A 57,671-nucleotide genomic window follows, 5' to 3' on the forward strand; every position below is an offset into this window, starting at 1 on the left:
TGTGAGCTCACGGTGAAGTGCAGTTCCTGATATGTCGTTTTACTCCAGCCGGTTCTGTAACTCCATCAGCTCGCTTTGAAACACCTCAGCGGGCGTTCGGTAGCCGAGGCACTTGCGCGGCGTGGAATTGACGCGGTGGCAAATCGACCTCAAGTATCGATTTGTCAGCGCCGTCGGTTCGGTGGATCTGGGGAGATACTTCCGCAGCCTGTTGTTCGTGTTCTCGACTGTGCCTTTCTGGTACGGAGCTTGTGGGTCACAAAACCATGCATCTGCACCTATCCCGGCTTTCAGGTGCCGCCAGGCGGAGAACTCGGTGCCGCGATCAAAGGTGATCGACTGGCGTGCATCGGCGGGCAGGGGAGCTAGCCCCTGGATCAGCGCCTCCATGATCGGTTTGGATTGGCGATCCTCATTGCGCATGACAACGGCGAAACGACTGACGCGCTCGACCAGAGACGTCACGTTCACCTTTCCATGCTCCTTGCGGAACATCATCAGGTCGCACTCCCAATGGCCGAACTCGGCACGCTCAGAGATGCGCTCAGGCCTGTGGGACAGGCTTTGAACGTCGAAGATGTGGGTCCGGTTATGCTTGCGATAGCCACGCGGCCTGCGGCGGCGGCGATGTTCGGGAAGGTGCCGATAAAACTGCTCCTCGCGACCGTCCTTGGAATAGGCGAAGCGATAGATCGTCTCGTGGCTCACGCGGATCGGATGACGTTCCAATCGCATGCGACCGGCTATCTGCTCTGGCGACCAGCCAGCCTTCAGCCGATCCTCGATGGCGGCCTTGAGTTCAGGATGAGCGATCATCTTGCGATGGACAGCACGGCGCTGCTCGTATTTGTCTTGAGCGACGAGAGCGTGATAGCCGTTCAGCTCCGGTATTTCTTCGTCAGTATATCGGTTCCGCTTAATGTCCCGGTAGATCGTCGAGGGGTCGCGGCACAATCTATCCGCAATCTCTGAGACCGGCATTTTGGCTTCCAGCCACTTTGCGAGCTTGCGCCGTTCGTCCAGCTTCAGGTGACAATAGTGGGTTCCCATTCTTCATACTCCATGCAACTCTCTGTATTCGTACAAAATTTGCACTTCGTTTGTGAATCCACCGCGTGTGCCGCAAGATACCCGTAAACAGAATTATGGTAATAAAGCGCCTGAACCCGCGGGCAAAGGACTTTCTTCTTGAATTAGTCGAGTGTATTTGTCAGTTAATATTGCGCAAGCCACTCGTGACGCCATGAGCCAGCCACATCAGGCCGATACGAAGCGCAAGCTTCGAACTTCCAGGAATTGACCCAAGATGAAATATGCTGCTCCGACCTCCATTGAAGATGGCGCCGAGGAAATCCTGCCGCTGTACGACGCGCGCGATCTGACAAAGGGCGGCGTGCTGGCCCAGATCAAGCTGGACCAGGCGATCTATACCCTGCGCATCACGCGGCAAGGCAAATTGATCCTGACCAAGTAGACCGCTTCGGCTTCAGACGAAGTCGAAATCGGTCCCGGTGACCGTGCTGGCCAGAGTGTCTGCCAGAGTCACCTGGTCGGTGCCGTTGACCATCGCCACGATGGTGTGGTTGCCGCTTTGGGTGATGGTCAGATCCGACAGCGCATTCACCGTGCTGTGGCCCGAGAAGTCCAGCCGGTCGACGCCATCGGTGAAGTCCTTCACCACGTCGCGGCCAAACCCGTCGGTCCAGGCGAAAACATCCGCGCCAAGACCGCCAAGGTAGAAGTCGTTGCCCGCGCCACCGTCCAGCATGTCGTTGCCCGCGCCCGCGATGAGCGCATCATCGCCCGCCGCGCCCAGAAGCGTGTCGTCATCGGCCCCGCCGAAGAACACGTCCGCATCGGACCCGCCGGTCAGCACATCGTTGCCAGCACCGCCCACCAGCGTCACCGAGGTTGCCAGCCCGGTGGCGTCGATGGTGTCGTCGCCGGTCAGACCCATGATCCGCTCGACCCCGATCCAGCTGCCGACGTTCAGGCTCAGGCCGTTGGTGTCATAGATCACCGCCTTGTCGAACCCGGCCCCGCCGTCGCTGACCACATCGCCGCTTTCGCCGATGTAGAATACGTCGTTGCCCGCGCCGCCGTCGAAGGTGTCGTTGCCCGCAGCGCCCAGCATGATGTCGTTGCCATCATTGCCGGTCAGCGTGTCATTGCCATCACCACCGATCAGCACGTCATCGCCCGACCCGCCGGTCAGCGTGTCGTCTCCGCCACTCCCGAACAGCAGCAGCGCATCGTTGGCGGTCGAGCCGTCGATCTGGTCGTTGCCCGCGTTGCCATTGACGCGCTCGACGCCGCTCCACCCGGCCATCGACACGCTGTCTCCACTGGCGCTGGCGATCTGCGCCTTGTCATAGCCGCCGGTGCCGGTGTCGGTCACCGTGTCGAACCCGTCGATGACAAACAGGTCCGAGCCGTTGCCGCCGTCCATTGTGTCTGCACCCGAACCGCCGAACAACTGGTCGTTGCTGTCGCCGCCCGACAGATCGTCGTCGCCCGAACCGCCGAACAGGAAGTCATTGGCAAAGCCGCCGATCAGCATGTCATTGCCCTGCTGCCCGAACAGCTGGTCCGAGCCGCCGCCGCCGTCCAGCATGTCGTCACCGCCGCCGCCCGAGACCTCGTCGTCTCCGGCCCCGGCAGTCACCGTGTCATCGCCCAGATCCAGCGTGAAGACATTGGCCCCGCCATTTCCCACGGCTTCGACGTCGAAGTCGCCGATCAGGGTGAAGTTCTCGATGGCGATCAGCGTGTCGCGCAGGATTGTCAGTCCCTTGGCCCCCATGTCGCCGGTGGCGAGGTTGAATTCGACGATGAATTGTTGGGGGGTTGCGGTCGAAAGATCCGTGAAGATGGTATCGATTCCGGCGCCACCGTTGAAGACATCATTGCCACTGCCGGTCTCGATGGTGTCGTCGCCGTTGCCGCCGTTCACCTGGTCGTCGCCATCGCCGTCCCAGAGCCTGTCGTTGCCGTTGCCGCCATTGATGACGTCGTCGCCAGCCTCGCCGCGCAGCCTGTTGTCGTTGGCGTCGCCGGTGATGTTATCGTCAAAGACAGAGCCGCGGATCTCCTCGATGTCGATCAACGTATCCGTGTCGCCGAACGTATCGGTGGCGGAACCCAGCGAAAGATTGACCGTGACGCCTTGCGTGCCGCCGTCCTGATCATCGAATTCATAGCCGACAGTATCCCAGTCGGCCCCACCATCAAGGGTGTCATTGCCGGCACCCCCGGACAGATAGTCGTTCCCGGCGCGGCCCTCGATCAGGTCGTCACCGTCAAAGCCGCCCCAGAAAGCATTGTCCTGATCGTCGCCGCGGATCACGTCGTTGAAGTTCGACCCGTTGATCTGTTCGATGCCGACCAGCGTGTCGGTATCCCCAAAGGTGTCGGTCGCCGTTCCCAGCGCAAGATCAACATCGATCCCCAGGAAGCCGCCGTCATTGTGGTCGTCCTGGTAGCGGGCCTGGTCGCGAGTGCCGTCGCCGCCGTCGATCATGTCGTCGCCCGCGCCCCCGTCGATCCGGTCGCGCCCGTCGCCGCCAAGGAACGTGTCGTCGCCGGCATAGCCCCGGAAGCGTTCTTCCGCAGCGGCGCTGCCGGTGAAGCTGTCGGCGTGCGAGGTGCCGCGCACTTCCTCGATGTTGCTTAGCGTGTCGGTGTCGCCAAAGGTGTCGGTCGCGGTGCCGGTCAGGAAGTTGACCACCACTCCCTGGGTGCCGCCGCTATTACGCTCCTCATTGTCGTAGCGCACTTCGTCTCTGCTGCCGTCGCCGCCGTCGATGGTGTCATTTCCGCTACCACCCTCCAGGTCGTCCCGGCCAGCTCCGCCATTCAGGGTATCGTTGCCGTCCCCTCCAAAGAAATACTCATCGCCATCATGGCCGTTGATAGTATCGGCAAAGCGTGTGGCTCTTATTTCTTCGATGTTCTGGAACTGGTCCGTGAACCCCCAGCCGTCGGTCAGACTGCCTGCACCCTGGTCCGTGAAGGTGACGGTCACGCCCTGGGTGACTGCGCCCAGAGCATCGTAGATGTCGGATTGCAGCGCGAGTGTATCCCAGCCGTTGGTGGAGCCGATGAAGGTGTCGTTCCCGGAGCCCACAAAGAAGGTGATCCCGCCCGCGATGGTGTTGTCCGTCACCTCGACATGGTCGTCGCCAGCGCGGTCAAAAACATAGGCATTCTGGCCGGTCAGATAGATCTGATCGCCCGAGGCCGTCAGGTTGGCGCCGTGAAAATTCTCGATGTTGAACAGGCTGTCGTTTCCGGCCGCGCCCTTGTTGGCGGTGAATCCTGCCACACCGGCCTGCATGGTCCCGGTATTGTTGACGATGACGGCTGTGCCGATCGGTTCGAAATTGACTGTGTCGCTGCCAAGGCCACCGTCAAAAGTGTCGTTGCCGTTGCCCGCCTGCAGGAAGTCGTCCCCGTCCAGGCCCGAGATACTGTCGTCGCCATTGCCGCCGGTCAGATCATCGTATTGGTTCGATCCGGTGATCGTATCGTCGAAGACCGAGCCGATCACGCTGACGACATTGACCAGCGTATCAGTGTCACCATGGGTGTCGGTGGCGGTGTTGTTGCCTAGGTGGACCGTCACCGGATTTGACCCCGTTTCTGCGGAGTAGTCCACGACGGCGCCACCTGCACCGCCTTGCAGATAGTCCGCGCCGGATCCCAGGGTTGCGTGGACCCAGGCGTCGTCGCCATATATCTCGTCGTTTCCTGCGCCAGTGTTGTAGAAAACACTGTCGTTGGGGTCGGTGTCTCCCACGATGATGTCGTCCTCCGAAACCGTCGCCGAATAGGGGCCGATGCCGGTCAAAGGGATCTGATCGCCGGGGCTGAAGGCCGGCGCGGCAAAGGACGTGATCCGCGGATTCGCGGTGCCATTGGGATCGATGAAACTATCCCAGGCCGCCGGATTGGCCAATGTCGGAAGCATGTGGCCGCCGATCTGAACAAGAAACACATAGTCCGTCGCCCCGCCCGGCGCGTCGCCCGCAAAGGCCAGCACCGTGCTGGACCGGGGCGTGCCCCCGGCGTCGTTCCAGTTCACGACTCCGATGGATTCCTCGTTGATGTCTACCGCGCTGTAGGGGCCGAAAGGGCCGCCGAAGTAGCCCGAATAAAAGTCGTTGGTGTCGAAAAAGACTTGTGTCAGATCGTTGTCCGGGGCGGGTTGCGGATCCAGTGCATAGGTCAGGTTGGGTGAGCCGCCCGGTCCCACAACAATCGACAACGCGGTCTGTCCGACGGACTGCACGGTGTCGGTGTTGGAATTGAACTCCAAGACGAATGTGTTCAAGGAATAAGTTGTCATGCCAAAATCCCCCGGATGGCTTTCTATCGCGGGGTTTGCCCGCAATTTGTAAGGAAATTAGGGCAGAAAGTGTCTCCGAGCAAGAAAACTGCCGTGCGCGCTGACTGTCTGTGTGTCCAGCGCCGCGCTGCACGCGACGCGTTGCACGCCTAGGTTGCGTCGCCCAGGCTGCTCAGCAGGAAATTCTCCAGCCGCGAGGCGTCGATCGGCTTGGAAATCAATGGCAGTCCGGCTTCGGCGCACTGCTGGCGCAATTCGGGCGACCGGTTGGCCGACAGCACGCACGACGGGATCGGGCCATAGCGCGCCTTCAGGGTCTGGGTCAGGGCGATGCCATCGGCCCCCTGCCCCAGCTGATAGTCCACCAGCACCGCGTCCGGGACGATCTCGATCTCTTCCAGCAGGTCGATGGCGGCCTCGGCGCTTTCGGCTTCCAGCACGCTGACATCCCATTTTCCCAGCAGCATCATCATGGCGCGGCGCAGGTCCACATCGTCTTCGACCAGCAGCACGATCAGCCCCTTGTCCTTCAGCCGCCACGCGGTCGAAACCCGCGAGGCATCGGCCTTGGATGCGGCGCGCGGGTCGGCGGCATCGCTGGCGGGCAGGCTGACGAAGAAGCCGCTGCCGCGCCCCGGCACGCTCCACAACCCCAGCGGATGACCCAGCCGGGCGCAGGCGCGTTCGACGATGGCCAGTCCCAGCCCCAGCCCTTCACTGGCGCTGGCGCGGGCGTCGAGCCGCTGAAATTCCTGGAAGATCAGCTCCTGATCCTCTTCGGCGATGCCACAGCCGGTGTCCCAGACCTCCATCCGCAGGGCCGATCCCATGCGCCGGGCGCCGATCAGAACGCGGCCTTCGTTGGTATAGCGGATGGCATTGCCGATCAGGTTTTGCAGAATGCGGCGCAGGTAGGCGGGATCGCTGCGCACCACCGCTGTCGAGGGCACGACGCGCAATTCCAGCCCCTTCTGGGCGGCCAGCGGCGCAAATTCCTCGGCCAGTTGCCGCAGGATTTCAGACAGCGGCACGGCGCGGATATCGAAGACCTCGCTGCCGGAATCCAGCTTCGAGATGTCGAGCAGCGCGTCGATGATGACCTCGACGCTTTCCAGCGCCCGCCGGGCCTTGTCGACCAGCGGGTTGGGATCGTGATCGGTGGCCGAGGCGAGGAACAGCTCGGCCGCCGACAAGGGCTGCAACAGGTCGTGGCTGGCGGCGGCAACAAAGCGCGATTTCGAGGCGTTCGCCCGTTCCGCCGCCTCCACCGCGTCTTCAAGTTCCAGCGTCCGCTCGGCTACCCGGTGTTCCAGTGTTTCGTTGGCCACGGTCAGCGCCCGCGCCGCCTCGCGGATGGCGGTGACATCGGTCAGCGAGACCACGAAGCCGCCGTCGGGCAGTTTGCGCGCGAAAGTGTCCAGCGACAGCCGGTCCGGACCCGACAGCTCGAACGACAGCGGTCCCGTGGCCTTGCCACCGTTGCGCCAGGTTTCCAACTGCCGCAATTGCGCCTCGTCCGAAATGGTGAAACGCTCGCGCAGCTCCTCGGTCATGCCGTCGAAACCGGCGCCCATGATGACCCGAGACGGGGCCAGCCCCAGCAAGTCGGTAAAGCGGGTGTTCCATCCCACCAGCCGGGCCCCCTGGTCGAAGATCGCCACGCCCTGGTTCAGATGCTCCAGCGTGGCGCGGACCATGCGTGCCTGCTGATCCAGCAGTTTGTCACGTTCCTCGCGGCCGATGCGGATCACGTCGGTGATGTCGGTTTGCAGGATCACCGTGCCGCCGTTCGAGGTGCGATGCTCGCTGACCTGCAACCAGTGATCGTCGGCCAGTTCGACGTTGAACATCACGTAGCTGTCGCCGTGCCGCTTCAGCCGCCGCGCGGCCCAATCGGCGCGGCGCTCGGGCGTCGGCAGCGCCAGGTACTGGCTGCGGCTGACCAGACCGACATAGTCGCCGAAGGTCAGACCGGGCACAAGGCGCGGGCGGATGTCCTTCAGCTTCAGTCCGAAGCGACTGTTGCACATGACCATCGCGTCATGCTCGTTGAACAGGGCAAATCCCTCGCGCACGGTTTCGATGGCGTTGGACAGGTCGGCGCGGGCGGCATCGGCCTCGCGGCTGGCCTCGGCCAGTTGCGCGTTGGACCGGTTCAGCAGATCCAGCGCGGCCTCAAGTTCAAGGGTCCGCTGGCGCACCTGATCTTCCAGGATCACCGCACGTTCGAACTGGGCATAGGCTTGGCCTGCGCCGTCGGTGTCCTGTTCCACCCGGTTCATCAGCGCGGCGGTGATCTTCAGAAGCCGCGCGTGCTGCGCTTCAAGCGGCTCATTCGGATCGAGAAGTGAATCCATCATTCGGCAGAGCCTTGCGGGTGGAAAAAGGCGACGCCGGTCATGGTCTGGTTGACGTGCTTGGCGCCCACCTGTTCGCCATAGGTGTTGAACCCCACGACGTTGTGCTTGCGCAGGATCTGCGACAGGCGCCCCACCTGCTGGTGCTGGGTTGCCTCGATCCGGCGCAGGACGCAATCGCAGGCCAGAACGGTGTCCAGTGAGCCCCCGGCGGTCAGGCGGTCAAGTTCGGCGTCCAGATGGTCGGCCATGTTCTCGGCCTTGGCCAGCGTCAGCACGATGCCTTCGCCAATGGCGGAATAGAAGACCAATGCGCCGTCTTCGGTGACCCGCTGGATGGCCCGGACATGGTGCTGGCCGCCGACCCGCACCACCAGCGGATGCGCCGCGAAGGTGAAGGGCGACAGATAGTCGGGGTTCTTGCCCAGAATGCGCGCGTATTCCCGCGCGGCGGGACGGCCGTTGATTTCGCGAACAATCCGGCGGGCGGGTTCGGCCCCGGTGACGACCATGCGCGCGTCGCCCGGCTGGAAGTGATCCAGACTGAAGACCTTGACCTCGCAATCGGTCCGCACCTGCGTGATGACCGCCGCGTTTCGATACACCACGCCATTCAGGGCCACCTTGGGCTGTTCGAAGCGCACCCCGTCCCCGGCCGAGCCGCCGAAGACCGGCATGGCTGCCAATCCGGACGAGATGGCACTCATCAACTGGTCTTCGCGCAGGCTCATGCCGTCGATCACAAGGAAGGCGAAGGCGTTGGGAAGACCGCGGGCCCGGCCTTCAAGCGCCAGACGCTGGCGCACCACTTCGTCCGTCAGATCGGTGGCGTCGAAGTCTTTCAGATCCGGGACCAGCAGGGTCGATGTCTGAAAGTGCTTTCGGGGAAACCCCACGGCGACGATGTTGCCCTCGCTATAGCCGTCTTCGGTGATTTCGCCGGCGGTGGTGCAGGCCACGACCTCGACCCCTTCGAACCGGGCTCCGGCGGCGGCGACCACCTTGTCGAAATCCGCATCGGCGTCCACGAACAGGAAAAGCTGGGCCAGGTCAGACCCAAGCTGTGCTGCAAGGATATCCATGCAATCGGGGCGCTGTGCCGGGACAGCGGCGCGCCGGATGGTCGTTTGCTCTGCCACCTCGGGGGTGGCCAGTGTGTCGTGCTCCAGGGGTTGCGCCTCCTCCTAACGCTCCCATGTCCGCGACGATCTTCCGGGCGGGGCTTTTCTATCCCTCGGGCAGAAGATGTGCGTATCTGGCCTGCTGGGCGACCAGAACCGCCTGTGTACGGCTTTGTACGCCAAGCTTGCGCATGATCGCCGTGACATGGGCTTTGACAGTTGTTTCGGCAATCGACAGGTCAAAGGCAATCTGTTTGTTCAGCTTGCCGTCGCAGATCAGCCGCAGAATGCGGGCCTGCTGCCGGGTCAGGCTGGCCAGACGGGCCACGGATTCATCGCGCGCGCCATCCTCTGTGGCGGGCTCGATATAACCCTCGGGATGATAGGTCTCGCCGGCCCAGATCGCGTCGAACGCGCTGCGGAAGATGTCGCGGTGGCTGTGTTTGGGCACGAAGCCGCGGGCCCCGGCACGCAATGTGGCCGAAACGGTGCGGTTGTCGGACATGGAGGACACCACCAGCAGCGGCAGGTCCGGGTGCCGGGCGCGCAACCGCAGCAGCCCGTCCAGCCCGTTCACATCCGGCAGGTTCAGGTCCAGCAGCAGCACGTCGGGCAGCGGGCCGTCATTCAGAACCTCCAGCGCGTCGTTCAACGAGTCCGCGGTGGTGACGCTGGAGATCCCGGCGGCACTGGTCAGGACAATCGACAGGGCGTCGCAGAACAACGGGTGATCGTCCACGATCATGGCGGTTCTGGTGGGGTTCTGGGCGCTGAGCACTCCGGACTTCTCCTTGCGACCTGGTGTTGCGGTCTCAAGCTAACATGGGCAGGCCCGATCCGTGAACTGGTGCGAAAGTCGTAGACCGGTCATTCGGCGGCCATCCGCAAACTGGGAGCGGCAGCCGGGGTGCGCGTCGCCTGCCCGGCCGGGTTGGGTGTCCGGCGCTGGATCAGGGCAAACAGCGGCGGTGTGAAATAGAAGGACACCACCGTCGACAACAGCACCCCGCCCGCGATCGACACCGCAAAGGGCGGCCAGAAACCGCCACCGGCAAGGATCAACGGCAGGAACCCTCCGAACGTGGTGATGGTGGTCGAGACGATGTGCCGGCTTGAGCCGGTGACCACGCGTGCCATGGCCGCGCGATCCCCCGCCGCCGCATCCGGATCGGCCTGCAACCCGGTCAGGATGATGATGGCCGCATTGATCGACACGCCGATGGAGCCTATGACCCCGATGATGGCGGTGATCCCGAACGGATATTGCAGCACCGCCAGCGCCAGCAGCGAAAGACCCGCCGACAGCACGCAGACTGCCAGCGCCACGGCTGTCAGGCGAAAAGAGTTGAATGTCAGCGCGATGGTGGCCGTTGTTAAGGTTGCGATCACCCCCAGCGAGGCCATGAGGTTGTTCACCGTACTGGACCGCGCATCAGAGTCGCCGCCGATTTCGAGCCGGTAACCCGCCGGCAGGGTGAACCCGGCGTCTGCTAGATCGGCCTGCACCGCCTGCAAGGCTTCCTCGGGCAGAAGATCGGGGATCAGGAAGGCCTGCACGGTGTTGGCGCGCGCGCCATTGTGGCGGGTGATGGTGCTTTCCGACGGCTCCAGCCGCAGGCTGGCCAGTTCCGACATGGGCACGCCGGGAAAGGCCCCCGACGCGGCGATTTTGGCGGCATCGGGCGGCAGGATCGGCAGGTCGGCAATGGCCATCAGATCGGCGCGCAGCCCGTCGCCAAAGCGAACCCGGATCGGCAACTGCTCGGTCCCTTCGACCAGCGACCCGCCGGTGACGCCCACCAGCCCGGCCTCAAGCTGGCGCGCTACATCCGTCAGGTTCAGCCCCAGCAGCCGGGCCTTGTCTTCGTCGATGTCGAACCGCAGTTGCGGAGCCCCGCCCGAGATCGAGCTGCGCACCTGCGTGATGGTGTTCAGATCGGCCATGATGGCGCGGGCTTCATCGGCCAGTTCGCGCAGCACGGCGATATCCTGACCGACGAAGCGCAATTCGACCGGCGCGTCCACCGGCGGGCCTTGCACCAGCCCGCGCACGACGATGCGGGTCTGCGGAAACCCGTCGTCCAGCCGCGCCTGAAGCTCCGGCACCAGCCGGGCCGCCGCGGTGTCGGTGGTGGTGGTCACCATGCCCTGGGCGAACCCCGGCTCGCGCGAACGTCCGCCGGTGATGTTGTAGTAGAACGCCGGTCCCGACTTGCCGATGGACCAATAGCGCGAGCGCACGTCGCCCTCGCGCCCGAGGATCGCGTCGATCTCGCCCACAAGGCGGCGGGTTTCGCCGATGGCGGTGCCGGGCGGCATCTGAACCTCAAGATAGAACTGGTCGCGTTCGACGCCGGGGAAGAACTGGGCCTTCAACGAGGGGAAGCTGGCAAAACCCAGCATCGGCAGAACCAGCGCCAGGGCCACCGATTTCACCGGATGCGCCAGCGACCAGCGGATCGAGACGCCGAAGGCCCGGCCAAGCGCACCGCCCCTGATCCCCGAGGCCAGCACGCCACCGCCATCGCCAAGTGGCAGCAGCCAGCCGGCCAGCGCGGGCGTGACGGTCAGGGCCACGATCAGCGACCAGAACAGCATCATCACCACCGCGATGGCGATGGCGCCGACGAAATCGCCCGCCGGTCCGGGCAGCAGGATCATCGGCGTGAACGACAGCGCCGTGGTGATTGTCGAGGCCAGCAGCGGCGCTGCCAGACGACGCACGGAGTCGCCCACCGCTTCGAGCCGCGCCATGCCTGCCTGCAATCGCTGCCGGATCTCGTCGGACATGACGATGGCAGCGTCGACCAGCAGGCCAAGCGCCACGATCAGCCCGGTGACCGACATCTGATGAATGGGCAGGCCGATGGCGTTCATCGTTGCCAGCGTGGCAAGGCTGACCACCGGCAGAACCAGTGCCACGATCATCGCGGCGCGTACCCCCAGCGTGACGAACAGAACCGCCACCACAAGCCCGACGCCGATGGCCATGTTGGTGCCCACATCCGCCAGCCGCGCCGCGGTATAGGTGGACTGGTCGAACGCCAGTGTTTCGGCGATGCCCACCGGGACCGCGTCGGCGCCATGGGTCAGTTCCGCCCGCACCAGATCCATCCAGCGGTCGATCTGCACCCCGTCCTGCGCCAGCACCCCGATCAGCACGGCAGGCTTGCCGTCTGACAGGGCCAGTTCATCGGCGGGCTGTTTTGCGCCCCGGCTGACCGTGGCGATGTCGTCCAGACGGGTGACAGCACCAGTGGGGCCTTCGCGCAGCACCACGTCGCGCAAACGGTCCAGTGCCGTAACCTCGCCCGAGATGGCGATGGAGATATCCGTGCGGTCGGCCTGCAACCGGCCGGCCTGCACCTTGCCGTCGGCCCCCCGGATCGCGGCCGAGATCTGGTCGGCAGTCAGGCCAAGGGCGGCGGCCTGTGCCGGATCGACCGAGACCAGAACTTCTTCGTCCGGCACGCCGAACAGGTTGACGGCGCGGGTCTGGGGAATGCCGCGAAACCGGTCGGCCAGTGCGTCGGCATGACGGCTGAGGATCGGCAGGGGCACGCCCGCGTGTTCAGCACTGACAGCGACCACGGCGGAATAGGCGGCGATGCCCTCGCTGTCGAACTCCGGCGCGCCGACGCCTTCGGGAAAGCGGGCGCGGGCATCATCGACGGCGGCACGGGCTTCGGTCCAGGCCTGTTCGATGACAGCGGCGTCCAGGGTTTCCAGCAGTTCGATGGACACCACCGAAACCCCCTGCCCCGAGACCGAAGTGACCGTGTCGACCTCTTCGATGCGACGCAGTTCCTCTTCGATCTCGGCGGTGACCAGCGCCTCGACGCGACCGGGATCGGCGCCGGGGAAGTTGGTGGTGACCGTGGCAAAGATGTTGGTGATGGTGGGATCTTCCTGCCGTCCCAGCGACAGCAACGAGGCCAGTCCCGAGGCGATCAGCACCAGCAGGATCAGTGCCACCAGGCGCGGCTGGCGAAAGGTCAGGGTTTCCATCTCAGCCCGCCCCGGTCACGCGGACCAACTGGCCGGGGGTCACCCGGTGCGGCCCTGCCTGGATCAGCCGCGCGCCATCGGGGAAACTGCCCCGCACGTAGGCGCGGTCGGCTTCGCTGTGCAGCAGTTCCACCGCCGCCGGCCGGACGCGATTGTCGGCATCGACAGTGAACACTGTCCACACCCCCTGCGTTCCTTCGCGCAAGGCGCGTAACGGCACCCAGGCGCCTGCCATCGCCACCTGCCGCGTCACCGTCAGCACGGCGGTCTGGCCCAGAACCGGGGCACCGTCGCTTTGCACCGACAGCAACAGGGTGCGGGTCCGTGTCACCGGATCAATGTCGGGGCGCACCGTCTGCACCTTGGCCGGCAGGTCACGCCCGGCGATCGACACCGTCAGATCGGTCAACGCGGCCGGGTCGGCCCAGACCGGCAGCCCGACCCGCACGACAAGCCTGTCGTCCTCCATCAGTTGCACCACGCCCTGCCCGGCGGCCACGGTCGTGCCGGTATCGACGCGCCGTGCCGCGATCCGCCCGTCGAAGGGGGCGGTCAGGACGGACTTCTCAAGCCGCAACCTTGTGGCGGCGATGGCCGCGTCGGTCTCGGCAATTCGCGCCTGCAAGGCATCTCGGGTGGCGCGCGCCTGGTCGAGTTGTTCGGTCGGAGAGAACCCCCGATCCTTCAGCGCTGATCGACGCGACAGCGAGGCTTCGGCAAAGGTCAGTTCGGCCTCCAAAGCCGCGCGGGCGGCCTGAAGGCGGGTCTGCTCGGCCTCGATCAGGGCGGTGTCAAGCCGGGCCAGCGCAGTGCCTCTGGCGACCGTTGCGCCTTCGTCCACCAGGATCTCGACGATCCGGCCTCCAAGTTCGAAAGACAGTTCGGCGGTCTGGGCAGGCTCCACCTGCCCCAGGAACCGCCGCTGGGTTTCAAAGCCCGGCAGGATCGTCAGAGGGGCCACCGAGACCGGCGTCGCCGCAGCCACATCATCGGGTTGGGTGGCCTCGGCCCGCATTGTCAATACCTGGGCCCCGGTCCTCACCGCGTAGCCTGCCCCGAATACCGTGGACGTGGTCAGAAGGATCGTGGCCGCGCGGCGGGCGGCCCGGCGTGCGCGGCTGGAAGAAGATGTGGACTGTGTCATCGGGGGCTCCGATCCGGGCGGGGCATTGATTGAATGTTAGATGCTCTTACATAAGTTAGAATCTCTAACTTTGACAAGTCCTACGTGACAGGGCATCAGATGGATCATGAGCAGCGACCCAAAAATCCAGAAGAAATCCGGCTATCATCACGGCGACCTCAGGGCGCAATTGATTGAAGCCACTCGACAATTGGTGGAAGAGAAAGGGCCGGACCATTTTTCGGTCTCGCAAGCCTGTCGAGTCGCCGGCGTCTCGACCGCTGCACCCTATCGCCATTTCCGCAACAAGGACGAGATGCTCAGGTCGGTCTGCGAGGAAGCGGCCGAGCGGCATTTCTCCCAGATGAAAGCGGCGCTGGAGGGTCTGCCCGAGGGTGATCTTGAGCGCATCATCGCCATGGGCCGGGTCTATGTCGGTTTCGCGCAGGCCGAGCCCAGCGTGTTCCGCCTGATGTTCAGCTGGCCGCACCAAAGCGGGGCCATGTCACCGGAGGACGCCGCCGCACCGCCCACGAAGACGCTGGTGGAAACAGAAGTGGCCAAGCTGTTGGGGAAAAGCGAAATCGACAGCGACGTGAAGCTGCGCGCGACCATGCTGTGGACCTTCGTGCATGGGCTGTCTTTCCTGCTGATCGACGGCAAGGCCAAGGTCTGCGAATTCGAGTCCGATATCGAGGTGATGCTGTCCGAAGCTGCCCGGCGCGTGATGGCCTGAGGCGGTTCGGGATTGCAGGTTTTCGATAATTCATGAATTGGTGAAGTCCGAAAATGCAGGCCGAGATCCCCGGTTCAGACGCCGCCCGGCCACGAAACCAGAACTCATCGACCCCGTAGCGGAGAGCCCCTTGTCCACCGTCATCTATCACAACCCCGCCTGCGGCACCTCTCGCAACGTGCTTGAGATCCTGCGCACCACCGGCCACGATCCCGTGGTCATCGACTACCTTGATACCGGCTGGACCCGGCCGCAACTGCTGGGCCTGTTCGCGGCGGCCGGGCTGTCCCCGCGCGACGCCCTGCGCACCAGCAAGTCCCCGGCCGAGGAGCTGGGCCTGCTGGACCCCTCGGTCAGTGACGAGACGTTGCTTGATGCGATGCTGGTGCATCCGGTGCTGGTCAACCGCCCGATTGTCTGCACGCCCAAGGGGGTGAAGCTCTGCCGCCCGTCCGAGGCGGTGCTGGATCTGCTTGACCGCCTGCCCGACGGACCTCTGGTCAAGGAAGACGGCACGGTCATTCTGGATGAGAAGGGCCAGCGCGTTGACTGACACGCCGCAGCTTGACGAAGCGTCCTTTCGCGCCATTGATCGCGAAACCCTGTCCCAGCCGATCCGGTCCACCCATCCGCCGCGCATCCTGCTGCTGCATGGCTCGCTGCGCGAACGCTCCTACAGCCGTCTGCTGAATGAAGAGGCCGCGCGCATCCTGACCCGACTGGGCGCCGAAACGCGGGTCTTCGATCCGGCCGGCCTGCCCCTGCCCGATGATGCCGAGGCCGACCATCCCAAGGTACAGGATCTGCGTGATCTGGTGACCTGGTCCGAAGGCATGGTCTGGTGCTCGCCGGAACGTCATGGCGCCATGACCGGGGTGCTGAAAAGCCAGATCGACTGGATCCCGCTGACACTGGGCGCGATCCGGCCAAGTCAGGGCAAGACACTGGCCCTGATGCAGGTTTCGGGCGGCTCGCAAAGCTTCAATGCCCTCAACCAGATGCGGGTGCTGGGCCGCTGGATGCGGATGCTGACCATTCCCAACCAGTCTTCGGTGGCCAAGGCGTTTCTGGAGTTCGAGGAGGATGGCCGCATGAAGCCGTCGGCCTACTATGACCGCGTGGTTGACGTGATGGAGGAACTGGTGAAATTTACCTGGCTCACCCGTGACCTGAGCCCGCATCTTGTGGATCGCTATTCCGAACGCAAGGAAACCGCGGCGGACCTGTCGGCGCGGGTCAACCAGCGTTCGGTCTGATCCGGGTGCCGCGCCGCGCTGGACAGGTCGGATGCGGACTGAAAGGGTGGCCCCGGATGTGCCCCTGTTCCGAGACGTTGCCATGACCCCTGCCATTCCCACGCCACCCCTGTCGCATCGCGTGTCGCCGCTGGGCCTGTGCCTGGCGGCGTTGTTTTTCGGCGCGTCGCTGACGCCGTCGCTGCTGCCGCGCGATCCTGTGATGCAAGGAGTTCTGGGCGGGCTGGTGGCTGGCATCGGGCACGAGGTCGGCGTGGCCATGGCCTGGGGCTGGCGGTTTCTGGGCATCCCGGTTCTCTCGTCGACGCGGCATCTGCTGCTGACGGCGCTGGCGGGGCTTTTCGCGCTTGTGGTCAGCATCTGGTGCCTGTGGCACGCCGCCGATTGGCAAAACGCGACCCGCGTGGTCATGCACCTGCCGCCGGTGGACACCTCGCATCCGCGCATCATTGCCCCGGTGGCATTCGGTGTCTTTGCCGCGACATGGGTGCTGGTGCGGCTGTTCGGGGCGGTGCAGCGGCGGCTGACGGCGTTGCTCAACCATGTGCTGCCACCGCGCGTCGGGTTCGCCATAGGCGTGGCCCTTGCGCTGTTTCTGTTCTGGAGCCTGATCAACGGGGTTCTGGTGAAACGCGCTTTCGAGATCGCCGACGCCTCTTTCGAGGCCGCCGACGAGTTGATCGAGCCGGACATCCCGCGGCCCACGGAACCGGGCAAGACCGGCGGGCCGGACTCGCTGGTGGATTGGGAGGAAATGGGCCGCTGGGGCCGTGCCTTCGTCGCCACGGCGCCGACCCGCGAAGAAATTGCCGCCTTCAAGCCCGACATCGCCATGGATCCGATCCGCGTCTACGTCGGGCGCCGCGCGGCAGAAACCGCGCAGGAACGGGCCGAAGTCGCCTTGCAGGAGTTGATCCGGCAGGGCGGGTTTTCGCGCAAGGCGCTGGTGGTGATGGTGCCGGTGGGCACCGGCTGGATGGATCCGGGCGGGCAGGACACGTTGGATTTCATGCTGGGTGGCGATGTTGCCACGGTGGCGGTGCAGTATTCCTATCTGACCTCGGTCCTGTCGATCCTGGCCAACCCGGATTACGGCGTCGAACAGGCCCGCGTATTGCACGATGTTGTCTATGACTACTGGACTGAACTGGACCCGGCCACGCGTCCAAGGCTGTACGTGCACGGGCTGTCTCAGGGCGCGCTGAACTCGCAAAGCTCGTTGCCGATCCTGGACATGCTGGGCGATCCGGTGTCGGGCGCGCTGTGGGCCGGATCACCGTTCATCAGCCCTTTGTGGCAATTCATGCGGGACCAGCGCCAACCCGACAGTCCGGCATGGCAACCGCGGTTCGGCAATGGCTCGCTGGCACAGGTGACCAACCAGAGCGGCGAATTCGATCTCCAGGCCACGCGCTGGGGGCCGATCCGGCTGGTGTTCCTGCACTATGGCAGCGATCCGATCGTGGCCTTCAGCTTCACGTCGGCCTTCCGCCGACCCGACTGGATGCGCGATCCGCGCGCCCCGGACGTGCCGCCCGAATTCCGCTGGTTTCCGGTGGTCACCATGTTCCAACTGGCGCTCGACATGGCGATCTCGCTGCAGGTCGAGGGCTTCGGCCACTACTACATCGCCGCCGACTATATCGACGCCTGGGCCGAGGTGCTGGAGCCCGAGGGCTGGACCCCAAAACGTGCGGCTGAACTCAAGGACATCTTCTTGCGGCGCGGGCCGGCGTTCTGATGCGGCGGGCATGGCGGATCGCCCTGATCGGGCTTGGCGTGCTGACCCTTGTGCTGCTGGGCCAGATGGGCGCGCGGTATCTGGGGCTGCTGACCCCGCGCGATACGCCGGAAGAACGGTCGGCGCTGCTGTCGCCTTTCTACAAGGTGTATCTGCCCGACAGCGGGCAAGGCCCCTTCCCCACGGCGCTGCTGGCGTCGGGCTGCGACGGGCCGCATGACAATATGGCGCGATGGGCCGGGATGCTGAACGAACAGGGTTGGGCCGCGGTGATGGTCGACAGTCACGCGCCGCGCGACTACCTGGATTTTCAGGTCTGGCGGCTGATCTGCGCCGGCCAGATCTTCACCGGGACCGAACGCGCCGGAGATCTGGCCGTCGCGCTGGAAGATGTGCGCGGCATGGCCTTTGCCGACCCTGACCGCCTGCTGCTGTTCGGGGCGTCGCATGGCGGCTGGGCGGTGATGGACCTGCTCAGCCAGGCCGCGACCCCGCGTCCACCGCAGGGTCTGAGCCGCTGGCCGGGCGATCCGCAGGCGCGTGGTCTGGCCGGGGTGTTGGGCGCGCTGGTCGCCTATCCCTATTGCGGTCCGGGCAGCCTGGCCGCACGCCAAGGCTGGGCGGCGGAGATTCCGGTGGAAATGATCCTTGTCCGGGACGACGAGATCACCGACGAGCAAGCCTGTCTCGACATCGCGACTGGGCAAACCGCGGTGCGTCCGGTGGCCGTCACGGTGCTGGAAAACGCCACGCATGGGTTCGACCAGCAAGAGCGCGAGGCGCTCAGCACGCTGGAATTCAGCCCCGAAGCCACCACAACGGCCCTGGGACTCGGGCGCGATTTCGTCACGCGCATTTCAGCGCCGGAATCTGCCCCGGGAAACTGAATCCCATCAGCGAAAAAAAGCCGAATGTTGGGCAAGAATCCGCGCAGATGGTCCTGATTCGGCCTTTTGGCTGGCATCAAGTGTTCCTGATTCGGTCGGTCGCAACCAGAGCGTGTGTTTGCGCAATCGAAGCGTTCGGCGGGAAAATACAGTAGATTTTCGCGGTCAGGCCACCTGTGGTTGAACACCGGGTATGGAATTCTGGTACCTGAAATTGGAGAATATTTACCATTAGTTACCGGAAATACCCTGTTTTCCGCAACAGAATGACTGCAATCGGCGTTGACAGCCACCCCGGTCAGAATCTTACCCTTAGTTAACTAATCAACAGGAGGTCCGCCCGTTTCACCCCGGTGTCGACGGGGTTCGCATGCAAAGTTACCGGTTCTTTTCAGCTTAAGCATTTTTGCAAGTGGTTTGGCGTGCCTGCCGGACATATTCGCTGGTCGCCTGTTGTTTCAGCCGGAACCTATTGTGCGCACCGTCACATGGATGTGACTCGTGGATGGGCCCTCTGACCAGGGGGAGAACCATCGTGAATACGCCGCTAAGCCCGGAAGACCTCGTCAATTCCTTCAAGGTTGGAGATCAGGAGACCGCCGCGATCGCCACGCTGACCGGCGGCGACTACGTGATTGTCTGGTCCAGCGATGGTCAGGACGGCTCGGGCACTGCCATTGTCGGGCAAAGGTTCGCGCCCAACGGCACGCGGATCGGGCTGGAATTCATCCTAAACACCACCGAGACCGGAAACCAGTACGCCCCCACCATTGCGGCCACCGATGACGGCGGCTTCGCGGTAGCCTGGGTTGGAAACGACACCAACGGTCTTGGCATCGTCGCGCGGCAGTACGATGCACAGGCCGTGCCCTTGGGGGGTGAGATCGCCGTCAACACCGCCCAGGTCTCGAGCCAGCATCAACCAACCGTCGCCGCCCTCCCCGGTGGCGGTTTTGCTGTGGCCTGGTTCACTGATTATGACGCGGCGGTCTCCTTTGTGCGCGACGTCAAGATGCAACGCTTCGATGCCAGCGGCGTGCCGCAGGGCGCAGAGACCACGGTCAACACCACGGGCGCCAACACCTCCACCACGGAAAGCGAACCGGTCCTGGCCACCATCCAGCCGTCGGGCGGCGCCAACGGGCTGGCCGGTGGCGGCGTGGTTGTGGCCTATCGGGCTGCCGATGGCAGTGGCAACGGGATCAAGGCACAGGTCTTTACTCCGGCCGGGGCGACCGTCGGGACCGAGATCGATGTCAACACCACCACGGCGGGCACCCAGCAGGCCCCCTCGGTGGCGGGCCTGGACGGCGGCCGTTTCGTGGTTGTCTGGGAAGGACCGGATGCGTCGCACCATGGTATCTACGGTCAGCTCTACGAAGGCGACGGCACCGTCGTCGGGTCCGAATTCCAGATCAACGTCCAGACCAGCAGCACCCAGCAGCAGCCCAATGTCGTGGGCACATCGGACGGCGGGTTTGTCGTCATCTGGGACGCGTTCACCTCGGCTGGCTCGGGCGATGGGTCGGCCTATGGCGTGGTGGCGCGGCGGTTTGACGTCGACGGCAACGCCCTGACGGGTGAAATCCTGATCAACGAGCAAATTCAGGGCAGTCAATACGCGGGTGCGTTGGCGGCCTTGGCTGGCGGCAATTTCGTGGCGGCCTGGACGTCAGACACCTCGGGAACGGCCGGAGACGGCTCGGGCCGGGCGGTGGCCCAGCGTCTGTTCGGCGACCCACTGACTTACAACGCGCTGTCCGCCGCGCCCGAGGTCGAGGCGGTCTCGACCACCCGCGTGTTCTTGGAATCGGATGTGAATGCCATGCCGCAGCGGATCGACGCCGATGGCGCCGCCGCCGTGTCCGACATGGATTCCGCCGACTTCAACGGCGGGCGTCTTCTGGTCGGCACCATCGCGGCATCTGCCCATGCCCAGCAATTCCTGCCGCAGGATGACGACGCGCAGCACCAGTTCGGGCTGGACGCCACCGGTCCGGTCAGTGTCAACGCCGGGACCGGCGCGGTCAGCGTCAACGGCACCCAGGTTGGCACCATTTCCTCGGACGGCATGAATGGCGCGCCCCTGATCGTCGATCTGAACGCAAATGCCGATGCGGCCAGCGTCGAGATCCTGGTCGAACATCTGACCTATCAGAACCTGTCGGACGATGCTGCGGACCAGTCCTATGTTTCGATCCTGCTGGAAGATGGCGATGGCGCGGCCTCGCATCCGGTGGTGGTCGAGATCACGATCACACCCGATGCCGATATCGACGGGCCGGTGCGCGGCGAAACCCGCGTCAACACCGTGACCAATCTGAGCCAGAACGATTCCGACATCGCCGGGCTGACCGATGGCGGCTATGTCTCGGTCTGGGTCTCCTACGGACAGGATGACGCGATCACCTGGCAGGGCGGAATCTTCGGGCAGCGCTATGACGCCGATGGCGTGCCGGTGGGGCTGGAGTTCCAGGTCAATGCCACGGCGGCGGGCGACCAGGTGCAGCCGGCGGTGGCCGGGTTGAACGATGGCGGCTGGGTGACTGTCTGGCAGGATTCCAACGTCAGCGGCATCCGCCTGAATCGCTATGACGATACAGGCGCGCTGATCCAAAGCGAAATTCAGGTCGAAACCAACTCGTCCAGCAGCCAGGGAGGCCCGGATGTCGCGGCCCTGTCCAACGGCGGCTATGTGGTGACATGGCATTCGGCCTCTTCCGGAACGGCCGGGGATGGCAGCGGCAATGCGGTGAAGGCGCAGGTCTACAACGCGGCCGGGGCCACGGTGGGTGGCGAAATATCGGTGAACGTGCAGACCACCGGGTGGCAGGATACCGCCAAGGTTTCCGCCCTGAACGCGGGTCGGTTCGTGGTGGTCTGGGAAGAAAACGACGTGGCCAATGGCGATGGATCGTCCACGGCCATCTCGGCGCGCATCTTCGACGCGGGCGGGGTGCCGGAAACCGGCGAGATCCGGGTCAATACCACCACCGAGAACTTGCAGGCGATGCCGCAGGTGGCGACCCTGGCCAACGGCGATTTCGTCGTCGCCTGGCATTCGGAACAGCAGGATGGCAGCCAGGGCGGGATCTACTACCAGCGCTATACGTCGACCGGCACGCCGATCGCGGGCGAAGTGCGGGTGAACGACTCGACCAGCGGCGATCAGACCACGCCCAGCCTGATAGCCCTGTCCACCGGTGGCTTCGTGGTGTCCTGGGTGGATACCTCAACCCCGGCGCCGGGCAGTGGCGCGGACGTGTTCGCGCAGGTCTTCGACGCGGATGGCACGCGGCTGGACACCGAGGTACGGATCAACACCGAGGTTGCCTCGACCCAGGACGAGCCGACCATGGCCGCCCTGCCCAACGGAAACTACGTGGTGCAATGGACCTCGGCCGACAGTGCGCCCGCCGGTGACGGCAGCGGCGATGGCGTTTTCCAGCAGATCATCGGCGATCCGAACGAGATCAACACCTCGCCGCCGCCGGTGCTGACCGGGCTGCAAACCGATGTCTCTGCCACCGAGGATCAGGTGGCGGCGGGCATTCCGCTGCTTGGCAATGGTGCGCTGACGCTGTCGGATTCGGATTCCGCCGACTTCGATGGGGGGTTCTTCGCCCTGCGCCGGGTGCTGGTCGATCAGAATACCGATGATTTCAATCCGCCCGATGACAACACCCAAGACAACCTGATGATCCAGACCGGCGGCGGGATCACCATCACCGGGGGCGGCACCACGGTGAACGTGGGCGGCGTGGCCGTGGCCACCATTTCCTCGGACGGACAGAACGGCGCCGATCTGGTGCTGGATTTCCTGCCGGGTTCGACACTGGTGCGAGTCGAGACGCTGCTGAACGCGATCTACTACCAGAACCCGTCGGACGACACCGCGTCGTCGCGCAGCTATGAGCTGGACATCAACGATGGCGACGGCGGCGTCAACGCGGCGACCAGCCTGACCATCCAGATCACGCCGGTGGCCGAAACCACCGGGCTTCCCAAGCTGGGCAGCGAAACCCAGGTCAACAGCTTCACAACCGGCGCGCAGGATGATGCACAGGTGACGGTGCTGAACGATGGCGGCTGGGTGTCTGTCTGGCAGTCGGACGCGCAGGATGGCAGCGGCCACGGCATCTACATGCAGCGGTACGACGCGCTTGGTACCCCGGCCTCGGGCGAGGTGCGTGTCAACACCACCCAGACCGGCGATCAGAGGGACCCCGCGGTGGCCTCGCTGGGCAATGGCGGCTGGGTCGTGGCCTGGGAAGGCAATGGTCCGGGCGACAGCTACGGCATCTCCACGCAGCGGTATAATCCCGACGGCTCCCCGGCTGGCGGAGAAACGCTGGTCAATACGACCACCAGCAGCAGCCAGTACGACACGGCCATTTCGGCGCTGAACACCGGCGGCTACGTGGTAGTCTGGACCGATGCATTTTCCGATGGCAGCGGCGCCGGGATCTTCTTCCAGCGCTATGACGTCAATGGTGCTGCTCAGGGCGGTGAAACCCAGGCGAATGTGCAGACCTCCAGCACACAGGATGAGCCGGATGTTGCGGTTCTGGCCGATGGCCGTTTCGTCGTGACCTGGAAGTCGAACACCAGCGGCGCGGCGGGTGACGGCAGCAGCTTTGGCATTTTTGCCCGTGTCTTCAACGCCAATGGCACACCGGACACCGGCGAGTTCCAGGTCAATACCACCACGAACGGCTGGCAGGGCACCCCCGCGATCGGGGCCACGGCAGACGGCGGTTTCGTGATCGCCTGGGAGGAAAACTCCGGCAGCGATGGATCGGGGGTCGGTATTGCCGCGCAACGGTTTGATGCCACAGCCACCGCGCAAGGCGGCGAGTTCATCGTCAACGACGTGCGCGCCAACTCTCAGATTGCCGCCGATGTGATCGGCCTGACCGACGGCCGCTTCGTGATCGTCTGGAACGACGTGCACAACGGGTTGGACGGCAGCGGCGGTTCGGTGCAGGGCCAGCTTTACACGGCCACCGGTCAGCGCGTGGATGGCGCGTTCCAGATCAACACCGAATTCCACAGCACCCAGAACCAGCCCGCAGCAACTGCCCTGCCCGGCGGAGCCTTCGTGGTCAACTGGACCTCGGCCACCAGTGGCAGCGCCGGCGACGGTAATTCCAACGGCGTGTTCCAGCAGGTCTTCGGCACCATCGCGGGCTTTGGCACCAGCCAAGCACCGGTGATCGTCGGGCTGAATGACAGCATTTCCCTGGACGAGTCTGCCTTGAATGCGGGTCTGGAACGCATCGACGCCGACAAGACGATCGCGCTTGGCGATCTGGATTCCGCCGATTTCGACACCGGAGTCCTGACCCTGTCGGTCGATCTTCAGGACCCCACCCTGTTCCAGATCAACGATCCCGATGGCCTTGCGCAGGATCAGCTGGGCCTTGTCACAGGTGACGTGGGCAATGGCGACGTGCAACTCAGCGGCAGTTCTGTGGGCGACACAGTGTCGGTCGACGGTACGGTCATCGGCACGATTACCAGCGATGGCGTCAACGGCGCCGATTTCGCGATCACTCTGAACGGCAATGCGACGGTCGAGGCGGTCGAGGCCGTGCTGGGCAACCTGGCCTATGGCAACAGCTCCAGCAGCCCGGAAGCAGCCCGGCGTCTGAAACTGGACCTGAGCGACGGCGACGGCAATGCCGCGCAGAGCCGTTTCGTGACCATCAATGTGGTCCCGGAAACCGACAGCACGCTGGTGGCGGGGGACGAGCGGCAGGTCAATGCGCATGCCGACGTCCAGCAAAACGCGCCCGAGGTCGTCGAACTGGCGGGCGGCGGTTTCGTTGTGGTGTGGCAGTCGGCGAACCAGGACAATCGCGGCGACAATGACTGGGGTGTCTTCGCACAGCTTTACGACGCCAGCGGCCGCCCGGTAGGCCCGGAAACGCGGGTCAACACCAGCCAGGCGTCGGGCCAGCTGGACCCGGAAGTGGCGGCCACCGACGATGGTGGCTACGTTGTGGTCTGGGAGGACTACTCCGGCTCCGACGGCAGTGGCTATGGCGTCTATGGCCAACGCTTCAACGCGGATGGCACGACCAACGGGTCCGAGTTCCTTGTGAACATCACGACCGCGAGCAGCCAGCTTGATCCCTCGGTGGCGGGCTTCGAAGGCGGCGGCTTCGTGGTCAGCTTCACCACCAACGGCATTGACGGCTCCGGTTCCAGCATCGCTACGCGGGTCTATGATGCGGCGGGTGTCGGCGCGGGTTCTGAGACGCAGGTCAACGTGGCCAACACCAGCGGCAGCCAGTCGGACTCGCAAGTGGCCGCTCTGGTGCATGGGCCGGGCCCGAATGCCGGGACCAATGCCGGTCATGTGGTGGTCTTTGTTGCGCCCACATCGGGTGGCGAAGGCGACGGCGACAGCAACGGTATTTTCGCCCGTGTGTTCGACGCGACCGGCGCGGCCCTGGGCAACGATTTCCTGATCAACACGGAAACCTTCGGCAATCAGCACACGCCCGAGGTGGCGGGTCTGACCGGGGGCGGTTTCGTGGTCACCTGGACCTCCAACAACCAGGACGGTGGCGCGGATGGTGTCTTCGCGCAACGGTTCGACAATGCCGGCAGCCCCCTGGGCACCGAGTTCCGCGTCAACACCGAAACCGGCAGTTCCCAGTACAATGCGCAGGTCACTGCAATGGCGGACGGCGGCTTTGTCGTGGCCTGGGAAGACAACAGCGGCCGGGACGGTTCCGGCGTTGGGGTTTTCGCACAGCGCTATGATGCCAACGGCGTGCGCATCGACGGCGATATTCAAGTCAATCAAGAGGTCAGCTCGACCCAGTCGGAAGCGGCGTTGACCTCCTTCGGCACAGGGTTCGCGGCAGTCTGGACCTCGACTACCTCGGGCTACAGCGGCGACGGCTCCAGCAACGGGATCTTCCTGCGCACCTTCGAAAGCGCGGCCCCCGGCGCCACATCGCCCGTACTGGGTGATTTCGACCGCGCGGTGACGCTGTTTGCCGACGACCTGACGGTTGCACCGACGGTGCTGGATGACGCGGTGACCTTTGATGATCCCGACAGCGCCAACTTCAACGGAGGCATGCTGGAGGCCTATTACACCACGCCCAACGCGGCGCTGGATATCCTCACGTTCGATACGTCGGGCGATGTCAGCATCACCAATGTCGACGAGGTGCGGGTGAACGGCACCCAGGTCGGCACCATCGATGCGGTGCTGGACGGTCAGGCCGGGGCCGGTCTGCGGATTGCACTGAATGCCCAGGCCGACAGTGCGGCCGTGACGGCGCTGCTGCAGGCGCTGGCTTTCGGGTCGGCCGATAGCGCGGCCAATGTCGCGGGCACCAGCCGGGGCATCGGCCTGCTGGTGACCGATGGCACCGGCGGTCAGACCGAACCCGACGCGGTCCTTGTGACCATCAACAGCGGCGGATCCACGGCCTCGGGCCTGTCGATCTCTGACTTTGGCGCGGATCAGAACAGCAACCTGGTCTACAGGCTGAACCCGGAGGTCGACGAAACCGCCCTGCTGGCCAGCCCGATGGTGCTGGATGCAAACGTCGATCTGGACGACTATGCCGGCACCAGTTTCTCGGGCGGCTATGTGCGCCTGAACGAGGTCAATTCCTCGATTTTCACCGTACAGATGTCTGTGCAGGATCAGGGCACAGGCGCGGGCCAGATCGGGTTCAATGCGACCACCGGGGTGGTGTCCTATGAAGGCACCGGCATTGGCACCCGCAATGCGTCGTCCGATGGCCAAGACGGTGCCAACCTGCAAATCGACCTGAATGCCAGCGCGACAGCCGAGGCGGTCGAGGCCCTGATAGAGGCGCTGACCTTCGGGCTCAGCGGCAGCTTCAACACGACGCAAGCGGCGTTCGACCTGACAGTTTCGAACCAGGCCGGCAATACATCGTCTTTCATCCGCCTGTACCAGCCGATCAACCGCGATTCCGTGGCCCCGGCTTTGGGCGAGGAAAGCCAGGTCAACACTTATACCGCCAGCAATCAGGAGTCGGCCCGGATCGGCGTGCTGTCCGATGGCGGCTACGTCATGGTCTGGACGTCGCAGGGGCAGGATGACCCGTCCACGTCCAACCGGGGGATCTTTGCCCAGCGATACAATGCCTTCGGCGAACAGGTCGGGGTAGAATTCCAGGTCAACGACGTTCCGATTGGCGATCAGATCCAGCCGCGTGTCGTGGGCCTGTCCAACGGCAACTATGTCGTGCTCTGGACGGAAGGCTCTGCCCGCGATGGCTCGGGCCAGGGCGTTTATGGTCAGATTGTCCAGAATGACGGCACCTTCGTCGGTGCGGCCTTCCAGGTTCACGAACAGACTTCTTCGACCCAGAACTCCGGCAACGTGGTGGATCTGGGCGGCGGGCGCTTCATGGCAACCTGGAGTTCGCAGACCTCCGGCGGGGCGGGCGATGGCAGCGGCCACGGCATATTCGGCCGGACCTTCGACGCAACCGGCACCCCCGAGGCGGGCGAGTTCCAGATCAACACCACCACCACGGGCGATCAGGTGCGGTCGCGGGCGGTCACCCTGCCCGATGGCGATGTGCTGGTGGTCTGGGAAGACCGTGGCGGCGCCGATGGCAACAGCTATGGGGTCTTCACGCAGCGGATCGACAGCAGCGGGACGCTGGTTGATCCAGACGGCACCGCGCTGACCGGCGTGGGCACCGGCGAGGTGCTGGTCAACACCACCACCACCGGCACCCAGCAGCATCCCGAAGTGGCCGCGCTTGCGGCCTCGGGCACCCTGGCGAACGGCGGCTACGTGGTCGTCTGGCAAAGCGCGGACGGCAGCGGCGACGGTATTTTCGCCCAGATCTATGACATCGCAGGTGTTCCGCAGGGCGGCGAGTTCCTGGTGAACACCCTGCTGCTGAACAACCAGAGCGATGTTTCGGTCACCGGGCGCGCCAATGGCGGCTTTTCCGTGGCCTGGCGCGATGACAACGGCACCGATGGCAGCGGTCAGGGCATCGTGGCGCAGGATTTCATGGCCGATGGCAGCCGCGATGGCGTGTCCTATGTGGTCAACCCGGAGGGCAGCAGCACGCAGGCCAAACCGGAACTGGCCACGCTGTTGAACGGGACGATGGTGGCCGGGTGGACATCATTCGCGTCGGGCACCGCGGGCGATGGTAACAACTACGGCGTTTTCCAGCGCCTGTTCGACCAGCCCGCCTTGCCTGCCGGAGCAATGTCTCCGGTGCTGGAAGGGTTCGTGGACCAAGTCGTTTTCCAGGAAGACGACGTGAACTCTGGCCTGCAAGTTCTTGATACAGATGGCGCCTTGTCGCTGACGGATATGGATTCGACCGATTTCGCCGGCGGCGAGATCTGGTTGGCGCATGTGACCGGATCGACCGATCTTTACCTGCAGCAGGTTTCGGGCATATCCGGTGCGGCGCAGGATCAGCTGGGCATCGTGGCGGGCAATGGGATCAGTGTGTCCGGCAGCGACGTGCTGTTCAACGCGGCCATCATCGGCACCATCGACGCCTCCCGCGACGGCCAGAACGGCGCCGATCTTCGGATCTCGCTCGGCGCAAACGCGACGCCGGAGGCGGTCGAAGCGCTGGTGGCGCAACTGGGCTATGGCAACCTGTCCAGCGGCCCGGCGGCCAATCGTCAACTGGTGCTGAACATCAGCGATGGCGACGGAGGCGCGACCGGTGCGCATGTGGTCGATGTGGCGGTCACTCCCGATGTTGATCGCACCACAGTCGCCCAGGGCGACGAGCTGCAGGTCAACAGCTATACCGCCGGTGACCAGTCCAATGCGGCCATGGCGGCCATCTATGACACCGGCGGCGCGCAGATCGGCTATGTGACCATCTGGGAAAGCAGCGATCAGGATCGCCCGCAGGACGGCGGCACCGGCATCTACGGCCAGCGCTACGATCTGAACGGCACCCCGCTGGGCGGGGAATTCCAGGTCAACAGCCACACCGAGTCCAGCCAATACGACCCGGCCGTCACCGGCCTGATGACCGGCGGTTTCGTGGTCAGCTGGACCGACAACAGTTCTGCCAACCCCGCCGGGGAGGCTGCGGGCGAGGTCAATACCGGACTGTATGGTCAGGTTTTCGATCAGAACGGCGGTGCCGTGGGCGGCGAAATCCTGATCAACGACGTGGTGGCCTCGACGCAGAATCAAGGTGTGCTGGCGGCCCGCGCCAATGGCAATTTCCTGGCGGCCTGGACCGATCATGGCAATCGCGATGGCAGTGGCGCGGGCGTTTTCCTGCGCGAGTTCTCGGCCGCCGGGGTGCCGCAGGGCGGCGCCGTTCAGGTCAATACCCAGACAGATTCGAGCCAAGCCGATGCAGCGGTCACGGTGCTGACGGGCGGCCGGGTCGTGGTCTCATGGACCTCGACAACTTCGGGTGGCGCTGGCGACGGCAGCGGCAATGGCATTTTTGCCCGGCTGTACGAAACCAACGGCACGCCCCTGGGCAATGAATTCCAGGTCAATACGACGACAAACAGCAACCAGGATGCGGCGCGCGTGGCGGCGATCAGCGACGGCGGCTTCGTGGTGGTCTGGGATGACGACAGCGGCAGCGACGGCAGCGGCACAGCCGTGCTCCTTCAGCGCTACGATATGGACGGCAATGCCGTGGGCGGTGAAGAACGGGTCAATGAAACTACCATCAATTCGCAATACAATCCCGATGTCATCGGGCTGGACGGCGGCGGCTGGGTGGTGGCCTGGTCCGACAACGGCAGCAACGACGGCAGCGGGGTCGGTGTCTTCGGACAGGTCTATGCCGCCGACGGCACCCGCATCGACGGGGAGTTCCAGATCAATACCGAGGTGGCCTCGACCCAGCATCAGCCGCGTCTGGTGGCCCTGCCGGGCGGCGGGTTCGCGGCCAGCTGGTCCTCGTGGACGTCGGGAACCGCGGGGGATGGCGATCGATATGGCGTCTTCCAGCAGGTGTTTGCGGCCGACGGCACGGTGATGCTGTCCGAGGATCCGACGATTTCGGGGCTGGCCGATCTTGTGCTGGACGAGGCGGATGTGAATGCCTCGGGGCAGTTCCTGGCGCCCAATGCCGGCATCGGCGATGCCGACAGTGCCGACTTCGCGGGCGGGACGCTGTCGGTTCACGTGTTGCGCAACGACACCGTGCAGACCCAGTTCCGCGACCGCGATGCGCGGGCGCAGGATCAACTGGGCATCGACGGGTCGGGCGGCGTGACGGTCGTGGGCAGCGCGGTCAATCTTGGCGGTTCGCAGATCGGGACGCTGGTGTCTGATGGCACCGATGGCGCTGCGCTGATCATCGACCTGACCGGCAATGCCGACCACGCGGCGGTGCGCACGCTGGTGCGGTCGCTGACCTATGCCAACATTTCCGATGACCCCGAGGGCGAACGGCAGCTGTCGGTGCAGCTGACCGATGGCGACGGCGGCGTGTTCCGCCAGACCCAGACCCTGACCATAACCCCCGAGACCGATGGCGCGGTGGCCATTGGCAGCGATGTGCTGACCAACAGTTTCCTCACCGGCAGCCAGGAAGACAGTCACATCGCCGGTCTGGCGAACGGCGGCTATGTGATTGTCTGGACCTCGCACAACCAGGATGCCACGGGCGACAACGACTGGGGTATCTTCGGCCAGAGGTACGATGCTGCCGGGGCGCCGGTGGGCGGCGAATTCCAGGTCAATACCTATACGCCGGGCAGCCAGACCCATGCTCAGGTGGTCGGCCTCTCCACGGGCGGTTTCGCCGTGTCCTGGATAAGCAGAAACCAGCAGGACGTGATCCTGCAGGTGTTCGATGCCAACGGCCAGAAGGCCGGCAGCGAGATCGTGTTCAACACCCCAGTCACCGCCAACGGGGGCAATGTGGCACTGGATGCCTTCGACGATCCGGCAAACGGCAGTTTCGCACTGGTCTTCAACGGCCAGAGTTCTTCGTCGCCGTTCAATCAGGTCGTGGTCGGGCAGCGGTTCGACGATACCGGCGGCCAGATCGGCGGCACCTTTACCATCGATCCAGCGGGCAACCCCACAGTGACCAATCCGGACGTGGCGATCCAGTCGGACGGCACCTTCGTGGTGGTCTTCGCGGCCGTCAACATGGACAACCCCGGCGACTTCGACCTCGGCGTGTTCCTGCAACGCTATGCGGCGGATGCTTCGGCCATCGGCGGCCCGATCCAGGTGAACACGCTGGAGCGGTTCAGCCAGTATGCGCCGCGTGTTGTGGCCACTGACGACGGTGGCTATGCGGTGGCCTTCGAAAGTGACATTCGCGACGACTCTGGCAACGGGGGTTCGCCCGGCATCTATGTCCAGAAGTTTGACGGCAGCGGCACCAAGGTCGGCCCCGAGATCCTGGTCAACGAGGTGGTGGATGGCTCCCAAAGCGCGCCCGACATCGCAGCCCTGCCGGGTGGCGGGTTTGCCGTCAGCTATGCCGACAGCAACGGGACCGATGGCTGGGGCTGGGGGGTCTTCCTGCAACAGTTCGATGCCAACGGCTATCGGATCGACGGTGCGGTGCAGATCAACGAACAGTTCACCAGCACCCAATTCCAGGGGGCGCTGGCCGCCCTGCCCAATGGCAACCTGGTGGCAAGTTACACGTCCACGACATCGGGCCCGGCCGGAGACGGCAGTGGCTATGGTATTTTCCACCGCCTGCTAGGCGATCCGGCGGATTTCGCGACGGGCGGCAAGCCGGTGCTGGATGGGGTGAACGCACAGGTCACCTATAACGAGAACGATCTGAACGGGGTGCCGCAACTGATCGACGCAAACGGCGCGGCGGCGGTGTCGGATCCGGATTCCGCCGATTTCGACGGCGGCTCGATCCTGGTGTCCAACGTCATCGCCTCGGCCCCGCTGATCGACCAGATCAACCCGCCCGACGATCTGACACAGGATCAGCTTGGCCTGCGGCAGGGACCGCGGATCTCGATCACCGGGTCGACGGCGGTTCTGGTGGACGGCACCCAGGTGGCCACCATCGGTCAGGACGGCCAGGACGGCGCGCCCTTCGAGTTGCTGCTGAACAGCAATGCCACGGCCGAAATCGTCGAGCTTCTGGTCGAGAACCTGACCTATCGCAACATCTCGGACGATCCCCTGCCGCAGCGCCCGCTGCGCATCCAGATCACCGATGGCGATGGCGGGGCGTCGGACCCGGTTCTGGTCACCGTCAACATCACGCCCACTCCCGATGCCTCGGTCGCCGTCGGCGGAGAGCGCACGGTCAACACCACGAACTCGGGTCTGGAAGACGATCCGGCGGTCGCCATGCTGCCCGCCACGGGCGGCGACTTCGTGGTGGTTTTCGAAAGCTCAGACAGTTCCGGCACCGGCATCCGCGCCCAGCGGTTCGACGTGCTGGGCAACCCGGTGGCGCGCGATGGCAGCGGGCTTGCCAATGGGGTTTATGATGAATTCCTGATCAACGCAGGCTCGCAGACCAACACGCAATCCGATCCCAAGATCGCCGCCTTCTCGGACGGCAGCTTTGTGGTGGTCTGGACCGACGCCACCATCGACGGCAACAACACCGGCATCGCGGCACAGTTGTTCAACGAGGACGGCACGCCCAGCGGCGCAGTCATCACCGTGAACTCGGAAGTGACCTGGGTGCAGCACACCCCGGCGGTGGCGGTTCTGGACAATGACGATTTCGTCGTCACCTGGACCTCGGGCAACTCCGGCTCGGCCGGCGACGGCAGCGGCAACGGCGTGATCGCGCGCCGGTTCGACAGTTCGGGCACGCCGCAGGGCACGCCCAACACCGACTTTGTGGTCAACACCACCACGGCGGGCAACCAGCACAATTCCGACATCACCAAGCTGAACGACGGCGGGTTCCTGATCGTCTGGGAGGACGAAAACGCCACCGACGGCACCTGGGAAGGGGTGTTCGCCCAGCGGTTCGACGCCTCTGGCGCCACAATGGGCAGCGAGTTCCAGATCAACACCACCACCGCCGGCGGCCAGGGTACGCCACAGGCGACGGTGCTGACCGATGGCAACATCGTGGTCACATGGCGTGACGATGCCGCCGATCTGAGCGGCCAGGGCGTCTTTGCCCAGATCTACGATGTGACCGGCAACCCGGTGAACGAGGAGTTCCGCGTCAACGACCAGCGCCAGAGCACGCAGAACGACCCGGCCATTGCGGCGCTGGATTCGGGCGGCTTCGTGATTGCCTGGACCGACCACAACTGGACGGACGGCAGCCAGCAGGGCGTGTTCGCGCAGCAATACGATGGCAACGGCAACCGTCTGGACAGCCAGTTCCAGGTCAACACCACCACGACGGGCAACCAGAACCAGCCCGACATTGCAGCCCTGCCCGGCGGCGGCTTCGTCATCACCTACAACGGCTCGGTGTTGTTGCAGGTCTATGGTAACGACGCGCCGACAGTCTCGCCGGTTTCGGCCGTGGGGGACGAGGACACCAGCATCGTGCTGGACGAGGCGATCTTCGACGCGGGCTTCACCGATCCCAACGGCAACTCGCTGGCCGAGATCCGCATCGACACCTTCCCGTCGAATGGCACGCTGACGGTGAACGGCTCGCCGGTCACCGCGGGCCAGGTGGTGACGCGTGCGCAGTTGATCGCGGGCGATCTGGTCTACCTGGGGAACCAGGATTTCAACGGGCCCGACAGCTTCACCTGGACCGGGTCTGACGGCATTGCCTATGCGCCCAGTTCGGTTCTGGCGGATATCACCGTCAACCCGATCAATGACGCGCCGGGGCTGGAGGCCGGGCCGAACGCCTCGATCACCGAGGGTCAGGCGCTGATGCGCACGCTGACCCTGTCCGACCCGGATACCGACACGCGCAGCTTCTCGGTCACCTTCGGAGATGGCGCCAGCCAGAACTTCAACTCGGCCAGCCTGACCCCGATGATCAGCCATGTCTACGGGGCCGAGGGCAGCTATACGGTGACCGTCACTGTCGATGACAACTCGGGCGCGGCCAACGCGCAAGAGGTCGACAGCTTCACCGTGACCGTGATCAACGGGGCGCCGGTTGCCAACACCGATTTTGCCCTGGTCAGCGAGGATGGCCCGGCACATTCGGCCAACGTGCTGACCAATGACACCGATCCCGGCGGCGACAGCCTGACCGTGACCGAGGTCAACGGCGTGGCGGCCAGCATCGGCACCCAGATCACCCTGCCCTCGGGCGCGCTGCTGACGCTGAATGCCGACGGGTCGTATTCTTATGATCCGAACGGTCAGTTCGAAGCCCTGCCGGACTTCCAGAACGGCGCGGATGCCTTCAACTACACGCTCAGCGATGGCGAGGGCGGCACCGACATCGGCACCGTCATGCTGACCATCGACGGCCAGAACGACGCCCCGGTCGCCAGCGATGACAGCGCCAATGTCAACGACGATGCCACCGTGACGCTGAACGTGCTGACCAATGACAATGACATCGATGGCAACACGCTGAGCATTCAGGGCATCGCGCCGCCCTTTACCGGGGGCATCACCCTGCCCAATGGCGATGAACAGGTCACTCTGCCCTCGGGCGCCATCGTGACCTTCACTCCGGGCACCGGCGACGTGGTCTACGATCCCAACGGCAGCCTCTCGGGCGGCGCCAGCGACAGCTTCGATTACATCGTGTCCGACGGGCGCGGCGGCACCGATACCGCCACGGTGACGATCAACATCAATGGCACCAACCAGTCACCCGTCGCGGCGGATGACACCAACATCACCGACGAGGAAACTCAGGCCACCGGCAACGTGCTTTCCAACGACAGTGATCCCAACAGCGATCCGCTGACGGTGACGCAGGTCAACGGGTCCGCGGCCAATGTGGGCGGCCAGTTCGCGCTGGCCTCGGGCTCGCTTCTGACGGTGCTGGCCGATGGCAGCTATACCTTCGTGCCGGGGACGCAGCATCAGGCGCTGGGGGTCGGGCAGTCGGCGCAGGAAAGCTTCGACTACACCGTCGAGGATGGTCAGGGCGGCAGCGATACCGCCACCGCGACCATCACCATCACCGGCGTCAACGATGCCCCGATCGGGATCAATGACACCGGCGCCACGGATGAGGATACTGCCACCCTCGGCAATGTTCTGACCAATGACACCGACATCGACGGCGATAGCCTGAGTGTGTCCGAGGTCGGCGGTTCGGCCCTTGCCGTGGGCGTGGCAACGGCGGGCAGCCAGGGCGGCAGCTTCACCATCAACGGCGATGGCAGCTATACCTATGACCCGACCGGCGCGCTGGATGCGCTGCCGGTGGGCACGTCGGTCAACGACTCCATCACCTATACCGTTTCGGATGGTCAGGGCGGGCAGGACATCGTGTCCCTGTCGGTCACGGTCGATGGCGTCAACGATGCACCGACCGCTGCCGATGATGGCTATACCACCAACGAGGCGACGGCCCTCACCGGCCAGAACCTGACCGCGAACGACAGCGATCCGGACACCGGCGACATCCCTTTCGTGGTCCAGGTCAACGGCCAGTCCGGCGTGATCGGTTCGCAGATCACCCTGACCTCGGGGGCGCTTCTGGTGGTCAACGGATCGGGCACCTTCACCTATGATCCCAACGGCCAGTTCAACGCGCTGCAAAACGGCGATACGGCCAGCGACAGCTTCACCTACACCCTGCAGGATGGCAGTGGCGTACAGGATCAGGCGACGGCCACGATCACCATCAACGGCATCAGCAGTACGCCTGTTGCCGTGGATGACACCGGCACCACCGACGAGGACAACATCACCAACATTGCGGTGCTGACCAACGACAGCGATCTGGACGGCGACGCGCTGAGCGTCACCGACATCGATGGTCAGGCGGTGAACCCCGGCGATACCGTCACCCTGACCACCGGGGCCGAGGTCACGCTGAATGCCAATGGCACGGTGACCTACGATCCGAACGGTGCGTTCGAAGCCTTGCAACAGGGCGGCACGCCGGCGCTGGACAGCTTCACCTACACGGTGGACGATGGCAACGGCGGCACCGATACCGCGACCGTGGATGTGACCGTGACCGGCATCAATGACGCGCCCTCGGCCGCCAATGATGCGCGCAACGCCACCGAGGATGTACTGCTGGACATCGACCTGCTGGCCAACAACGGCGCGGGCGTGGACAGCGATCCCGAAGGCGACACGCTGGATGTAACGCAGATCAACGGCGCGCCGGTCTCTACCGGTGTGGCCTTTGCCCTGCCCTCGGGCGCCACCGTCACCAAGATGTCGAACGGCACCTTCCGCTATGACCAGTTGGGGCTGTTCGACAGTCTGGCGGTGGGCGAAATGGCGACCGACAGCTTCACCTATCTGGTCGATGACGGCCAGGGCGGCACCGACACCGCCACGGCCACCATCACCATCAACGGGGTGAACGACGATCCCACGGCGGTGGATGACGCCTTTGCCGTGGCCGTGGATGCGGCGCTGACCGGTGATGTGCTGGCCGCCAACGGCGGACTGGCCGACAGCGATCCGGATGCCAGTGACATCTTGAGCGTCAACGATGTGCAATCGGGCGGTCTTCTGGGCACGCCGGTGGCAACGGCACAGGGCGGGCTGGTGACGCTGCTCAGCGACGGCACGTTCTCGTACGACCAGAACGGCCAGTTCTCGGGACTGGGCATGGGTGCCACGGCGTCTGACAGCTTCACCTACCAGATCACCGACGGCAACGGCGGCACCGATACGGCCACCGTGACCATCACCATCGGCGGCAGCAACCTGCCCCCGATTGCCGGGGACGACACCTTCAACACCAATGAGGATACATCGACCCTGGTGGGGCTGCTGGCCAATGACACCGACAGCAATGGCGACAGCCTGAGTGTCACCGGTGTCGATACCACCGGCACCCTGGGGACGGTGACCAACCACAATGACGGCACGGTCACCTATGATCCCAATGGCCAGTTCGAATACCTGGCCGTGGGGCAGTCCACCACCGACAGCTTCACCTATGACATCAGTGACGGCAACGGAGGCACCGATACGGCCACCGTCACCTTTACCGTCACCGGGGTGAACGATGCGCCCGTGGCCGTGGATGACAGCGGTGCCGGATTTACCACGGATGAAGACAACGCCCTGACCACCGGCTCGGTGCTGCTCAACGACAGCGATGTCGATACCGGCGATGTGCTGTCCGTGGCTGGCATCGACACCACCGGCACGCTGGGCCTGGTGGTCGACAATGGCGACGGCACCTTCGACTATGATCCGAACGGCCAGTTCGAAGCCTTGGGCGTGGGCCAGTCGACCACCGACAGCTTCACCTACACCCTGAGCGACGGCAACGGCGGCAGCGACACCGGCACGGTCACCGTCACGGTGACCGGCGTCAATGATGCGCCCGTGGCCAATGACGACAGCGGTACGGGTTTCGCCACCGACGAGGATACGACCTTCTCGACCGCCAGCGTGCTGGGCAACGACAGTGACGTGGAGGGTGACACCCTGACCGTCACCGCCTTCGATGCGGTTTCCTCCGGCGGTGCGCTGGTCAGCCATCTGGGGGGCGGCATCTTCAGCTATGATCCCAACGGCCAGTTCGACAGCTTGCCGGAAGGGGCAACGCCGGTGACAGACACGTTTACCTACACCATCGATGATGGCAACGGCGGCAGCGATATGGCCACGGTGAGCATCTCGGTCGGTGCTGTGAACGATGCGCCCATTGCGGGCGATGACAGCGGCACCGGTTTTGGCACGGACGAGGACACGGCCTTTACCACGGCCAGCGTCTTGCTGAACGACAGCGATGTGGACACCGGCGACAGCTTCAGCCTCACCGGGGTCGACACCACCGGCACCCTTGGACTGGTCATCGACAACGGCGATGGCACCTTCGACTATGACCCCAACGGCATGTTCGAAAGCCTGGCCGCCGGGCAGACTGCGACCGACAGCTTCACCTATACGATCACCGATGGCTTCGGCGGCAGCGATACCGCCACCGTGTCGATCCAGATCACCGGGGTGAACGATGCGCCGGTTGCGGTCGACGACAATGGCGTCGGCTTTGGCACCAACGAGGACACCGGCTTTACCACCGGCAATGTGCTGGCCAACGACAGTGATCCCGAGGGTCAGACCCTTTCGGTGCTCAGTATCGACACCACGGGCACGCTGGGGCTGGTCATCGACAATGGGGATGGCACCTTCGACTATGACCCGAACGGCCAGTTCGAGGCGCTGAACACTGGCGACAATGCCACCGACAGCTTCACCTACACGGTAAGCGATGGCAACGGCGGCACCGACATGGCCACCGTGACCATTGCCATCGCCGGGCTGGATGAAGGCAAGAACGTGATCACCGGCACTAGCGGGCGTGACAACCTTGTCGGCACGGCGCAGGACGATGCGATCTATGGCATGGGCGGCCCACTGGACGTGCTGGGCGGCGGTGCCGGGGCGGATTGCTTCGACTTCGCGGCCCTGCTCAACAGCGGCGCACGCGATGTGGCCAACATCACCGACTACGAGGTCGGCGTGGACAGCCTGACCGGCATCGGTGCCACCGACATCGCCCAGTCGCGGGCCTTCGGGGCGAACCTCTATCTGCAACTCAACGGAGGCGAGAACGACCTGATCGTCGTGATGGGCGTCACCGACATCAACGATCTGACCTTCGCGTAATGACCGGCATTCGTGCTATGCTGGGATCTCAGGGAGCTTTGACCATGACTTTTCGATTTCTGACCCGATGGCTGCCCGTGCTGGCCGTGATGCTGACCGCTTCGACCGGCGGCGCGCAGGCCAGCGCCCTGCCGGGGATTACCGTATCGCCCAGTCCGCAGGTGGATGCCGATCCGGCGGATATGGCGAATTTCTTCGGCTTCAGCGTCTTCGGCCTGGTCAGCGGCAACACGGCCGCCACGCCGGTCACGACGGGGCTGAGCCTGTTCGTGGCCGCCGACATTGCCCCTGACGGCAGTTTCACCAGCGGTGATCTGGCGGTGGCGGATGGGGCGGCGGCCTGGCTGAACGGCTCGCTCAGCCAGATCGCCTTTACCGAGAACACGGCCGGCGACGACACCATCGAGTTGCTGTTCACCACGCTGAACGGTGCGGCAGCCGGTGAGTTCGGCAATCTGTCGGTACTGACCCTGATGGGCGAATTCGGGCCGACGCCCTTCGCGGCCTCGGCCCCACTGGCCACAAGCGGGGTCTTCGGAACGGCCCAGTTGAACCCGGCCTCTTCGGCGGCGATTCCCCTGCCTGCGGGGGCGGTTCTGCTGCTGGGCGCCCTTGGGGCGCTGGGACTGGCTGCGCGCCGTCGTCCCGCCTGACCCAACACCGCCTGTCGCGGTCCGTGCAGCCCGGTCTTTCCCTGAGGCCGGGCTTGTGCATGTCTGGCCTTACGCGGCGGGTCGCCCCAACGCCTTGTCCGCCACCACCTCGGCAATCGCCAGCGCCGAGGTCAGGGCGGGGCTTTCCAGCCCGTAGCACATCACATGCCCTTCAAGGCCGTGCACCTCGGCCCCGTCCAGACGAAAATCGATCTGACCGGCATCGCCCGCCGCCAGCTTGGGCCGGCATCCGGCATAGTCGGGTACCAATGCGCCATCGGGAAGACCCGGCCAGAAACGGCGTACGGCTTCGGTGAAAATTCCGGCCTTGCCGGGATCGACCCGGTAGTCCACCGCATCGGGGCCGCAATCCAGCCGTTCGATATCGGGCCCGAACTTGGCGCGACCGGCCATGTCCAGCGTCAGGTGCACGCCGAGCGAGCCATCCCCCGGCGGTGCGGGATAGACCAGATGGCGGAAGGGCGCCTTCTGGCTCAGCGAGAAATAGCTGCCCTTGGCCAGCACCTGACCGGGAATACTGTCGCCCGGTATGCCGTCGATGCAGCCCGCGACCTGCTGCGCCCAAAGCCCCGCACAGTTGATCACATGGGCGGCGTGCAGGCGCATCGGCTCGTCTCCGCCGATGTCCAGCTCGATCCGCCCGTCGCCCAGCACCCGGCCGCCCGCGACCCTGCTGTTGGGCACGAAGGTGGTGCCCTGCGCCTCGGCCTCGCCCAGCAGCGCCAGCATGAAGGCATGGCTGTCGATCACCCCGGTCGACGGCGACCAGAGCGCCGCGACACAGGTCAACTCTGGCTCCATCGCCGCGACAGCGGCCTTGTCGCGGGGTTCCAGATCGAACAGCCCCGCGCCTTCGGCCAGCGCGATGGTTCTGTCCAGCGCTGGCAGTTCGGCGTCACGGGTGGCCACGATCAGCTTGCCCAGCCGCTTGTGCGGCACCCCGCGCGCGGCGCAGAAGGCGTAAAGCTGCGCCTTGCCCTCGATGCAGAGCCGCGCCTTCAGCGAGCCCGCCGCATAGGCCAGCCCGGCATGGATGACTTCGGAATTGCGGGCGCTGGTTTCTTCGCCGAAGACCGCGTTGCGCTCCAGCACCAGAACCTCGCGCCCGCGCAGGGCAAGGCTGCGCGCCACGGCCAGACCGACGACCCCTGCCCCGAAGACCACGCAATCGGTCTCGAAAATTTCTGTCCCCATGACGCCCCCCAATGGTTGGGGCGATGATGCGGACAAGCCGGGGCAGGTTCAAGCATCCGTCAAATGTGCCGCAACGGAACTTGTTACAGCGGGTCGTTTTCGATCGATACTCGACGTCAAATAATCGTTCAATTGCAAAGCAACTGATTCAAACTTGCTTTAGACCCCGACCGGACCCGTTTGTCCCAGATACAGAGATGCCAGCGTGACACCTTCTCCCTTCTCGATCATCGGCCACCGGGGGGCGCGCGGTGTGCTGCCGGAAAACACGCTTGAGGGGTTTGCCGAAACCCTGGACATGGGCGTGCGTGCGCTGGAATTCGACGTGTTCCTGACCGCCGACGAGGTGCCCGTGGTGACCCATGATCCACGCCTGAGCCCGGCCATCGCTCGCGGCCCGGACGGCGATTGGGTGCCCGATCCCGGCCCCTTCATCCGCGATCTGACCCTGGCGCAGGTCCAATCCTATGACGTGGGTCGCCTGAAACCCGGCACGCCCTATGCCCTGCGCTTCCCCGAACAGGCGGCGCGGGACGGGCTGCACACGCCGACCTTCGCGGATCTGCTGGAGCTGATGACCAGCACCGCCCGCAGCGGCCCGGTGCTGGGCCTGATCGAGATAAAGTCCGATCCCACCGATGCGGAGTTCTCGGATGTGGCGCATCACTGCGCTGCGCGGATCTGCGAGATGTTGCAGCACCATCCCCTGCGCGACAGCATGCGGCTGCAATCCTTCGACTGGAACGTGTTGGCCCTTGCCGCCGCCATCGCGCCGGATCTGCCCCGATCCTATCTGAGCAACACGGGCAGCGACCCGCTCAGCGAGCATCCGAATTTCTACGAAGGCTCGCCGTGGTTGGTCGGCGCCTTTGATCCCGAACCGTGGAAGATGATCGACGCGCTTGGCGGTGTGGCCTGGGCGCCCTATCACACCCAGATCACCGCCGCCTCGGTCGCCGCGGCCCGCCGTGCAGGGCTGGAGGTCTATCCCTGGACCGTTAACACCACCGAAGATCTTGAGCGGGTCATGAGCTTTGACGTCACCGGCACCATCACCGATTTTCCCGGTCGCGCGCTGCATCTTCAGGCCGGGGAACAGCGCCGCGCCTGACGAAAGGTCAACCTTGCGTGAGCATGCCCGCAAGGGCGGGTTCTTCGACTATAACGGGTGAAACGCGCCCGTTCCGGCGTGCGTGCGGGGTTGGGAGAGACACCTGTGGCGGCGTATATCCTGTTGATTGGTCAGTTTTATCTCTACATTGGCGGGCTTGTGGCCGTGGTGTTCCTGCTGTGGGGCGCTGACCGGGTGGAACCCAACCTGCGGGGCAGCTGGCTGGTCCGCCCGATGCTGGTGCCCGGCACGGTGTTGCTTTGGCCGCTGGTGCTGTGGCGATGGGCGCGGCTGGAAAAGGGCCGGGTCGATCCCTGCGCCCGGCATCTGCCGCCGCGCGGCGGGCAGGATCTGGCCACGCTGATGCTGGCCCTGCTGATCCCGGTTGTGCTGTTCGGGGCGCTGGTGCTGCGTCAGGACGGGCCGGTCGAACGCCCCGCCACCCTGCTGGAGGCCCCGCAATGAGCGTGCGTTTCGTGCCGGTCCAGTGGAACCGCAACAAATGGGTCTACGACGGGCTGCTGCTGGCCGCGGTGATGGCCTATCTGACCCTGTTTCTGGGCTATGGTGCCGGGGCGGCGGACGCCACACGCCCGGTGGACGGGGCGATCTTGCGGATGCGGGCCTTCGGCTCCTGCGCGTTTTTCCTGCTGACCCTGATCCTGTGCATCGGGCCGCTTGCAAGGCTGGACCGGCGGTTTCTGCCGCTGCTCTACAACCGCCGCCATTTCGGCGTGCTGACCGCGGCGGTGGCCCTGACCCACGCGGTCTATGTGGTGAACTGGTATTTCGCCTTCGCCCCGACGCCGCAGATCGAGGCTCTGCTGGCCTCCAACACCTCTTACGGGCAGCTTCTGGGCTTCCCGATCGAGGCTTTGGGCATCTTCGCGCTGCTGTGCCTGCTGGTGCTGGCCGCCAGCAGCCACGATTTCTGGCTGTCGTTTCTGGGCGCGCCGGTCTGGAAGCGGCTGCACCTGCTGATCTATCCGGCCTATCTGGCGGTGGTGGCGCATGTGGCGCTGGGGGCTTTGCAGGATGCGAAGAACCCCGGTTTCGCGATCTTCTTCGGGGCGGGTGCGATGGCAGTCTCGGTCCTGCATCTGGCGGCGTGGTGGCGGGCGCCGACCCGCCACCGCGCCAAGGGCGATTGGGTGGCTGTCTGTTCGCCCGGCGACATCGCCGATCAGCGTGCCCGGATCATCCGCCTGCCCGGCGGCGACCGGGCGGCAGTGTTCCGCGATGGCGCCGCCTATTCGGCTCTGTCCAACGCCTGCGCCCACCAGGGCGGGCCGCTGGGCGAAGGCCGCATCATCGACGGCTGCGTCACCTGCCCGTGGCACGGGTTCCAGTACCGGATGCGCGACGGCTGTTCGCCCGCGCCCTTTACCGAGAAAGTCCCGACGTACAACCTGCGCCTGCGTGACGGCGTGATTGAGATTGCGGCCAGCGCCAACCCGCCCGGCACCGCGGTGGACCCGTTGACAGTGGGAGACCCGGCATGAGCACCCCCGGAAACGACGATCCGTTCTTCATCGGCTGGGCCAAGACGCCGGCCAGCCTCCGCGACCTGATGATCGGCATCGGTCTGGGGCTGATCCTGTTGCTGGGGCTGGCGGGCTACATGGTGGCGGCAACACAGGACGATCCCGGCGATGGCGCGTTCCGGGGGCGGGCCAGTGCCATCGGCGTGATGCAGGCCGACCCCTATCCGGTGGTGCATGTGATCGAAAGCGAGGGCTACACCCCCGGCGACGCGGTGCTGCTCAGCGGCTTGGGCAAGCGCGGCGTGCAGGACCGCGCGGCATTGGTCGATGGCGCGGTGGTCGAGATTTCGGGCGGCCGCCTGCTGCGCGGCGACATCAAGGGGATGCAACTGGGCGGTGGCGACAAGGGCCTGAAACCGGCGGACGGCACAGGCACCCTGCCCGACCCCGTCGATCTGGGCCGCTGGCGCGTCACCGGCGAGATCTGCGACGGCAAGTGCCTGACCGGGGCCATGCGTCCGGGTCGGGGCCTTGCGCACAAGGCCTGTGCCAACCTGTGCCTGATCGGAGGCGTGCCGCCGGTGTTCGTCTCGACCGCCAAGGTGGACGGGGCCGAGTTCTTTCTGCTGGCGGATGCGGACGGCGGTCCGGTGACCGAGGCGATCCTCGATCACACCGCCATTCTGGTCGAGGTCGAGGGCCGGGTGGAACGGCGCGGCACTCTGCACGTTTTCCGCATCGATCCCCAAACCCTGAAGGTGGCACCATGATCGGGCGGGTGATTGGTGCGGCGCTGACCGTTGCGGCCTGCGGCGGCATCTGGTGGGCCTATGAGAACATCGACCTGCTGCGCGGCAGTTTCTGGTGGGAATACCGCTATATCATCCTGCTGACCGGCGCGGTTCTGACCCTCAGCCTGCTGGACAGCCTGCTGGAGCGGATCAAGGCGCTGTGGTCGAAACTGGGGCGATGACAGCCTGTTTCCATGGCGGAGGCCGTGGATTTGACACACATCATCCATAGCTTTTGCCGGGACTGCTAAGGTCAGTCTGCCCCGGCCGGACACCCGTCCGTGGGCCGCCCCCGATTGCCAAGGATACTTGTGATGTCCGACCCCAATGCCACCGCCGATCCCCACCCCCATGACACGCTGGATCGTGCCACCCGGGCCGCCGCCGCGCGGATCACGCGGGGGATATCTCCGAACGCCGCGCGCGCGGCCTGGGCGGACTGGGCCGCACATCTTGCCTATGCTCCGGGCCGCCGCTGGGATCTGACCGAACGGGCGATCCGGAACACCACGCGGGCGATGATGGCCAGCGCCGGGCTGGACGCGGGGTTCACCCCCGCCCCCGGCGATCACCGGTTCCGGGATCCGGCGTGGAACGACTATCCCTATCGCATCTGGAAGAACTGGTACCTGTCACAAGAGGATTGGTGGAACCATGCGACCTCGGGCATTCGCGGGATGCGGCCGCGCAGCACCGACCGGGTCAACTTCATGGCCCGGCAGGTGCTGGACATGATCTCGCCGTCGAACTCTCCGATGCTGAACCCCGAGATCCTGCATCGCACCCGCGACACCGGCGGCACCAACCTCGTCAAGGGGATGCAAAACGTTCTGGATGACATGACCGCGCAGATGCGCGGGGCGCGACCAGCCCGGTCCGAGGCGTTTCAGGTCGGCCGCAACCTGGCCGTCACCCCCGGCGAGGTGGTGTTCCGCAACCACCTGATCGAATTGCTGCAATACAGTCCGCAAACCGAACGGGTCCATGCCGAGCCGATCCTGATCGTGCCTGCATGGATCATGAAATACTACATCCTCGATCTCAGTCAGACGAATTCGCTGATCGGCTGGCTGGTGGCGCAGGGCTTCACGGTCTTTTGCATCTCGTGGCGCAACCCGACGCCCGAGGATCGCGATCTGGGGCTGGAGGATTATCGCCGGATGGGGGTCATGGCGGCGCTGGATGTGGTCGGCAAGATCAACGGGTCAGCGCGTGTGCACGCCTGCGGCTACTGTCTGGGCGGCACCATCCTGTCTATCGCGGCGGCCACCATGGCGCGCGAAGGCGATGACCGGCTGGCCTCGATCACGCTGCTCGCCGCACAGACCGACTTTTCGGAAGCGGGCGAACTGATGATGTTCCTGGACGAAAGCCAGGTCGCCTTTCTTGAGGACATGATGTGGGATCAGGGCGTGCTGGACCAGACGCAGATGGCCGGCGCCTTCCAGATGCTGCGGGCGCAAGACCTGGTCTGGACCCGCGCCGTGCGCCGGTACTTCCTGGGCGAGGAAGAGCATGAATTCGACATCTCGGCGTGGAACGCCGACGCCACGCGGATGCCCTACCGGATGCACGCGGAATACCTGCGCGGACTGTTTCTGGAAAACCGGCTGACCGCAGGGCGCTTCGCGGTCGAGGGGCGGATCATCGCCCTGCGCGACATCACAGCACCCTTCTTCGTGGTCGGCACCGAGAAGGATCACATCGCGCCGTGGCGGTCGGTCTACAAGGCCACGCTGTTCACCGAGTCCGACCTGTCCTTCGTGCTGACCAGCGGCGGCCACAACGGCGGCATCCTCAGCGTGCCGGGCACGCCGCATCGGCACTACCGTCAGGGATACCGCCCGGTCGGTCAACGCTACAGGGACCCCGACACCTGGCAGGAACGGCATCCGCAAATCGACGGATCATGGTGGACGGCCTGGGCCAAATGGCTGGCCGAAAAATCCGCGCCCGAACAGGTGGCGCCGCCGCCCATGGGCAACCGCGCCGAGGGTCTGTCCCCGCTGATGCCCGCCCCGGGCAGCTATGTGCTGCAGCGCTAGGGCCGGCCGAGCCCGCCATTGGGGATGCCGGTCAGATCCGACATCTCGCGCTTCCAGGTGGTCAGGTCGTCGGCGTTGAACTTCGACAGGTGATCGTGACCGCAGGCGCGGGCCATGACCTGCATCAGTTCGGTGGCGGCCTCGAAGAAATTGGCCAGCCGCCGGGCGGATTTCTCGACCACCAGCCGGTTGACCAGTTCGGGCTTCTGGGTGGCGATGCCGACCGGGCAGTTGTTGGTGTGGCAGGCGCGCATGGCGATGCAGCCGATGGCCTGCATGGCCGAGTTCGACAGCGCCACCGCATCGGCGCCAAGCGCCAGTGCCTTGATGAAATCCGCCGGCTTGCGCAGCCCGCCGGTGATGACCAACGTCACATCGGACCGGCCCAGCACATCCAGATGTCGCCGCGCACGGGCCAGCGCCGGGATCGTCGGCACCGAGATATTGTCGCGGAACAGGATCGGCGCCGCCCCGGTGCCGCCGCCACGCCCGTCCAGGATGATATAGTCCACGCCCACCTCAAGCGCCGCGTCGATGTCCTTCTCGATGTGCTGGGCGCTGAGCTTGTAGCCGATGGGAATGCCCCCGGTGCGTGCGCGAACTTCGTCGGCGAATTCCTTGATCTGGCTAGGTTCCGTCCAATCCGGAAAGCGCGGCGGCGAAATCGCGTCGGTGCCTTCTTCCAGCCCCCGAACCTCGGCGATCTTGCCCACCACCTTCTTGCCGGGCAGATGGCCGCCGGTACCGGTCTTGGCACCCTGTCCGCCCTTGAAGTGGAACGCCTGCACACGCGCCAGCTTGTCCCAGTCGAACCCGAAGCGGGCCGAGGCCAGTTCGTAGAAATAGCGCGAGTTCATCTGCTGCTCTTCGGGCAGCATGCCGCCCTCTCCCGAGCAGATCCCGGTGCCCGCCAGTTCCGCGCCGCGCGCCAGCGACAGTTTCGCCGGTTCCGACAGGGCGCCAAAGCTCATGTCCGACACGAACAGCGGGATCTTCAGTGTCAGGGGTTTTGCACAGTTCGGGCCGATCACCACCTCGGTGCCGACGGCGTCGTCATCCAGCAACGGCGCGCGGTGCAACTGCGCCGTCAGTATCTGGATGTCGTCCCAGTCCGGCAGCTGCGTGCGCGGCACGCCCATGGCGTCCACCGCGCCGTGGTGGCCGGTCCGTTTCAGGCCACTGCGGGCGTAGGACTGGATCAGCCCGGCATAGGGTTCTTCCTCGGTGCCGTGCGAGGTGTCGGCGTAAAGCCCCAGGTAGGCATCGCGGTTGAACGGCTGGGGATTGTCCTGCTGCCAGGCCAGGATCTCGTCTTCATCGACGACGATATTGCCGGCTTCGATCCAGCAGGTGAACTTCGGCAGTTTTTCCTCGTTGGCGTATTCCGACACGCCGGTGTCCAGCCGGTAGTCCCAGTCGTGCACGCCGCAGATCAGGTTGCGCCCGCGCACGAACCCGTCCGACATCAGCGCGCCGCGATGCAGGCAGCGGCCATAGAAGACCGAGACCTCGTCATCAAAGCGCACCACTACCAGATCGACCTCTCCGACCAGCGCATATTGCGGGTCGCGGTCAGGCAGGTCGTCGAAACGGGCAATCTGGATCTTCTTCATGGGTCATCTCCTGAGCGAGGGGCGTTTCGGGGTGGCAGGTTTCGGGTGCGCAGCGGCTTGGCCGAGGCCTTGATCGGCGCCAGTTCGGCCTTGGGCGTCAGTTCCGACAGGCGCGCGGCATAGGCGCGGGCGGCGGGCACGGCGGTCAGCCCGTGCAGAAGCGCGCTGATCCAGACCGTGTTGATGGCCAGGTACAGGATCCGTTCGCCCCATTCCGCGCCGATATCGGGCATCACCGTAAAGGCAAACAGCGCCGTGGCCAGCCCGCGCGGGCCGAACCAGCCGAAAAAGACCTTGGTCATGGGCGCGGCATCGGTGCCTGCCAGCGACAGCCAGATCGCCAGCGGCCGGGTGATGAACAGGCTGGCCAGGATCACCGCCAGTTCCCCCAGCCCCAGATGCGGCAACGCATCGGGCACCAGCGTGACCCCCAGCAGGAAGAACGCACCCCAGGCCAGCATCTGGCCTTCGTTCTCGGTGAATTCATAGACGAAGTGGCACCGATCCTTGACCACATGGCCAAAGACCAGCCCGCCGGTGAAGGCCGCGATGAAACCGTTGCCGCCGATCAGATCGGCCAGAAGGTAGGTGCCGGTGGCCAGGGCGATGGCGCCGATACCCTCATAGGCTTTCGATGTCGCATGGGTGTTCTTGGCCCAGATCAGCACCCGCCCGCCCAGCCAGCCGATCGCGATGCCCGCCAGCGGCCCAAGGGTCAGTTGTTTCAGCCCGAAGACGGCCCAATCGCGGGCGTCGTGGGTGACGATCGATCCCGCGATCGAGGCCAGCAGCAGGATCAGCGGCAGCGCCAGACCATCGTTCAGCCCACTTTCCACGGTCAGCGCCCGGCGCGGACGTTCGGGCACGTCGGGGTTCGACACCACCGCCTGCCCCAGGGCCGCGTCCGTGGGCGTCAGGATGGCGGCCATCAGCAGCGCGAAGATCAGCGGCCAGTCGGGCAGGATCAGGTGAATGGCCCCGGCCCCCAGCAGCCAGGCCAGCGGCAGTCCCAGCAGCAGCATCCGTACGGGCCATTGGTGGCTGCGGGCCAGAACCCGCAGGTTGGTCTGGGCGGCATCCAGAAACAGCAGCAGGATCAGGGCCAGTTCGGCCACCACATGCAGCGCCTCTTCGCCATAGACCGCATCGTACAGCCCGGCCTGGTTCAGCACGACGCCAAGCGCGATGAAGATCATCGGGCCGGTCACCATCGTCTGTTCCAGCCGCTTGCCGAACATGCAGTAGGCGGCGGTGACCAAGCACAGCAGGATCAATCCCATCCCGGTTCCTTCCTTCCGGCGCTCACACCGGGTGTATCGGCGACGATACCGTCAATGGGCGACTTCGCTCAGTCACAATGGCTGAACGATGCGCGATCACCCCGGTGGTTTTCCCGTGTGGTCCATCAGGGCTTCGAAGGCCGCGCGGCGCTGGCCGTCGATGGCGGTGGGGCGATGGGTGTCGCGGCGCACGTAGACATGGACGAAAAAGCCCTCGGCCGCGGCCGTCAGATCGTCATTGGCAAACAATCCGATCTCGAACCGGACCGAGCTGTTGCCCAGCTTGCCGATCCGCAACCCGGCGGTCACGAGGTCGGGAAAGCGCAGTTCGGCGAAATAGCGGCAGCCGGTTTCGACCACCAGCCCGTAACTGTCCGAGGTGCGCGGGTTCAGCAGGCCTTCCTCCATCAGCCAGCCGTTCACCGCCGTGTCGAACAACGAATAGTGGATGACGTTGTTCACATGGCCGTAGACGTCCGTATCCATCCAGCGGGTCTGAAGCGGGCGAAAGACCCGGAACCGATCCCGCGTCGCGGGGCCCTGTTTGTCGCTCATGCCCGATTGCCTCCTTTCCGAACCCGGCGCGAGAAAGCCACGCCAAATGCCTGAAATCAGGGGGCGGCGGCCCCGCCCCATTGACATCAGCATTGCCGTAAACCGGCAGTGGCGCAAGCTGGCTGTGGAGCTGGCGCCACGTCCCGGCTCAGCCGCGCAGGCGGGCGCCCTTGGGGTCGTAGAAGGGCGCAAGGCTGGCTTCGGCCCTGACGCGCACGCCCGCAACCTCGATCTCATAGGTCGAGGCCAGCACCTGCGCCGCGCTTTCTCCGGCGCAGGGCACATAGCCCATGGCCATCGCCGCGCCCAAATGATGGCCATAGGCGCCCGAGGTCAGATGCCCCACGACCGCGCCGTCGCGCAGGATCGGCTCGGCATGGTAGAGCATCGGTTCGGGATCGGTCAGCTTGAACTGCACCAGCCGGTTCTGCAGCCCGGTCTCGCGCTTGCGCAGCACCGCGTCGCGGCCGATGAAATCGGGCTTGTCGGTCTTCACGGCAAAGCCCAACCCGGCCTCCAGCACGTGATCCTCGCAGGTGATGTCATGGCCGAAGTGGCGAAAGCCTTTCTCCATCCGGCAACTGTCCATCATGTGCATCCCGCACAGTTTCAGGTTCAGTTCCTGCCCGGCCTCCCACAGGGTTTCGAAGGCGTGGCCCGCCATATCGGCCGAGACGTAGATCTCCCAGCCAAGCTCTCCGACAAAGCTGACCCGATGGGCGCGGGCCAGACCCATGCCCAGTTCGATCTCTTGCGCGGTGCCGAACGGGTTGACCGCGTTGGTGAAATCATTGGGCGAGACCCGTTGCAGCAGTTCCCGCGACAACGGTCCCATCACCGCCAGCACGCCTTCGGCGGCGGTCATGTCGGTCAGGGTGACGCGGAAGTCACCCCGGTGCCGGGCCAGCCATGCCTGGTCGGCCAACCGTGTGGCGGCGGGCGTCACAACCAGAAAGGCGGTTTCCGACAGGCGGGTGATGGTCACATCCGCCTCGATCCCACCGGCGGGGTTCAGGAATTGGGTGTAGGTGATCTTGCCCACGGGGCCCGCGACATCGCCACCGCCCACATGGTTCAGGAAAGCCTCGGCCTCCGGGCCTTCGACCCGGATCTTGCCGAAGGAGGACATGTCGTACAGCCCGACGTTCTCGCGCACGGCTTGATGCTCGGTGGCGGCATTGTCGAACCAGTTCTGCCGCTGCCACGAATAGTCATAGGCGCGCGCCTGCCCGTCGCGGGCGAACCAGTTGGCGCGCTCCCACCCGGCCAGTTCGCCGAAGACCGCGCCGAGCTCCTGCAAATGGTGATGGAACGGTGTGCGGCGGATACCGCGCGCCGTGGCTTTCTGGCGATAGGGGAAATGGTCGGCATAAAGCAGGCCGAGCGTTTCCTTCGACCGTTCGAACAGATAGTGCCGGTTGCCCTGAAACGGCTGCATCCGGGCAATATCCACGTCGCCCAGATCGAAGGGTTTTTCGCCCGCCTCCATCCATTGTGCCAGCGCCATGCCCGCCCCGCCCGCCGACTGGATGCCGATGGAGTTGAACCCGGCGGCGACCCAGACATTGTCCATCTCGGGGGCAAGCCCAAGGTGATAGGCGTCGTCCGGCGTGAAGCTTTCGGGACCGTTGAAGAACGTGTGAATGCCCGCCTCGGCCAGCATCGGCATGCGGTTCACGGCGGCTTCGAGGATCGGCTCGAAATGGTCGAAATCCTCGGGCAGCTGGTCGAACTCGAAGCTTTCGGGGATGCCGTCCATGGCCCAGGGCTTGGCCAGCGGCTCGAAAGCGCCCAGCAGGATCTTGCCCGCGTCTTCCTTGTAATAGGCGCATTCATCGGGCACCCGCAGCACCGGCAGGCTGGTCAGGCCGGGGATGCTTTCGGTGACGATGTAGAAATGCTCGCAGGCGTGCAGCGGCACATTGGTGCCCAGCATCCGGCCCACCTGATGGCCCCACATCCCGGAGCAGTTCACGACATGGTCACAGGCGATATGGCCGTTGGTGCCGTCTTCCCCAACCCAATCCACGCCGGAGACACGGCGGCCATCGCGCGCCACGCCGGTCACTTTGATCCGTTCGGCCACCCGCGCGCCCATCTGGCGCGCGCCCCTGGCCAGCGCCAGCGCGATATTGGCCGGATCGCCCTGCCCGTCGCGGGGCAGCCAGACCCCGGCCGTGACACCGTCGATGTTCAGATGCGGATAGCGATCTGCCACCTCGCCCGGTGAGATTTCCTCGACCTCCACCCCGAAGGCCCGCGCCATCGAGGCCTGCCGCAGGATCTCTTCCCGGCGTTCGTCGGTCAGGGCGACGGTGATCGAGCCGCAGCGGCGAAAGCCGGTGGCGACGCCGGTCTCGGCTTCCAGCGCGCCATAGAGCTCTTGTGAGTATTTCGCCAGCCGAGTCATGTTGCGCGTGGCCCGCAATTGCGCGATCAGCCCGGCGGCATGCCATGTGGTGCCGCTGGTCAGCTGCTTGCGCTCCAGCAGAACCACGTCGGTCCAGCCCTGCTTGGCCAGGTGATAGGCGACGGAGCAGCCGATGACGCCGCCTCCGATGATGACAACGCGGGCTTGGGTGGGCAGCGACATGCGGCGACGGCCTCCGTCAGTTGTGGGACAGGGTCACAAGGTTGAAGCGAGATTTCAGGCGGGTCTCGAGATCGGGGGACAGGTGATGCGGCGCACTGGCCAGGATCGCCTCCTTGCGGGCGCGGGCCTGATCCAGCAGTTGCGGCTGCCCGGCCTCGACCCATTCCTTGGGGCTCATGCGGTTGGCCACGTCGGGGTAGACGTATTCGCTTTGCATCAGTTTCAGGGTCTGATCCTGCCCCAAATAATGCCCCGGCCCGCCCAGGCAGACGGCTTTCATGACGTCGATGCTGACGGTGTCGTCGGTAACCTCGATGCCGCGCACACAGCGCAGAACCTGCCCCAGCAGATCGTTGCCCAGAACCAGGCTTTCCATGCAGAACCCCAGCAGCGAGGCATGCATGCCGACGGCCTCGTAGACCATGTTCAGCCCCGACAAGCCCGCCATGGTGTTCGAGATCGCCTGCTCCCACCCGGCCTGCATGTCGGGCAGCTTGGCGTCGGCAATGCCCGCCGCCGCCCCGCCCGGCAGGCCATAGAACTTGTGCATCTGGGCGCACGCGGCGGTCAGCAGTGCCTGCTCGCCCGATCCGCCGGACATGGCTCCGGTGCGCAGGTCCGACACGAAAGGCCAGGTGCCGAAGATCGCCGGTGCGCCGGGACAGATGGCGTTGACATAGACAACGCCGGCCAGACATTCGGCCACCGCCTGCACCACGGCGGTCGCGATGGGCGCCGGCGCCGTGGCCCCGGCCTGCCCGGCGGACAGCAGCAGCACCGGCATCCCGGCGCGAACGCAGATTTCCATCACCTCGCAGCTTTCGGTGGCGAAGGTCATCGGCGGCACCACGAAGCAGTTGGTGTTCGACACGAAGGGCCGCGCCCGAAAGGCGGCCTCGCCGCCCGCGATCAGGTGCAGCAGCTCCAGACAGCCGGGCAGGTTTTCGGGGCCCACGAAACTGGTGCCGATGTGCTTGGTGGTGCCGGCGCAGGCCGCATAGATGGTGTTGGTATCCAGTTCAAAATTGTCGGTGATGTCCCGGCACACCATGGGCCGCTGGAAGAAATGCACGTTGTCCAGCGCCTGTACCAGACGCGCGGCGTCATAGAGATCCTGCGTCGTGCTTTCGCGGTAGTCCAGCGTGACCGGGTCCACCACATGCACCGCAGCCCCGGCGGTGCCGAAATGCACGCGGTTGCCGGAGACGTCCAGATCAAAGGCCGGATCCCGCCCCGGCAGGACCACCGCCTTGGCCGCGCAGGCCAGCATGTCTTCGACCAGTGCGCGGGGAAACCGCAGGCGGCCATCGGGGCCCAGAACGGCCCCGGCTCTGGTCAGAAGATCAACCCCCGAGGCGGGGGCATTGGCCAGACCGATCTGTTCCAGCGCGTCCAGCGCAGCGCTGTGGATGCGAAGAACATCGGCATCGTCCAGCACCTTGTAGCGCCCGCCGTCCAGCCCTGGCCGCACCGGGCGCAGGTCCGCAGGCAGCGGCGCCGCACGCGCCGACAGCCTTGCCGCGCGCCCACCGCCGCGCCGCTTTCTTGTGGGGTCAGCCATCCCGCGCGCCGCCACCGTCAGGCCCGCAGGCGGGTGTTGTCCGGATCCCACAACGGGCCATCCGGTTGCACCTGCGCCTTGTGCCGCATTCCGAAAATCTCGACCTCCAGCTCTGTCCCCGGCACGGCGTTGTCGCGGCGCACCATGCCAAGCGAGATCGCGGCGCCAACCCGGTAGCCGTAGGTGGCAGAGGTGGTTTCGCCCACGATCTGCCCGTCCTTCCAGATGCAGGACATGTAAGGCGCGTCACAGTCCCCGGCATCGACCACCAGCGTGACAAAGGCCTTCGCGGCCCCGCGTTGGTGTTCGGCCTGCAAGGCCTGCTTGCCGGGAAAGTCCTGCGGTTTGTCCAGCTTGACGAAGCGGCCCAGCCCAACCTCAAGCATCGAATAGTCTGACGACAGATCGCCCTTCCAGCTGCGATAGCCTTTTTCGATCCGCAGGCAGTTGAGTGCATACATCCCGACCGGCGTGGCGCCTTCATCCCTCAGCGAATTGTAAATCGCCGCCCCACCGGACATGGGGCAATGCACCTCCCAGCCCAGTTCCCCGGCGAAAGAGACCCGCACCAGCAGGCAGTCCTGCCCCGCCACACGCGCAGCCTGATGGGTCAGCCAGCCCTGCGACAGGTCGGCCTCGGCGATCCGTCCCAACAGATCGCGCGATTGTGGACCGGTCACCAGCATCGTCGTCGTCTCGGCAGACAGATCACGCAGCACCAGCCCTTCGGGCAGCGCGCGCCACAGCAGTTCGAAATCATGCCATTGCGCAACGGCGGCGGTCATCAGTAGGAAGTCGTCCTCAGCCCGCCGGATGCAGGACATCTCGGTCACGATCCGGCCCCGGTCGTCGGCGAAATAGATCAGGTTGAGCCGCCCGACTTTCGGCAGCGCCCCGGTGATGCGTCCGCGCAGCCTATCCGCCGCACCCGCGCCCGACAGGCTGAAGCGCGAGAACCCGCACAGGTCGATCACCCCGACGCCGTCGCGGACAGCCTCGCATTCTTCGCGGACCCGAGGTTCCCACGGGCCGTTCCGTGCCCAGGTCTTGGTCGCGGCTTGTGAGGTGTCATCGCCGGGCCGGGCGAACCAATTCGCGCGCTCCCACCCGTTGTAGACGCCCATCTGTCCGCCCTCGGCGACCATCCGGGCGTGGTTCGGCGACAGCTTGCGATCCCGCGCCGCAGGCCATTCGTGGTGCGGGAAGTGGATGGCGTATTCGTTGCCGTAAACTTCCATCCCCTTTTGCACGCAATAGTCAGGATCGGTGTAATCGGTGAAGCGGCGCGGATCGCAGGACCACATGTCCCATTCGGTGCGGCCATCGACGATCCATTCCGACAGCACCTTGCCCGCGCCGCCACCCTGGGCGATGCCGAAGGTGAACACGCAGGCTTCGAAAGCGTTCCTGACACCGGGCATCGGGCCGATCAGCGGCAATCCGTCCGGCGCATAGGGGATCGGCCCGTTGATGACGCGCGACACGCCCGCGCTGGCCATCAGCGGCACCCGCGCCATGGCATCGACCACGATATCCTCGATCCGGTCCAGATCGTCAGACCAGAGCTGGAAGCTGAAATCCTCGGGCATCGGATCATCATCCTCAACCCAATGCGCTCGGCAGTTCGGCTCATACGGGCCAAGGTTGAAGCCGTGCTTTTCCTGCCGCAGGTAGTAGGACACATCCACGTCGCGCAGCAGCGGCAGCTTGCCACCATGGGCCTTGGACCAGGCTTCGACTTCGGGCACCTCGTCGGTCAGCAGGTACTGGTGGCTCATCACCATCATCGGCACCCGGCGTCCGCCATAGGGCAGGAACCAGTCACCGACCCGCTGCGCATAATACCCGGCGGCATTCACCACGTAGTCGCAGGCGATATTGCCCTGATCGGTGTGCACGATCCAGCCGGTGTCGGGCCGCTGGGTCACGCCGGTGGCGGGGCAGAAGCGGTGGATCCGCGCCCCCATCTGCCGCGCGCCCTTGGCCAGCGCCTGCGTCACCTGCGCGGGGTCGATGTCGCCGTCGGTCGGGTCGTACAGAACCCCCTTCAGATCGTGGGTTTCCAGAAACGGATAGCGCGCCTTGGCCTCTTCGGGCGTCCAGATCTCCATGGCAATGCCCTGATAACGGCCCATGGCACAGGCGCGCTGAAACTCCTGCATCCGCTCGGGCGTATGGGCCAGCCGGATCGAGCCGCTTTGATGATAGTTCATCGGATAGTCGACCTCGGCCCCCAGCCGGGCATACAGCTCGGTCGAATAGCGCTGCATGTTCATGATCGACCAGGAATTCGAAAACGTCGGCACATTGCCCGCCGCGTGCCAGGTCGAGCCCGCCGTCAGTTCGTTCTTCTCCAGCAGCACGCAATCAGACCAGCCGCGCTTGGCAAGGTGATACAGGCAGGAAGCACCGACCACACCGCCACCGATAATGACCACGCGGGCTTTTGCGGGAAGATCTGCCATGGCGTCGCCTTTCTTCAATAGACCGGAGGAGAGATGACCCAGACCGCGACGGCTGGATCATCGAAAGGATTGGACCAGCGGAAGGGCTGATGCCGGATGCGGAAGCTGTCGCCGGGACCGACCGTGAAGGTGTGGCCGTCGATCCAGAGCGCCAGTTGCCCCGAGATCATGAACCCGACCTCTTGGGTTTCGCGGCGCAGGGTACCGTCCGAGGTGCTGCCCGGCGCGAAGGTCGAGCGGATCATCTCGAAGCTGTCGGTCAGATCGGGAGACAGCAGTTCCTCGCTCAAACCGCCCCCCATGGGGCCGATGCGACGCCGCCCGCTGGCGCGCACGATGCGGCCATGTTCATCAGGGGCATGGGGCGCGGGGCCGGTCAGCAGCGACAGCGGCACGCCCAGCCGATCGGCGATGCATTCCAGATCCCCGGTCGCGGGGCGGGTGAGATCGCGCTCCACCTGGCTCAGCCAGCCGACGGATTTGCCGATGCGGCTTGCCAGTTCGGTCAGGGTCAGCCCCCGCGTCTTGCGCAGGGCGCGCAGGTCAGCGCCGAGGGTAGGACGTTTCAGCATGGCGACTCCTGAAAAACGATATGAAAAATTCACGACATTTTTCACGGCCTGTCAAATGGAACTTTGAACCGGGTGAGGCACAACGGCCATGGACCGGCGCGATCTGGCCGGGTGTTGGTTGTGTCAGAAGGGAATCGCGTGGCCCCGGCGCGGGGCTACGCCACTTCGTCGGTCGCGCCGAGGCTTTCGAACCAGACCGTCAGCGCCTCAAGATCGGCATCAACCCGCCGGGCCATCCCGTCGGTAAAGGCTTCGAACGCGGGCAAGTTCAGCCCGTTGACCGCCAGCAGAACCGGCACATCCTCGGAAATGGCGCGCGCGATCATGGTGCGAAAGCCGCGCCCGTCGGCTTCATGCTTGCCGAACTTGTTCAGGATCAGCAGATCGGCGCCCGCATCGAAGCTGTTTTCGGTTGCTGCAACCGAGTGTTCCAATGCCGAGGTGTCCAGCCGGCAGCCCCGCGCCTGTGGGCCAAGGCTTTGAGATATGCGGATAATCGGCCCGTCGGGCAAGACGCGCACATCCATGTCGCAGGGGCCGGGGCCGCAATCTGTGTTGGTCTGGACAATCCCGCACAGTCGCGCGCCTTGGGCTTGCAGATGCACGGAAAACTGTTCCAGCAGGCGGTCGGTGCCGCCCCGGTCGGCAGAGGAGATATAGGCGATCTTCATGCCCGAAACATAGGCAGCAGAAGGCCTTGCGGCAATGGGCTAAACTTGGGGGCGCCGCCCCGCTGTCCCGATGCCACGGCTTGGCCGCACCGTGTCATCCCCTGTTTACCTTTGGCCTCTTTCTGGCTATGCAAACGCCTTCCGATCTACCATGGGGCCAGCACGACATTTTGTTGCGCCAAAGCCCGCGCAAGAGACTGACCCGATCCGTGCCTTTCCGGCACCCCTGTCCACGCTTCCGGAGACCACCGTCCGTGCAGACAAGCCAGATCACCGCCGAATTGTCCCGGCACTACGACCTTGCCCCTTCGCTTGAAAAGGCCGCCGCGACCGAAGAGATCTACGCGCGCACCTCGCGCGTGATCTCGCCGCCCGAGTGGGCGATCCATGCGCCCTATGTGGCCGAGATCAACCGCCTGAAGAAGGAACGCAACGCGGTCATCCTGGGGCACAACTACATGACGCCCGAGATTTACCACGGCGTCGCCGATTTCGTCGGCGACAGTCTGCAACTGGCGATCAAGGCGACCGAGGTCGAAGCCCCGGTGATCGTGCAGTGCGGCGTACATTTCATGGCCGAGACCTCGAAGGTGCTGAACCCCTCCAAGACGGTGCTGATCCCCGATCCGCAAGCGGGCTGTTCGCTGGCCGAAAGCATCACCGCCGAAGGTATCGCCCAGATGCGCGCCAAGTATCCCGGCGCGCCGGTGGTGTCCTACGTGAACACCACCGCCGAGGTGAAAGCGGCCTCGGACATCTGCTGCACCTCGTCCAACGCCTTGCAGATCGTCGAGGCGATGGAGTCCGACAC

Annotated in this window: 31 protein-coding genes (1 of these 31 running past the window's edge); 15 read left to right on the forward strand and 16 right to left on the reverse strand. The window is 65.0% G+C overall.

Translation table 11 applies throughout. The features are described from left to right. Window positions 1-39: 39 nt before the first annotated feature. Complete coding sequence (locus ACP15K_RS15195) at window positions 40-1,050, reverse strand: IS30 family transposase (RefSeq protein WP_424990000.1); 1,011 nt, start codon at window positions 1,048-1,050, stop codon at window positions 40-42. A gap of 256 nt (window positions 1,051-1,306) precedes the next feature. Here ACP15K_RS15195 and hemP point away from each other — a divergent pair, with 256 nt between their 5' ends. Further along, on the forward strand, window positions 1,307-1,474 hold the full coding sequence (hemP, locus tag ACP15K_RS15200; RefSeq protein ID WP_193141283.1) for a hemin uptake protein HemP: 168 nt from the start codon (window positions 1,307-1,309) through the stop codon (window positions 1,472-1,474). A 12-nt stretch (window positions 1,475-1,486) separates the two neighbouring features. Here the strand turns inward: hemP and ACP15K_RS15205 are convergent, their stop codons facing one another. The 6 genes from ACP15K_RS15205 to ACP15K_RS15230 form a co-directional block, all read right to left on the reverse strand. Continuing rightward, on the reverse strand, window positions 1,487-5,347 hold the full coding sequence (locus ACP15K_RS15205) for a beta strand repeat-containing protein (protein WP_424990881.1): 3,861 nt from the start codon (window positions 5,345-5,347) through the stop codon (window positions 1,487-1,489). A gap of 149 nt (window positions 5,348-5,496) precedes the next feature. Then, on the reverse strand, window positions 5,497-7,707 hold the full coding sequence (locus ACP15K_RS15210) for a PAS-domain containing protein (RefSeq protein WP_424990882.1): 2,211 nt from the start codon (window positions 7,705-7,707) through the stop codon (window positions 5,497-5,499). After that, a complete protein-coding gene (locus ACP15K_RS15215) occupies window positions 7,704-8,843 on the reverse strand; it encodes an FIST N-terminal domain-containing protein (RefSeq protein WP_424990883.1) in 1,140 nt (379 codons plus the stop codon). The genes ACP15K_RS15210 and ACP15K_RS15215 overlap by 4 nt, the downstream gene beginning before the upstream one ends. 88 nt (window positions 8,844-8,931) lie before the next feature. Further along, window positions 8,932-9,603 carry a response regulator gene (locus ACP15K_RS15220; RefSeq protein ID WP_394355454.1) on the reverse strand — a complete coding sequence of 224 codons (672 nt, stop codon included), beginning with the start codon at window positions 9,601-9,603 and terminating at the stop codon, window positions 8,932-8,934. Window positions 9,604-9,692: 89 nt separating this feature from the next. Continuing rightward, a complete protein-coding gene (locus ACP15K_RS15225) occupies window positions 9,693-12,833 on the reverse strand; it encodes an efflux RND transporter permease subunit (RefSeq protein ID WP_424990884.1) in 3,141 nt (1,046 codons plus the stop codon). Between the two features lies 1 nt (window position 12,834). Beyond that, the gene (locus ACP15K_RS15230) at window positions 12,835-13,977 is read right to left on the reverse strand and encodes an efflux RND transporter periplasmic adaptor subunit (RefSeq protein ID WP_424990885.1); all 1,143 of its coding nucleotides are present in this window, start codon (window positions 13,975-13,977) and stop codon (window positions 12,835-12,837) included. A gap of 106 nt (window positions 13,978-14,083) precedes the next feature. On the opposite strand from ACP15K_RS15230, the gene ACP15K_RS15235 reads away from it, so the two are divergent. The 7 genes from ACP15K_RS15235 to ACP15K_RS15265 all read left to right on the forward strand — a co-directional run bounded on the left by ACP15K_RS15235 (window position 14,084) and on the right by ACP15K_RS15265 (window position 38,904). Next, entirely contained in the window at window positions 14,084-14,692 is a 609-nt protein-coding gene (locus tag ACP15K_RS15235) for a TetR/AcrR family transcriptional regulator (protein WP_424990886.1), read from the forward strand. A 130-nt stretch (window positions 14,693-14,822) separates the two neighbouring features. Continuing rightward, window positions 14,823-15,245 carry an arsenate reductase (glutaredoxin) gene (gene arsC, locus ACP15K_RS15240; RefSeq protein ID WP_193141277.1) on the forward strand — a complete coding sequence of 141 codons (423 nt, stop codon included), beginning with the start codon at window positions 14,823-14,825 and terminating at the stop codon, window positions 15,243-15,245. Further along, complete coding sequence (gene arsH / locus ACP15K_RS15245; RefSeq protein WP_193141276.1) at window positions 15,220-15,948, forward strand: arsenical resistance protein ArsH; 729 nt, start codon at window positions 15,220-15,222, stop codon at window positions 15,946-15,948. The genes arsC and arsH overlap by 26 nt, the downstream gene beginning before the upstream one ends. Window positions 15,949-15,979: 31 nt before the next feature. Next, window positions 15,980-17,689, forward strand: a complete 1,710-nt coding sequence (locus tag ACP15K_RS15250; protein ID WP_424990887.1) for an alpha/beta hydrolase — start codon at window positions 15,980-15,982, stop codon at window positions 17,687-17,689. Further along, complete coding sequence (locus tag ACP15K_RS15255; protein WP_424990888.1) at window positions 17,689-18,576, forward strand: dienelactone hydrolase family protein; 888 nt, start codon at window positions 17,689-17,691, stop codon at window positions 18,574-18,576. The genes ACP15K_RS15250 and ACP15K_RS15255 overlap by 1 nt, the downstream gene beginning before the upstream one ends. Window positions 18,577-19,111: 535 nt before the next feature. Continuing rightward, window positions 19,112-38,251, forward strand: a complete 19,140-nt coding sequence (locus tag ACP15K_RS15260) for an Ig-like domain-containing protein (protein ID WP_424990889.1) — start codon at window positions 19,112-19,114, stop codon at window positions 38,249-38,251. Between the two features lie 44 nt (window positions 38,252-38,295). Further along, the gene (locus ACP15K_RS15265) at window positions 38,296-38,904 is read left to right on the forward strand and encodes a VPLPA-CTERM sorting domain-containing protein (protein ID WP_193141272.1); all 609 of its coding nucleotides are present in this window, start codon (window positions 38,296-38,298) and stop codon (window positions 38,902-38,904) included. Window positions 38,905-38,973: 69 nt separating this feature from the next. On the opposite strand, the gene ACP15K_RS15270 is transcribed toward ACP15K_RS15265, so the two are convergent. After that, window positions 38,974-40,119, reverse strand: a complete 1,146-nt coding sequence (locus ACP15K_RS15270) for an NAD(P)/FAD-dependent oxidoreductase (RefSeq protein ID WP_424990890.1) — start codon at window positions 40,117-40,119, stop codon at window positions 38,974-38,976. A 205-nt stretch (window positions 40,120-40,324) separates the two neighbouring features. Here ACP15K_RS15270 and ACP15K_RS15275 point away from each other — a divergent pair, with 205 nt between their 5' ends. The 6 genes from ACP15K_RS15275 to ACP15K_RS15300 all read left to right on the forward strand — a co-directional run bounded on the left by ACP15K_RS15275 (window position 40,325) and on the right by ACP15K_RS15300 (window position 45,550). Continuing rightward, window positions 40,325-41,230: a glycerophosphodiester phosphodiesterase family protein gene (locus ACP15K_RS15275; protein ID WP_424990891.1), complete on the forward strand. Its 906-nt coding sequence runs from the start codon at window positions 40,325-40,327 to the stop codon at window positions 41,228-41,230. Between the two features lie 105 nt (window positions 41,231-41,335). Next, entirely contained in the window at window positions 41,336-41,695 is a 360-nt protein-coding gene (locus tag ACP15K_RS15280) for a hypothetical protein (RefSeq protein ID WP_424990892.1), read from the forward strand. Then, window positions 41,692-42,732, forward strand: a complete 1,041-nt coding sequence (locus ACP15K_RS15285) for a Rieske 2Fe-2S domain-containing protein (RefSeq protein WP_424990893.1) — start codon at window positions 41,692-41,694, stop codon at window positions 42,730-42,732. Before ACP15K_RS15280 ends, ACP15K_RS15285 begins: the two co-directional genes overlap by 4 nt. Next, on the forward strand, window positions 42,729-43,484 hold the full coding sequence (locus ACP15K_RS15290) for a hypothetical protein (RefSeq protein WP_424990894.1): 756 nt from the start codon (window positions 42,729-42,731) through the stop codon (window positions 43,482-43,484). The genes ACP15K_RS15285 and ACP15K_RS15290 overlap by 4 nt, the downstream gene beginning before the upstream one ends. Further along, on the forward strand, window positions 43,481-43,687 hold the full coding sequence (locus ACP15K_RS15295) for a hypothetical protein (protein WP_193141267.1): 207 nt from the start codon (window positions 43,481-43,483) through the stop codon (window positions 43,685-43,687). Before ACP15K_RS15290 ends, ACP15K_RS15295 begins: the two co-directional genes overlap by 4 nt. 132 nt (window positions 43,688-43,819) lie before the next feature. Continuing rightward, window positions 43,820-45,550, forward strand: a complete 1,731-nt coding sequence (locus ACP15K_RS15300; RefSeq protein WP_193141266.1) for a PHA/PHB synthase family protein — start codon at window positions 43,820-43,822, stop codon at window positions 45,548-45,550. Here ACP15K_RS15300 and ACP15K_RS15305 read toward each other — a convergent pair. The 8 genes from ACP15K_RS15305 to ACP15K_RS15340 all read right to left on the reverse strand — a co-directional run bounded on the left by ACP15K_RS15305 (window position 45,547) and on the right by ACP15K_RS15340 (window position 56,860). Further along, complete coding sequence (locus ACP15K_RS15305) at window positions 45,547-47,163, reverse strand: glutamate synthase-related protein (RefSeq protein ID WP_193141265.1); 1,617 nt, start codon at window positions 47,161-47,163, stop codon at window positions 45,547-45,549. The two genes, ACP15K_RS15300 and ACP15K_RS15305, sit on opposite strands and share 4 nt — an antisense overlap. Then, the gene (locus ACP15K_RS15310; RefSeq protein WP_424990895.1) at window positions 47,160-48,443 is read right to left on the reverse strand and encodes a cation:proton antiporter; all 1,284 of its coding nucleotides are present in this window, start codon (window positions 48,441-48,443) and stop codon (window positions 47,160-47,162) included. Before ACP15K_RS15310 ends, ACP15K_RS15305 begins: the two co-directional genes overlap by 4 nt. 96 nt (window positions 48,444-48,539) lie before the next feature. After that, window positions 48,540-48,998 carry an acyl-CoA thioesterase gene (locus ACP15K_RS15315; protein WP_193141263.1) on the reverse strand — a complete coding sequence of 153 codons (459 nt, stop codon included), beginning with the start codon at window positions 48,996-48,998 and terminating at the stop codon, window positions 48,540-48,542. 148 nt (window positions 48,999-49,146) lie between these two features. Beyond that, complete coding sequence (locus ACP15K_RS15320) at window positions 49,147-51,591, reverse strand: GcvT family protein (protein ID WP_424990896.1); 2,445 nt, start codon at window positions 51,589-51,591, stop codon at window positions 49,147-49,149. A gap of 16 nt (window positions 51,592-51,607) precedes the next feature. After that, window positions 51,608-53,152: a trimethylamine methyltransferase family protein gene (locus ACP15K_RS15325; RefSeq protein ID WP_424990897.1), complete on the reverse strand. Its 1,545-nt coding sequence runs from the start codon at window positions 53,150-53,152 to the stop codon at window positions 51,608-51,610. Window positions 53,153-53,169: 17 nt separating this feature from the next. Next, window positions 53,170-55,617 carry a GcvT family protein gene (locus ACP15K_RS15330; RefSeq protein WP_424990898.1) on the reverse strand — a complete coding sequence of 816 codons (2,448 nt, stop codon included), beginning with the start codon at window positions 55,615-55,617 and terminating at the stop codon, window positions 53,170-53,172. Between the two features lie 14 nt (window positions 55,618-55,631). Beyond that, window positions 55,632-56,189, reverse strand: coding sequence for a cupin domain-containing protein (locus tag ACP15K_RS15335; protein WP_193141259.1), 558 nt, complete (start codon window positions 56,187-56,189; stop codon window positions 55,632-55,634). Window positions 56,190-56,344: 155 nt separating this feature from the next. Beyond that, entirely contained in the window at window positions 56,345-56,860 is a 516-nt protein-coding gene (locus ACP15K_RS15340; protein ID WP_193141258.1) for a DUF2478 domain-containing protein, read from the reverse strand. Between the two features lie 254 nt (window positions 56,861-57,114). Between ACP15K_RS15340 and nadA the strand changes: the two genes are divergently transcribed. Then, window positions 57,115-57,671, forward strand: the 5' portion of a protein-coding gene (gene nadA, locus ACP15K_RS15345) for a quinolinate synthase NadA (protein WP_424990899.1). Its footprint extends 490 nt past the window's final position; 557 of the gene's 1,047 nt are visible here — the first part of the coding sequence; the start codon lies at window positions 57,115-57,117; the stop codon falls past the right edge of the window.

Origin of the sequence: Fluviibacterium sp. S390, from assembly GCF_049800695.1 — a bacterium.
Lineage (GTDB): Bacteria > Pseudomonadota > Alphaproteobacteria > Rhodobacterales > Rhodobacteraceae > Meridianimarinicoccus.

What these genes read in the sequence shown, in the direction of transcription:
- ACP15K_RS15270 (WP_424990890.1), bottom strand. Translation starts at nt 40,119, where the DNA reads ATGGGGACAGAAATTTTCGAGACCGATTGCGTGGTCTTCGGGGCAGGG.
- ACP15K_RS15300 (WP_193141266.1), top strand. Translation starts at nt 43,820, where the DNA reads ATGTCCGACCCCAATGCCACCGCCGATCCCCACCCCCATGACACGCTG.
- ACP15K_RS15235 (WP_424990886.1), top strand. Translation starts at nt 14,084, where the DNA reads ATGAGCAGCGACCCAAAAATCCAGAAGAAATCCGGCTATCATCACGGC.
- ACP15K_RS15330 (WP_424990898.1), bottom strand. Translation starts at nt 55,617, where the DNA reads ATGGCAGATCTTCCCGCAAAAGCCCGCGTGGTCATTATCGGTGGCGGT.
- ACP15K_RS15310 (WP_424990895.1), bottom strand. Translation starts at nt 48,443, where the DNA reads ATGGGATTGATCCTGCTGTGCTTGGTCACCGCCGCCTACTGCATGTTC.
- hemP (WP_193141283.1), top strand. Translation starts at nt 1,307, where the DNA reads ATGAAATATGCTGCTCCGACCTCCATTGAAGATGGCGCCGAGGAAATC.
- ACP15K_RS15285 (WP_424990893.1), top strand. Translation starts at nt 41,692, where the DNA reads ATGAGCGTGCGTTTCGTGCCGGTCCAGTGGAACCGCAACAAATGGGTC.
- ACP15K_RS15295 (WP_193141267.1), top strand. Translation starts at nt 43,481, where the DNA reads ATGATCGGGCGGGTGATTGGTGCGGCGCTGACCGTTGCGGCCTGCGGC.
- ACP15K_RS15290 (WP_424990894.1), top strand. Translation starts at nt 42,729, where the DNA reads ATGAGCACCCCCGGAAACGACGATCCGTTCTTCATCGGCTGGGCCAAG.
- arsH (WP_193141276.1), top strand. Translation starts at nt 15,220, where the DNA reads ATGAGAAGGGCCAGCGCGTTGACTGACACGCCGCAGCTTGACGAAGCG.
- ACP15K_RS15230 (WP_424990885.1), bottom strand. Translation starts at nt 13,977, where the DNA reads ATGACACAGTCCACATCTTCTTCCAGCCGCGCACGCCGGGCCGCCCGC.
- ACP15K_RS15325 (WP_424990897.1), bottom strand. Translation starts at nt 53,152, where the DNA reads ATGGCTGACCCCACAAGAAAGCGGCGCGGCGGTGGGCGCGCGGCAAGG.
- ACP15K_RS15210 (WP_424990882.1), bottom strand. Translation starts at nt 7,707, where the DNA reads ATGATGGATTCACTTCTCGATCCGAATGAGCCGCTTGAAGCGCAGCAC.
- ACP15K_RS15305 (WP_193141265.1), bottom strand. Translation starts at nt 47,163, where the DNA reads ATGAAGAAGATCCAGATTGCCCGTTTCGACGACCTGCCTGACCGCGAC.
- ACP15K_RS15265 (WP_193141272.1), top strand. Translation starts at nt 38,296, where the DNA reads ATGACTTTTCGATTTCTGACCCGATGGCTGCCCGTGCTGGCCGTGATG.
- ACP15K_RS15205 (WP_424990881.1), bottom strand. Translation starts at nt 5,347, where the DNA reads ATGACAACTTATTCCTTGAACACATTCGTCTTGGAGTTCAATTCCAAC.
- ACP15K_RS15340 (WP_193141258.1), bottom strand. Translation starts at nt 56,860, where the DNA reads ATGAAGATCGCCTATATCTCCTCTGCCGACCGGGGCGGCACCGACCGC.
- ACP15K_RS15335 (WP_193141259.1), bottom strand. Translation starts at nt 56,189, where the DNA reads ATGCTGAAACGTCCTACCCTCGGCGCTGACCTGCGCGCCCTGCGCAAG.
- ACP15K_RS15320 (WP_424990896.1), bottom strand. Translation starts at nt 51,591, where the DNA reads ATGTCGCTGCCCACCCAAGCCCGCGTTGTCATCATCGGAGGCGGCGTC.
- ACP15K_RS15195 (WP_424990000.1), bottom strand. Translation starts at nt 1,050, where the DNA reads ATGGGAACCCACTATTGTCACCTGAAGCTGGACGAACGGCGCAAGCTC.
- ACP15K_RS15255 (WP_424990888.1), top strand. Translation starts at nt 17,689, where the DNA reads ATGCGGCGGGCATGGCGGATCGCCCTGATCGGGCTTGGCGTGCTGACC.
- ACP15K_RS15315 (WP_193141263.1), bottom strand. Translation starts at nt 48,998, where the DNA reads ATGAGCGACAAACAGGGCCCCGCGACGCGGGATCGGTTCCGGGTCTTT.
- ACP15K_RS15250 (WP_424990887.1), top strand. Translation starts at nt 15,980, where the DNA reads ATGCGGACTGAAAGGGTGGCCCCGGATGTGCCCCTGTTCCGAGACGTT.
- ACP15K_RS15225 (WP_424990884.1), bottom strand. Translation starts at nt 12,833, where the DNA reads ATGGAAACCCTGACCTTTCGCCAGCCGCGCCTGGTGGCACTGATCCTG.